The following is a 48912-nucleotide window of genomic DNA, read 5'->3' as shown; positions in this document are numbered from 1 at the left end:
CAGACCATCGCCGCCTCCTGTCCAAGAGACGAAATCCAAGCCACAAGGTGTCAACCATGTCTCCGAACACCCGTTAATGATGTCCCCGGGCTGAACACTTGTTCCGGGGCCCAGCGGCGTTTCAGATACGGGCTCAGCCGGACCCCGGCACGGGGGCCGGGGAAAACGGTGAGAGTAGCGTGCGGTCAGGTCTTGTCGCGGGTCAGGAAGAGGACTTTGGCGGCGCCGTATTCCTTGACGGTCTGGCGGTGCCAGCCCGGTGTCTCGGGGTCTTCATCGGCGCCGACTTCGAGGACGGCGACGGCATCGTCGCTGACCCATTTGCCCTCGACCAGTTTCGCCAGCGTCTTTTCGCCCAGGCCGTGGCCATAGGGCGGGTCGAGGAAGGCCAGGTCGAAGGGCGCACCCAGATTGGACGGCTTCTCGCCCAGCGCCGTGGCGTCGCGGCGATGGATGCGGGTGACGCCGAAGAGCTGCAGCGTGTCGACATTGTCGCGGATCGCGCCGCGCGCCTCGGCGGCCATTTCCACGAACAGGCAGAAGGCGGCGCCACGGGACACGGCCTCGATGCCCAGCGCACCGGATCCGGCGTAGAGATCGATCACCCGGGCCCCCCCGATCGGCGGGCACCAGTCGGCATGCTCAATCACATTGAACATGTTCTCGCGCGCCCGGTCGGAGGTGGGGCGGGTGGAACGGCCTTTCGGCGCGACCAGGGCGCGATTGCGGAATCTTCCGCCGACGACCCGCATGTCCTAGCGGCGTCCCTGCGGCTTGCGCGGCGGACGGCCGGGCGCGGTATCGCGATCGGCTGCCGCCGATTTTCCGGCTGGACGGCGCACGGCGGGACGGCCGCGGGCCCGCTTGAGCGGCTTGGCGCCATCCTCGTCAGCAGCCGGTTTGGGCAGGCCGGGCTGACCGGCCCCGCCCATCTTGCGCTTGACCGGCTTGCGGCCGGGACGGGCGGGCTTTTTCTTCGCGACAGCCTCGCCGGTGGTGGCCGCCATCTCGACAAGATGCCCGGCCTGGTCGCGCAGCACGCGGCCCGGCACGGCCTTGACCTCGCCGCGCGGCAGATCGCCCAGCTGGAACGGACCGTAGGCCGTGCGGATCAGCCGGTTCACCTTCAGGCCGACACTGTCGAGCGCCTTGCGGACCTCGCGATTCTTGCCTTCGCGGATACCGATATCGAGCCAGATATTCGAGCCGGTCTCGCGCTCGACCTCGACATCCATCGGGCCGTACTTGATGCCGTCCACGGTGACGCCGGCGCGCAGCTTGTTCACGGCGGCCTCATCGATCGAGCCGAAGGCGCGGGCGCGATAGCGGCGCATCCAGCCGGTGGCGGGCAATTCCAGGGCGCGGGCGAGGGCGCCGTCATTGGTGAGCAGCAGGAGGCCTTCCGAGGTCAGGTCGAGGCGGCCGACCGAGATCACACGCCCCATATCCTTCGGCAGCGCATCGAACACGGTCTCGCGGCCTTCCGGGTCGGCATGGGTGGTCACCAGGCCCGTCGGCTTGTGATAGCGCCACAGGCGTGTCGCCGCCGGCGGGTCGACCGGCTTGCCGTCGACCTCGATCCGGTCGGCCTGGGTGACCTTCACGGCGGGCGTGTCCAGGCGCTTGCCATTCAGGGAGATGCGGCCGTCCTCGATCATGCGTTCGACCTCGCGGCGCGAGGCCACGCCGGCCCGGGCGAGGTATTTGGCAATGCGTTCGGACGTATCGGAGGCTTCGCTCACGCTTGACCCTTTCTGGCGGCCACTCTAACCCGCAGCGGATGACGGACCCGCGCGATACACGTTTTATGGCCCGAGCGCTAGAACTGGCGCAGGCAGCCGCTGAGGCCGGCGAAGCGCCGATCGGTGCGCTGGTGGTCGATCCGGCCACGGACGAGATCGTCGCGGAAGCGCACAACAGGCCGATTGCCGGTCATGATCCGGCCGGGCATGCGGAAATCCTGGCGCTGCGCGCGGCAGCACAGAAGCGGGAGAATTACCGCCTGACGGGGCTGGAGCTCTACGTCACGCTGGAACCGTGTGCGATGTGTGCCGGGGCGATCAGCCATGCACGGATCGGCCGGCTGGTCTTTGGCGCGAGCGATCCCAAGGGTGGCGCCGTGGAACACGGCCCGCGCTTTTTCCAGCAGCCGACCTGTCACTGGCGACCGGATGTGGCGCAGGGGATACTGGCCGAGAAAAGCGCCGAACTGTTGCGGTCCTTCTTCCGGGCCCGGCGCAAGGGCAGCTGATCTGTCATCCTCTTCAGGACCGCGCCGGGCAGGCCTTGTGCAAGTCCCGGAATAATTTGATAAAACGCGTATAAACGCCGTTGTCATAAAACCTTGTCTTGAACGGAATCGGTGTACGGACGAAGAGGACCGCACTCATCTGGAGTGACAAATGCTTCGTGTCCTGAACAAATGTCTGACAAGCTCGCTTGGTGCTCTTGCCCTGGCGGCAACGGCGCATGCGGCCGATACCGGTTGTGATGCGACGCCGCTCCTGCTGCAGGATGTGACCATTGTCGATGCCTCGGGCCGCTGGAGCGACCAGGACATCTTCATCGAAAACGGCCGGATCTCCGCCGTCGGTTCGGACCTGGTGCTGGAAACCGGTCAGGCCGTGACGGTTCTGGGCCGACCGGGGGCCGTCGTCAGCCCGCGCCCCGAAGCCGCGCCGGGCGCCATCTATATCCGCACCGCAACGCGCGCCCCGTCCCGCGCCGGACGCCGCGAACTTGTCATGCCGGGGGCACCGGCCGACCTGCTCGTCTATGCCGAGGAAACCGGCCCGGGCCAGATCGAGATGGAAATCCGGGACGGCCGTATTGTCGGCGTCATGCCGGTCTGCAACGGCTAGTCATCAAAGCCCCGACATCTGTCGGTGAGAGCGGGAACCGGTTTCCCGTCGCCGGACCTGCTAGACTGCAAGACGGGCTTCCAGCCCGGCGGCCACTGCGGGCCATTCTTCCTTCAGCACCGAAAACCACACCGTATCGCGCCACTCGCCGGTCCAGCACTTCATGTGCCGGCGCAGCGTGCCTTCGCGAGTGGCGCCCATTTTCGTCATCGCGGCCTGGGAGCGCAGATTGCGGTGGTGGGTCTTCAGCTCCACCCGTTCGGCACCGCATTCGAAGGCCCGGCCCAGCAGGAGATGCTTGGCGGCCGGATTGACCTGGGTGCCGCGGGCTGTCGCGCCATACCAGGTCCAGCCGATCTCGAGCCGGCAGTGCTCCGGAACGATGGAAAGAAAGGCGGAATGACCGACGGGGCCCCCGTCTGACCGGCGCCGGACGAGGTGGGAGATCTGGCTGCCGGCCCGGCTACCCTCCAGCATCAGGTCGAACCAGCTGTCGAAATGCTCGCCATCGCCGCGCAGCGAGGTCAGCGCCCAGATCTCGGCCTCCTGGGCCAGCGGGCGCAGGGCTTCGCGATGGGCTTCGGTCAGCGGCTCCAGGCGAACAACGGCGTTTTCCAGCACGGCCGGTTCAAGCTTCATGGCGCCACTCCTGTCAGGATAATCAAGCCTCTGGCGATGTAGACAAGACCGATCGCCGAGACAATCCATTTGGTCCACTGCCGGAACTGGATATCGCTCATCATGGCCAGGAAGCGGGCGCCCAGCGTGGTGCCGATAATGGCCAGCGGTGCGGCGACGAGCAGCCATTGCGCCTGGGGCAGGCTTTCCGCCGCCAGCGCCGGCAGGACGTAGTAGGCGATCTTCACGGCGTGCGAGACGACCTGGGTTGCGGCCTTCGTGGCAACGATGCAGCGGCGGTCGCGTTCTGTGTCGGCGAAGAAGACATCCAGCAGCGGTCCGGACACGCCGGCCACCACGTTGAGCCCGGTCACCGTGAAGCCGCAGGCCACCGCATGGGAGGGCCGGGCGGCGTCGAAATGGACCCAGCGCCTGGGCAGCCAGATCACGCCGGGCACCAGGCCCAGCACGATGAAAAGCCAGGGTTTGGACAGTTCGAAGGTCGCCAGCACGAGGAGGGCGGCCGCCGCGCCAGAGCCGAACAGGTAGATGCCCAGAATGCGCCAGTCGATCCAGCGCGCATGCAGGATGGCGCGCCAGCCATTGGACACGCTCTGCACCACGCCATGCACGACCATGGCGGCCGAGACGGGCAGGACCAGCGCCAGTATCCCCATCAGGATCAGCCCGCCGGCCATGCCGAACACGCCGGAGATGAAGGCGGTGACGAAGACGCCGGTGAGGATGATCAGTCCGGACATGAAATGCGGGCTCTCTCGCACTATATGGCGGGAGGGACACCATACAGGGGAACAGCATGACCGTTACCGTCATCATCAGCGGCGCTGCGGCGCTTGTCGGCGCCCTTCTCGGACTGGGCAGTCTGATCAGTCCGGCCTGGGGCGCGTCGGTCGTGCGTCTGCAGCCGATGGCGGACAGGCCGGGTGGCTGGGCCGAGTTCCGGGCCAGCTATGGCGGCGGTCTGCTCCTGCTGCATGGCGCGGTGCTGCTGGCGATCGCGATGCGCGAGCAGGCCGGCATGGCAAGCGTCGTTGCGGCCGGCTTCGCGGCCGGTGCCGCCTGGCTCGGCATGGCGATCGGGCGCACCGTCTCGATGCTGGCGGATCATGCCAGGCATGGCACGCGGACCGGATACAATCTGTTCTCGGTCGGGTTCGAACTGGTGATCGGCCTCGCCCTGATGGCGCCCTGGCTGGGACACATAGGCGGCCGGGCAGGGTAGACAGCCGGCGTGTATGCCGGCGAGGCGGGGACCTAAGCCCCCGCCTTCACTGCAAAGCTCCAGGCGGCTTCGGCCATGGGCTGGACCGCGGCCCCCATCTCCTTGGCGCGCTCGTTGGAGGCATTGCCCTGCAGCGAGCGGGCATAGACGCCCTGGATGATCGAGGTCAGCCGGAAGATGTTGTAGGCGAAGTAGAAATCCAGCTCGGGAATGCTGTCGCGATTGGTGCGGCGGCAATAGGCCTCGGTGTATTCCTCGACGGTCGGAATGCCCATGGAGGCGATATCGACCCCGGCGAGCCCGTTGCGGATTTCCGGCGGCATCACCCAGCCCATCAGCTGATAGGTGAAGTCGGCCAGCGGATCGCCCAGCGTGGAGAGCTCCCAGTCCAGCACCGCGATGACGCGCGGTTCGGTCGGGTGGAAGATCATGTTGTCCAGCCGGTAATCGCCATGGACGACGCTGGTGCGTTCCTGTTCCGGCGCGGCCTGGGGCAGCCAGTCGATCAGCTTGTCCATCGCCTCGACCGTACCCGTTTCGGCGGCACGGTATTGCTTGGACCAGCGGCCGATCTGGCGCTGGAAGTAATTGCCGGGCTTGCCATATTCACCCAGTCCGGCCGCTTCGTGGTCGATGCCGTGCAGATGCGCCAGCGTGGCGTTGGCGGCGTCGTAGATCGGGCCGCGTTCGGATTTGTCGAGGTCGGGCAGGAGCGGGTCCCAGAAGATCCGGCCGGTGACGAAATCCATCACGTAGAATTCGGTGCCGATGACATCGCGGTCCATGCACAGCCCGTGCATTTTCGGCGCGGGGAAGCCGGCCTTGCCCAGCTTGCTCATCACCTCGAATTCGCGGTCCACCGCATGGGCCGAGGGCAGGAGCTTGCCCGGCGGCTTGCGGCGCAGCACATAGGAATGCCCCGGCGTTTCCAGCTTGTAGGTCGGGTTGGACTGGCCGCCCCGGAACTGGCTCACCGTCAGCGGCCCCTCATAGTCCTCGACCTGCTCCGCCATCCAGGCAGCCAGCCGGGCCTCGTCGAAGGCGAGGGCGTCGGCGACCTGTTTGGTGCCGGAATACTGTTCGTCGATCTTGCTCATTCGCTCAGATACACCGTGCCGTTCTTCATGACGAAATCGACGTCGCGCAGCTCGGAGATATTCTCCAGCGGATTGCCGTCGACGGCGACAATATCGGCATATTTGCCGGTTTCGATCGTGCCGATATCGCTGTCCATGCGGACATGGCGCGAGGCGTGGATCGTGGCGGTCTCGATGGCTTCCATCGGCGTCAGGCCGGCCTCGACCAGGAGTTCGAATTCGCGGGCATTATCGCCATGCCGGGACACGCCGCTGTCGGTGCCGAAGGCGATGGTCACGCCGCCATCATGGGCCCGGCGCGCCATCTCCAGCATCTGCGGACCGACAGAGCGGGACTTGGCGCGCTGGTTGTCGGTCATGAAATCGGCGGTCTCGGCCAGCTCGGCCACGGTGACACCGGCCAGCACGGTCGGCACGAGATAGGCGCCGTTGCGGCGCATCAGGCGGATCGAGTCAGTGTCCAGATAGGTGCCATGCTCGATCGAGTCGCCGCCGGCCTCCAGGAAGGCGTTGATGCCGGTCACGCCATGCGCATGGGCGGTGACCTGGCGGCCCATCATGTGGGCGGCCTCGACGATCGACTCAAGTTCGTCGTCGAAGAATTGCCGCTCGACGCCGGCCGCCGTGTCGGACAGCACGCCGCCGGTGGCGGTGATCTTGATCACATCGGCACCGCCGCGAATCAGCGTGCGCACGGCTTCGCGGCACTGGGCCGGGCCGTTGCAGGCGGTCGGGCTGGTGAACTGGTGCAGCACGTCGAGGGCGAAACCGTTGACGTCGGCATGGCCGCCGGTCGGCGTGACGGCGGTGCCGGCAACCCGCATGCGCGGTCCCGGCACGAAGCCCGCATCGACGGCGTCGCGCAGGGCGAGGGCCGCTTCGAAATTGCCGCCGACATCCTGCACCGTCGTGAAGCCGGCCATCAGCGTGGTGCGGGCATTGTCGGCGCCGGCAAAGGCGAGATCGGACGGGCTTTCGGTGAAGGTGTTGAAGCGCCGGCCCGGGCCGAGTTCCGACTGCAGGTGGACATGGCTGTCGATGAAGCCGGGCATGACGTAGTCGTCGCTCAGGTCGATCACCGTCGCGCCGTCGGGCGTCACATAGCCGGCCTGGATGCCTTCAATGCGTTCGCCGCGGACCAGGATGGACTGCTGCTCCAGAGGCGCCTCGCCCGGCACGGCCAGCAGCCATCCTGCGTGAATGACGGTCAGCGCCTCTTCGGCATCCTGCGCCTGGGCCAGTCCGGCCAGCGCCGTGGCGGCCAGCGCCGTTGCTACGGTTCTCAGCATGATCCTCTCCCCTCGAATACGTGGGGCAAAGGATGATCAAGCCGGCAGCGAAGTCAAACGGCGAGCGTACCTGTACGTCGAAAAACTGCCAGCCTAGTGGGTGCGCAGGGCGCGCCAGGCGATGTCGCGGCGGCAGAAGCCTTCCGGCCAGTCGATCTGGTCGATCGCGGCATAGGCACGCTCGACGGCATAGTGCAGGGTTTCGCCCGAGGCGGTGACATTGAGCACGCGGCCGCCGGCGGCGATCCGCTCGCCCCTGGCATTGCGGCCCGTGCCCGCCTCGAACACCTGCACGCCCTCCATCCGGTTGGCCTCGGTGACGCCCTTGATCACCGAACCCTTCCTGTAGTCGCCCGGATAGCCGTTGGCGGCGAGCACGACGGTGATCGCCGGATCCGGCGACCAGGTGATGGGCGGCATCTCGCCGAGCGCGCCGGTGGCCGTGGCCAAGAGGTAGGGCAGCAGGTCGGAATCGATCCGCATCATCAGGACCTGGCATTCCGGATCGCCGAAGCGGATGTTGAATTCGACGACCTTGGGCCCGTCCTTCGTGACCATCAGGCCGGCAAACAGCACGCCCTGGAAAGGGTGACCCTCGGCGGCCAGCCCGCGGGCGACCGGCTCGACAATGGTCTTCATCGCCGTGTCGATCAGCTCGGGCGTGGCGATCGGGGCGGGCGAATAGGCGCCCATGCCGCCGGTATTGGGGCCGGTATCGCCTTCGCCGACGCGCTTGTGGTCCTGGGCGGCGCCGCAATAGAGCACGGTCTCGCCATCGCACAGCGCGAAGATGGAAACTTCCTCGCCGGCCATGAATTCCTCGATCACCAGCGTCTTGGAGGCCTTGCCGAACTTGCCCGACAGGAAGGCGTCGATCTCGGCTTCCGCTTCGGCGCGATCGTCCAGGATCACCACGCCCTTGCCGGCGGCCAGACCGTCGGCCTTGAGAACATAGGGCGGCTCGACACGGTCGAGAAAGGCCTTGGCCTCCGCGGCGTCGGAGAAGGTGCCATAGCCGGCGGAGGGCACCTTGTGGCGGGCGTAGAAATCCTTGGCATAGGCCTTGGACGCTTCCAGCCGTGCCGCGAGGCCCGACGGGCCGAAAGTGGCGATGCCGGCCTGGCGCAGCCGGTCGGCCAGCCCGTCGCACAACGGGTTCTCCGGACCGACAACGACCAGGTCCGCCTCGATTTTCCGGGCCAGTTCGACAAGGCCGTCAATGTCGGACACCGAGCCGTCATGACAGGTCGCCAGCTCGCCGATGGCATCGCTGCCCGGTACGGCGTGCAGGGCCGTCAGGAGCGGGCTTTGCGCGATCTTCCAGGCCAGCGCGTGTTCGCGGCCGCCCGAACCGACAAGGAGAACCTTCATCTTGACCTCATGCCTTCTGGCGCGTCCCGACGCCGACTGTGTGTTCAGGCTCTGCCTAGCCCAAAGCGTTCCGGATCGCGAGTCCGCCGGACCGTTGCGATGCGGGGCGATACATCCTACCAGATAAGGCATGAGCGATGCGCCGGGAAACATCCACGAATTCTCCGTCTCCGAACTGGCCGGCGCACTGAAGCGCACGGTCGAGGACGCGTTCGGTCATGTCCGGGTGCGCGGCGAGCTGGGCCGGGTCGTGGTGGCCAAGTCGGGCCATGTCTATTTCGATGTGAAGGACGAGCGCTCGGTCATCGCCTCGATTGCCTGGAAGGGCACGGCGGCACGTTTCCGTTTCCGCCCGGAGGAGGGGCTGGAAGTCGTCATCGAGGGACGGCTGTCGACCTATCCGGGCCGCTCGCAATACCAGCTGATCGTCGAATCGATGGAGCCGGCCGGCGCCGGCGCGCTGATGGCGCTGCTGGAAGAACGCAAGAAGACGCTGGCCGCCGAGGGTCTGTTCGATCCGGCGCGCAAGAAGCCGCTGCCCTTCCTGCCGCGCACGATCGGTGTCGTCACCTCGCCGACAGGCGCGGTGATCCGGGACATCCTGCACCGTCTGCAGGACCGCTTTCCCCGGCACGTCATCCTGTGGCCGGTCCTGGTGCAGGGCGAGCAGGCGGCCGAACAGATCGCCACCGCCATTCGCGGCTTCAACGCGCTGCCCGAAGGCGGCCGGGTCCCGCGCCCCGATGTGCTGATCGTCGCCCGCGGCGGCGGCTCGATCGAGGATCTGTGGAGCTTCAACGAGGAGATCGTGGTGCGGGCCGCGGCGGAAAGCACGATCCCGCTGATCTCGGCCGTGGGTCACGAGACCGACACCACGCTGATCGACTTCGCCTCCGACAGACGGGCGCCGACCCCCACCGGGGCGGCGGAAATGGCGGTGCCGGTCCGTGCCGAACTGAAAGCCGATATCGACGCGCTGGGCGCACGTCTGGTCTCGGCGCTGTCGCGGCATATCGAGCGCCGGCGGACCGAGTTGCGCGGCGCTGCCCGCGCCCTGCCGCGACCCGCCGCGCTGCTCGATCTCAAGCGCCAGCGCTTCGACACGATTGCCGACCGGCTCGATCCGGCCCTGCAGAACAATGCGGCGGGCAAGCGCTCGCGCCTCCTGGTGCTGCAGGCCGGCCTCAAGCCGGCCGCGCTGAAACGGGATATCCGGCAGAAGCAGGAACGGCTGGCCGATCGCGGCGCCCGGCTGACCCCGGCGCTGGAGCGCATTCTCCAGCGCGAGAGCCGGGCGCTGGATGCCTGGGGCGCCCGGCTGGCCTCGCTCAGCCACAAATCGGTGCTGCGCCGCGGTTTTGTCCTGGTGCGCAATGGCGAGGGCCAGCTGGTCCGCTCCGGCCAGGCGCTCGACAGTGGCGACAAGGTGGAGCTGGAGTTCGCCGACATGCGGCGATCCGCGATTGTCGATGGCGAGACGCCCTCATCCCCGCCGCCTGCGGCCAAACCGGCCGCGGCCAGGCCCAGGCCGAAACCGCGCGCCAAACCGCCGGCGGCCGGGCAGGGAACCCTGTTCTGAGGGGACCGCGAGAGACCTCTCCCCCTTTTTGGCAACGCGTGCTAAGTCGGCCTCATGAGCGATTTCACATTCGACAAGGAATTCCAGGGCGAAGCGATCCTGGAGTATGGCGACAGCGACTTCATCATCCTGAAGGCCGGCGCCTTTGTGCGTTGTTCCGTGACGGGCGATCCGATCCCGCTGGCCGAGCTGCGCTACTGGAATGTCGATGAGCAGGAAGCCTATCGCGACGCGATGATCGCGAAGCAGCGCTGGCTGGAATTGCACGCGGAGCCTGGCCAATGATCGGCGCCGTTCTCGCGCTGGCACTGCAAGCCGGTGGCGCGGGGCCGGCCGCTGATCCGATTGCCGACTTCATCGAGGACAATGCGGCCAGCGTCCGCGAGATGCGCATCGCGGCAGCCCCGGCCTCCTTCTGCAGCGGGACCTTCCGGGAAGGTAGTTTCCTGGTCTGCCGCTTCCTGCCGGATGCACGTGTCGAGTTCGGTGACATGGATGTCCGTGCTGACACCGACGGCTATGTCGTGCTGGCCATTCCGCGACAGGCGCCGGATGAGATGCCGCTGCGCATCACCTATACCCGAACCGATGGTGTGCCCGGCGAGATCGCCGAACGCGTTACGATTGCCCAGCGCGAATACGATCTGCAGCAGGTCAATGGCGTGCCCCAGGCGACCGTGACCCCGGACCCGTCCACCCTGCCGCGCCGCCAGCGCGAATACGCCCAGAAGCAGGACGCGTTCAACTCCGTCTGGGATGGCACGGGCTTCCTCGACGGCTTCATTCCGCCGGCCGAGGGCATCACGACGGGCGTCTACGGTTCGGCCCGTGTCTACAATAACGGCCATGAAGGCAGCCCGCACTGGGGGCTCGACTGGGCCAATGATGTGGGTACGCCGGTCCACGCGCCGGCCGGTGGCCTCGTCACCCTGGCAGAGCCGGACATGTATTACGAAGGCGGGCTGATCTTCATCGATCACGGCCAGGGCCTGGTGTCGGCCTTCCTCCACCTGTCCGGCGTCGACGTGCAGGCTGGCGATATCGTCGAGCAGGGACAGCTGATCGGCCGCATGGGCGCCGGTGGCCGGGCGACCGGCTCGCATCTCGACTGGCGTGTGAAGCTGCGCAACAGCTTCTATGCCGATCCGGCCACGCTGCTCGATCTGGATCCGCGCGCACTCGACGACTGACGCCGTGCGGTCATGCAGGTTCAGACGCGGTAGACGTCCTTGGCCCAGCGCCGGTGCACCCAGAACCATTGTTCCGGCGCCTTGCGGATTTCGCTTTCCACCCATTGATTGATGCGGGTCACCGTCTCGAGAATAGCGGCATTGCGATCCGGGTTCTGCGAAATCTCGATCGGCTCCAGAATCTCGACGCGGAAGCGCGCGCCTTCGGTGCGCCGGACCGATATCGGTACCAGCGGGCAATTATGGCGCATGGCAAGCCGGGTCGGGCCGGGCGCCGTCATCGCCGGGTGGCCGAAGAAGGGCGCCGCGATGCCGTCATTCATCTTCTGGTCGTTCATCAGCGCGACCGAATCGCCGGCCTTGAGCGCCTGCATGATCTGCTTGGCGCCTTCGCCGCCCTTGGCGGTCAGAGTCTTCACGCCATAGCCCACGCGCATGTTCGAGATACGCTTGTCGATCAGCACATTATTCGCCGGCCGGTAGGTGATATGGCAGGGCAGGCCGGTCTGGCTGATTGCGGCCGCGGCGATCTCCCAGTTGGCATTGTGCATGCCGATCAGCACCAGGGGCTGGCCGGCATCGCGTGCCGCTTCCAGCCGCTCGCGCCCGATGAACTCCACCCGTTCCTCGAATTCCGGCCCGGCGAACACGCCCAGATGGGGCATCTCGCCTGCCAGCCGGCCGAAATTCTCCCACATGCCGCCCAGCAGCCGGTCGATCTCCGGCTCGGCAGCTTCGGGGAAGCAGCGCTGCATGTTGATGCGCGCAATGCGCTGGGTGGGGGTCAGCGGCCCGATCCTGCGCAGCAGGTCGCCCGCCGCGTCGGACGCACGATCGATTCCCTTGATCTTGTACCAGGCCGCATAGGCGTCCCAGGCGGTGGCCTCGACGCGCCAGCCGATCCGGGTCAGGAGCGAGGCTCTGCGTTGTGCTTCGATCATGAAAGGGATTTAGCGATCCGTGTTCGCCGCGTCCAATACATCGCGCAACAAACCGTCCAGGGCCGCGGGATTGGCGAACTCGGCCTTCACCGGCCAGGCGATCACATCGCGGCGCGTCTCGCTGTCCAGCCGCACCCAGTCCTTCTCGGTCGTCACCAGGCGCGCATCATGGGCCTGGGCGAGCGCCTTGAGCGCCGCAATATCGCGCTCCGAATAGGGGTGATGATCCGGATAGTCGGCGATCTCGGACAGCCGTGCGCCCGCCGCAGACAGGGCGTCGAAGAATTTCTGCGGCCGGCCGATTCCCGCGAAAGCGACGAGGGGGCCGTCGGGCGGCGGGGCGGCGGGTTCCAGCCAGGCGTGGAAGACCGGAATTTCCAGATCGGCGAGGCCAAGCCGGTGATAGTCCGGCGTGTGGCCGGGCCCGGGCATCATGACAATCACGGCATTGGCGCGGGCAAGACCGGCCGCCACCGGCTCGCGCAGCGGTCCGGCCGGAAACAGCGTGCCGGCACCCCAGCCCGCGGTACCGTCCACCACGACGATGGAGCAGTCCTTTGCCAGGGCGGGGTTCTGGTGTCCGTCATCCATCACGATCACGTCGGCGCCTGACGCGGCGATCGCCTGTGCCCCCGCGACCCGGTCACGGCTGATCCAGGCAGCAGCCTCCCGCGCCAGCAATAGTGGCTCGTCGCCGGTCTCGCGGGCGGAATGTCGAGTGGTATCGACCTCGACCGGGCCGGGCAGCGTGCCGCCATAACCGCGCGACAGCGCTGCCGGTGTGCGGCCCATATCCTTCAGCCGCGCCATGAGGGCCGCCGCAACCGGCGTCTTTCCCGTGCCGCCGACAGTCAGATTGCCGACACAGAAGACCGGGATGCCGACGTTCACGGGCTCGGTCCGCCGCAGGCGGCGCGCCACGGTCCAGGCATAGACATGACCGAGCGGCGAGAGCAGGGCCCGCGCCAGGGCGCCGGAGCCGCGTCCGCCATCGGTACGCCAGAAGGCCGGCTCCCTCATCGCCGCACCGCCTTGCCGTCGAGCAGGCACTCCAGCTGTTCCAGGGTCGTCTCCATGGCCCCGCCGGACGCGTCAGCCAGCGCGGCCTCCGCGGCTTCGATGGCGGGACCGTCGCCGCGCCAGATCGTGCGCACCGCCTCGGCGAGGCATTCTGCATCGGCGGCCTCGATCGCGGCCTTGTGGCGGCGATAGGCATCGAACAGATCGTCAAAGCTCGCGGCATGCGGACCGGTGATGACGGCCGTGCCCGCCCGGCTGGCCTCGACGGGATTGTGGCCGCCGATCCCGGGTACGAGACTGCCGGCGATCAGCGAGGCGGGCGCCAGCGCATACCACAGCATCATCTCGCCCAGCGTATCGGCCAGCCAGACCTGGCAGCGCGCATCGGGCAGGCGTTGTTCCGACCGCCGCACGGTCGTCAGCCCCCGGTCTGCGATCAGGCGCGCCACCGCTGCCGCGCGTTCCGGATGGCGGGGCGCCAGGATGAGCAGGGCAGCCGGATTCCCGGCGAGCAGCTTCAGGTGTGCATCCAGAACGATGGCTTCCTCGCCCTCATGGGTCGAGCCCGCCAGCCAGACCGGCCGGTTGCCGAGAGCGGTGCGGATACGGTCCAGTTCGACCGCATCGGGGGCTGGCGGGCGTGCCTCCAGTTTGAGATTGCCGGCCAGGCTCACCGGGACGCCGGTCAGATCCTCCAGCCCGTCGCGGGTGCGGGTGTCGGCGGCGCCGATCCAGGAAAACCGGCCGAGCAGCCAGCGTGCCGTATCCGGGCGCCGGCGCCAGCTGCGGATCGACTTGTCGTTCATGCGGGCATTGATCAGCGCCATGGGCGTTTCCTGGCGGGCGGTCTCGACGATCAGGTTCGGCCAGAGTTCGGACTCGGCAAACACTGCGAGATCGGGCTTCCAGTGTGTGATGAAGCGCCGGGCGGCGGCCGGCGTGTCGACCGGGATGTATTGATGAAAGGCCCGCTCCGGCAGTCGCGCGGCCAGCAGGCGGGCCGAGGTCACCGTACCGCTCGTCACCAGAATGTTCAGCTGCGGACGTCGGGCGAGAAGCGCCTCTGCCACACTGGCGACGACCAGGCTTTCGCCTACACTGGCCCCATGCATCCACACCAGAAGGCCATCGGGACGCGCGCGGTCGGGCCGGCCCAGGCGTTCATGGCGGCGTTCGGGGTCTTCCTTGCCCTTCCGGGTCCGCCGCGCGAGCAGCCCGGACAGGAGCGGGGCCGCCAGCCGGGTCGCGGTGCGGTAGAGGCCGAGGGCAGGCGGCAGGCTCACGCCTCGCCTCCCGCACGATTGCGGCGGGGCCGCGCCGTTCCCGGACGCCGGCGCTCGTCAGGCTCGACAACGTCGACACCCATGGCCTCGTCGGCCTCGCGCGTGATGCGGTTGAGCCGGGTCTCCAGCTCCAGCCGGGCGGCTTCCAGCTGTTCCGGCGTGGCGTCGGACGGCACATAAATCGGCTCGCCCCAGATGATGATGCCGCGCGAAAACGGGTGGGGCAGGCAGTGCTTGTCCCAGGCGCGATGCAGCACGGTGCGGCCGCGGCTGGACCAGGTGAAGGGCACCATCGGAACGCCGGTCTCGCGCGCCATCCGCACGGCGCCATAGCCCGCCCGCATCCGGGGACCGCGCGGGCCGTCGGGTGTCACCGCCCCGCAGCCGCCGGCAGAAAGATGGTTGATCATGGCGCGATAGGCCGCTTCGCCACCCTTGGCGCCGGGCTTGTCCGGATTGCGGGTGGAGCCCCGCACCACGCCCACCTTGTACCAGCGGGCCCAGCGGGCGCCGATCTCGCCCTCGCGCGATCTGGAGGCCAGGGCGACCATCCGTTCGCGTTCGCGCTTCCAGCCCTGCAGGGTCATCAGAACGCGGCCGTGCCAGACACAGCCGATCAGCGGCAGTTTCTCGTCCCAGGCCTGGCGTACGAATTCGTCGCCACGCACTTCCCAGCGAATGCTCCGTCGCGCCAGCTCCACGTAGAGCAGGAGAAGGAAGGCGACGGCTTCCTGGGCCCAGGGCTGGGAGAGCAGGCGTTTCAGCATGGTCACCCTAGCTCGCCTCCGCAGAGGAAAAGGTCAAGCATGGGCCGCGGTTGCGTCCGTGCGCCGGTCGGCCTAAATGCCCCGCAACACGGAAAGCGAGCCCATGCCCTACGACCTCAACGACCCGCAGGACCGCAAGCGCGCCTGGAGCGATTATCTCTGGAAGGATCACGGCATCCTGCGTGAGCGCTTCCACAACATGCACGAAGTGGGCGGCGGCATGTGGCGGGCCAACCAGCCGTCGCCGCAGCGGCTCGAAGCGCTGGCGGCGGAAGGGTTCAAGACGATCCTCAATATCCGCGGCACCCAGCCGGGCGTGTGCTATTACGATCTCGAGAAAGAGGCCTGCGAGCGTCTCGGCCTCACCATGATCGACATGCCCTTCGGCTCGCGCGAGGCGCCCTATGTCGACCGTATGCAGCGGGCCGCGAAGATTTTCCAGACGATCGAATACCCCGCGCTCATCCACTGCAAGTCCGGGGCGGACCGGGCCGGGCTGATCTCGGTCTTCTACCGGCTGGTGCACCTGAAACTGCCCTATGAGGAAGCCATCGAGCACCTGTCGCTGAAATACCTGCACGTGAAGGCGGGCAAGACCGGCGTGCTGGATTATTTCTTCGAGACCTACCGGGCCTACAACGCCGAAACGCCGATCGACTTCATGGAATGGGTCGAGACGGTCTATGACCGCGAGGCCGTGCAGAACGGCTTCATGTCCAGCTGGTGGGGCAACATGCTGACCGAGCGCATCCTGCGCCGCGAATAAGGTAGCAATTGCGCACCGGCTGATTCTTTATAACCCGCGAATGCATCAGATATGACGACTCTATCCACAGGAATGAGTCACATTAATGCCCGTTAACCACGTTTGGACTCCGGGGGGCGACCCGGCGACGTAGGAGGGGCTGATGCCGGATCTGGCCATTCGAGCAGACCGTACGCAGGAACAACTCAACCGTCTGAATTTCCTGCTCTCCCGCGAGTGGGGCCCGTCCTTCCTGCAAGCCTTCGTGCGGCAGACCGCCGAAGTCTTCGCCGCCGACAGCGTCACCATCGGCCGGATCGATGCCACCAAGACACGTATGCAGACCCTGCAGGTCGCGGCCGGTGGCGCCCTTGTCGACAATTACTGCTACGACATCGCCGGAACGCCGTGCGAGGAGACGATGCAGGGCGGGGCGACGGTCTATGAAGACCATGTCAGCGCGCATTTTCCGAAGGATTTCATGCTAGAGGAGATGGGGACGCAGGCCTATGTCGGGCTGCCGCTGTTCAACGGTGCCCAGACGGTCGGCATTGTCGTGGCGACCTTCCGCCGTCCGATCGAGATCGCCGACGATCTGCTGGCCGTGTTCAACCATTATCGCCGCCGCCTGACAGGCGAGGTGCTGGCGCTGGAGACCGGCGACCGGGCGGCACTGGCGATCAAGGGCACGTCAGACGGGATTCTCGACTGGTGCCTGCGCACCGACCAGATCTATGTCTCGCCACGCGGCCGTGAATTGCTGGGCTATCAGAGCCGCGAGCACACCTCGGTCTCCGACCAGTTTCTCTCGCTGGTCCACCGGGACGACACGCCGCGCTTCCAATCGGCCCTCAATGCACATTTCAAGACCGGCCGCCCCTTCGACCTGTCGGTGCGCCTGCGCATCGTTGGTGGTCAACATCGCTGGTTCCGCATCCGCGGCGAAGCCGTGCGCACGCCGGACGGCGATCCGGTGCGCATGGTGGGCGCCATGACCGACATCCACGATCTCGTGGAAGCGCGCCAGCAGGCGACAGAAGCCAGCCGGGCGAAGTCGAAATTCCTGGCGACGATGAGCCACGAGGTCCGCACGCCGATGAACGGCATTCTGGGCATGTCCAGCCTGCTCGCGAGCACCGATCTGGAGCCGTCACAGCGCGAGATGGTCAGCCTGATCGAGGCCTCGGGCCAGGCGCTGCTGGGCATCCTCAACGATATTCTCGATCTGGCCAATATCGAGTCCGGCCGCTTCGAGGTCGAGACGACCGACTTCAACCCGGCAGAGATTGTCCGTTCGGTCGCCGGTCCCTATCGCCTGAAGGCGATGGAGAAGGGGCTGAACATGCATATCGAGATCGACCCGGTCGCCGAGATGACGGCCCAGGGCGATCCGGCCCGGCTGCGCCAGATCCTGTCGAACCTCCTGTCCAACGCCGTCAAGTTCACCGACCGCGGCGAGGTCCGGGTGCGCTGCCTGGTTCACCAGGCGGCCGACGGCACGCACGATCTGGTGTTCGAGGTCGCCGATACCGGCATCGGCATGGACCGCGACCTGATCGGCCGGGTCTTCATGCCGTTCAGCCAGGGCGAGGCGGTGATGCAGCGCAAGGTCGGCGGCACCGGGCTCGGTCTCGCCATCGCCAAGAAGCTGGCCGAGCTGATGGGCGGGGATATCCGGGTGGAAAGCGCGCCGGGTGCCGGTTCGGTCTTCTCCCTGTCCCTGCCAGGGCAGGCTGTCCTGCAAAGCCGCGCCGCGGCGGAATAAGGCTCGCCCCGTTTACGGGGGAGCTGTCCGCGTCAGCGGACTGAGGGGGCAACGCGAAGCGGTGCGGAGCGCGCAGCGCGCATCGGACTCACCCCCATCGACCTTGCCCGGCCCGAGGCCGGGCTCGGCCACTTCCCCCGCTTCGCAGGGGAAGCCTACGTCTCTTGCGCGCCGAACTGCATGCGGCACAGGCGGGCATAAAGACCGCCGGCGGCTTCCAGCTCGTCATGGCGGCCCTGTTCGCAGACCTCGCCGCTTTCCATGACATAGATCCAGTCGGCATTGCGCACGGTCGACAGGCGGTGCGCAATGACAAGACAGGTACGCCCTTCCGACAGGCGCTCGAGAGCGGCCTGCACGCGACGTTCCGACTCGGTGTCCAGCGCGCTCGTGGCCTCGTCCAGCAGCAGGATCGGCGCATCCTTCAGGATCGCGCGGGCAATGGACAGGCGCTGGCGCTGGCCGCCGGACAGATTGCTGCCGCGTGGCCCGACCGGCGCGTCATAGCCGCCGGGCAGATCCATGATGAAATCGTGCGCATCGGCGGCCTTGGCCGCCGCGATGATGGCCTCGTCCGGGGCACCGGGATCGCCGAAGCCGATATTGGCCTTCACCGTATCGTCGAACAGGGTGACGTCCTGGCTCACCAGGGCCATGGCGCTGCGCAGGGAGGCCAGCGACACCGCGCGGATATCGGTTCCGTCGATACGGATCGTGCCGGATTGCGGGTCGTAGAGCCGGGGCAGCAGGTTGAGCACGGTGGACTTGCCCGAGCCGGACGGGCCGACCAGCGCAACGGTGCGGCCCGGCTCGGCTTTCAGCGACACGCCTTTCAGCGCCGGCGTGCCGTCGGGATAGGCGAAGCCGACCGTGTCAAATTCCACCGCACCGGCCGGCACATCGAGCGCCGGGGCGTCGAGTGCCGAGGCGACCCGTTCCGGTTCGTCCAGCACGGCGAACACCCGTTCGAGCACGGCGAAACCTTCCTGCACCACGGCGTTCAGCGTGCCGATGGCGCGGATCGGCGAAGCGAGCAGGGCAACGCCGGTCAGCACGCCCATCAGATCGCCGATCGAGCTTTCACCGGCCGTCAGGCGCAGCCCGGCGACGGTGATGAGGATGGCCAGTGCCAGGCCGCCGACGGCTTCCAGGATCGGATCGACGCGCGCCTTGTTCTCGGCGATGCGCAAGAGGAAGCGCAGGCGCTCGCCGAAGGACCGGGCGGCGCGCTCCGTCTCGGCCTCTTCCAGGCCGTAGGTCTTGACCATCCGCGTGCCGGAAAAGCTTTCTTCCAGCTGGCTGGTCACAGCGCCCATCTGGGACTGGGCCTGGTTGGATGTCTTGCGCAGGCGCTGGCCGATCCGGATCACCGGCCAGGAGGCGAGCGGGTAAACGACCAGCACCAGCAGGGTCAGCATCCAGTCCAGCCACAGCATCCAGCCGATCGTCGCGATCACCTGCAGCACGTCGCGCAACAGGTTGTTGGTCAGCCGGATCAGGGTTTCGCGCAGCAGCGTGATGTCGTTGGTGAAACGCGAGACGAGCGAGCCGACCGGCTCGCCCTGCAGCCGCGCAAAATCGGCGCGCACCAGCTTGGCGAACATCGCGTTCTGCAGGTCCTGCATCACGGTCAGGGCGAGGCGATTGGTCTGTACGGTCTGCAGATAAAGGCTCACCGCCCGCAGTATGGCGAGGCCGACGATCGCGGCGGGCGCAAACCACATCGCGCCGGTCTGCAACCCCGCTTCAAGCTGATCGAAGGTGCGGCCGACCACCCAGACATAGGAGGCGGCAGCGCCGGCGGTGATGGCCGACAGCACTATGGCTCCGATCACCAGGCCGGTATGACGCGACAACCAGTCCCGCCACAGCCGGCGGCCCAGGCTTGCGGTGGATGAAGCAGGAGGCGCGGTCGCGGTCAGCGGTCCGGCCTATTTCGTCTCTGCGGCCGGATCGAGCAGCTTGTGCGCGTGGATGATGAAATAGCGCATGTGGGCATTGTCCACGGTCTGCTGAGCCGCATTCTTCCAGGCCTTGCGGGCATCCTCATAGCTGCCGAACGCGCCGACGAAGTCGACGGCCTTGAGATCCTTGAATTCGCAATTCTTCGGATCGACGCAGACCAGCTCGCCGCCGATGACGAGGTGGAGCAGCTGGTTGTTGATGTGGGTCTCGCTCATGATGGGCTCCCGATGAGGTCGTGTCTGCGGCGGCGTTAAAGACCGCCGACCGATATCGCGTCAACGCATACGCTGGGGGCGTTAACGGCCCCTCTAAATTCCAGGTCGCTGCCCGGTACGAGGCGGGCGAAAATCTCGATCAGATTGCCCGCCACGGTCACTTCGCTGACCGGGTGGTCGATCTGGCCACCGGCAATGCGATAGCCCGACACGCCGACCGACCAGTCGCCGGTATTGGCGTTGAGCGAGGGGCCGAACATCTCGGTCACCAGCAGGCCGTCGCCGGCCTGGGCGATCAGTTCGTCGCGGCTGGCCTGTCCGGGCTCGAGGTGGAGATTGGTCGGACCGGCACCCGGCGGGCCGCCCATATTGCGGCGGGCATGTCCGGTCGGCTCCAGCGCCAGCTGGCGGGCCGCGGACGAGTTCAGGAACCAGGTGGTCAGCCGGCCGTCCTCGATGATGTTGCTGCGGGCGTTGACCGTGCCTTCGCCGTCGAAGGGGCAGGAGGCGTGTCCCCAGTCGCGGTGCGGATCGTCCACGATGACAATACCGTCGCCGAAAACCTTCTCGCCCATCTTGTCGCGCAGGAAGGATACGCCGCGGGCCACCGAGGGACCGCTGATCGCCCCGCAAAAGGCGCTGAGGAAGGCCGTTGCGACGCGGCGGTCGAACACGACCGGCATCACGCCGCTCTTGATCTTCTGCGGGCCGACACGCTGCGCAGCGCGCTCGCCGGCTTCGGTGCCGATCTCCTCGGGGGATTTCAGGTCTGCGCCCCGCCGGGCGCTGGTGGCGGCATAGTCGCGCTCCATAGCGCCGTCCTTGCCGGCGATCACCGAGGCGCCATAGCCGAACTGGCTCTTGCGCCAGCCTGAATTGAACCCGGTCGTCGTGGCGTAGGCCGCCGCACCCTGGCCATAGCTGGCAAAGGCGGTGTCGGTCATCGTCACGCCCTCGATCGCGCGTGCCGCCTTCTCGACGCGGTTGGCGATGGCTTCCAGCTCCTCCGGCGACCATTCAACCGCCTCGAACAGGTCGAGGCGCGGCGGGTTGGTGCACAGGCGCTCCGGATCGGCAAGGGCCGCAAACGGATCTTCCGGCGCGGCCCTGGCCATGGCGATGGCGCGTTCAACGGTGAACTGGCGGCCCTGCTCGGACAGGTCGGAGAAGGCGACGCCGGCCTGGCGCTGGCCGACAAAGACCCGCACGCCGGCATCCAGCGATTCGGAGCGCTCGATATCCTCCAGATTGCCGTCGCGTACGGACAGCTCCGTATGACGCGATTCAGCGACGGAGGCTTCGGCGTGGTCGGCGCCGGCGGATTTTGCGCGCGCGATCAGATCGGCGGCAATCTCCTGCAGGCGGGCGGCATCGGGTGCGGATTGGGCTTGGGTCATGGCAGGCCTATAGCGCCCGGAGCGGCCGCCGGGCAATGGGTCAGCTGATCGCGGCGGCGAGCAGGAGCAGAACCTCGGCCAGCAGGACCAGCCAGGTCAGCCCGGTGCCGATCATGCGGCCCATGCTGGGGCCGGGGCTGGTCAGCAGGCCGTAGCTGTAGACGAAGCGGCCCAGCGTCAGGCCGATGCCCAGAGCGTGGACGATCATCGCGCCATATCCCAGCGACGCCGTGAGGAAGAGTGCGAGCAGCGCCAGCGGTACGCATTCCACGCCATTGCCATGCGCGCGGATGGCCTGTTCCAGCAGCGGATCCGTGCCGGTGCCCAGGCTGACCTTGGCGCGGCGGCGATGGCGCGACACATTGGCAGCCAGCACCAGAAGGATCAGAAGATTGAGTGCCGAATAGAGCCCGACGGCTTGCAGTGCAGACATGCTTCCCCTCTCGCCGGACCCAGGTCCGGTCAGCTTTCCGCCGGCTCGTTCACGGCCTGGCGGATGGCGTCGGCCAGCACGGCCGGCTCCTGGGCGCCCGACACCGCGAACTGCCCGTTGAAAATATAGGTCGGTACGCCGGTTACGCCGAGCTTGCGGAAGAAGACCTCTTCCTCCCAGACGGCTTTCTCGTCGCGATCGGTCGCCAGCAGATCGGCGATGATCGCAGTGTCCAGGCCGGCTTCGCCAGCCAGCTCACTCAAAACGGCACGGTCGCCGATATCACGGGCGTCCCGGAAGAAGGCCGCAAACAGGCTCTCCGCCATCGCGTCCGCGCAATCCTGGCCGCGGGCCCAGCGCATCAGGCGGTGGGCGTCCAGCGTGTTGGGTCGCATCTCGATGGCGTCGAAGCGGAAGTCGATCCCGGCGCCGGGCGCAGCCTGTTCGAGATATTCGCGCATGGCTTTCCAGCGGCCGGCATCGTCGGCGCTGGAGAATTTCGCTTTCATGTAGTCGCGATAGGGGCGGCCTTCGCGAGCCAGCGTCGGGTCGAGCTGGTAGGGGCGCCAGATCGTCTCCACCGAGACCTCGGGCACGGCGGCAACAGCCGCATCCCAGTTGCGCTTGCCGAGCCAGCACCACGGACAGACGAGGTCGGCGACGATATCGACGGAAATCTTCTGGGCCATGGCCCATCAGTTAGGCTGTTTTGCCGGAGATTGCGAGGGCGATTGTGGGCGGGATTTGGCGACGCCCGGGATCGTCATCTCCCGTGCCGCACTGCGCCCACAGAGGTAACCGGCACAGGAGATGACGCCCACCGGCCATCCACCGACCGAGCGGGATCTGCTCAGACCGTGATGTCGAGCAGGGTATCTGTCATGTCGCTTGCCGTCCGGGCGACAGCCGCTGCGGCGGCGTGCGTGGCTTCCGCGCGCTTGATGGCGACGGCGGCCTGGATGATGTCCTGGCCCTTGGCCGAATTCGCAACCATCTGCGAACCGGCCGTGGCGACCTGGGACTGGGCGGCGAGCATGCCTGTAACGGCCGTATTGAAAGCGACATTCATGCGAGAAACTTATCGCGCGCGGGCCTTGGCAGGGAGCGGAAATCATGTTCGTGGTTAACCGCGCATTGCCGCTGCCCCCCGGGGTGACGGCCTTCACGACGATCCCCCGGGACGGCAGGCGCACCCGATCCCGCTTTGTGCTGGACGCCGGTCATGCGACAAGGCGTCATCAATCAACGGCAACAGGAAGGTGCCTTCGACATCATGACCGAACAAACCACCCCCACTCTCAAGGTCGAGCTCGATCTGACCGACGCGGATCTCGACTTTTTCCGGGAGCGTCTCGAACAGTCCCGCGCCTCGCTGGGTACGACGGACGAGTCCCGGATCATGGCGGGTGTCTCCGACATGATGGACAAGGCGCTGGCCTCCAATCCGCCGGAATTCGTCAAGGCCCGTATCCGCCAGCTCGGTCCGCTTCTGGGCATGCTGGAAGACGAGGACTGGAAGCTGGAAGGCGATGACCGCAAGAACGTCATCGACGCGCTGGCCTACTTTGCCGATCCGGAAGACCTGATCCCGGACGCGACGCCGGTCCTGGGCTATGTCGACGACGCGATCATGATCGACCTCGTCGCTGCCAGCCTGTCCGCCGAACTCGAGGCCTACGCCGACTTCGTCGCGCACCGCGAAGAGCTCAAGGCCGAGCCGGCTGCCGATCTGCCGTCGCTGGAAGAAGCGCGCAATGTGATGCAGTCGCGCATGCGCCGCCGCCGCCTGCGTTCGAAGGCGGGCGCCAAATGGCCGCACACCACGCGCATCCGTCACTATTTCTAGGGGCGGACAGAATGCCCTCCTCCCCCTTGATGGGGGAGGAGGATCGTGGCGCTGGCCGCGAGCCGGAGGGGGTGGGAGCGAGGTGTTTGCCAATTCGCAACCACGCAACCACCGGGGTTCACCCCTTCCGCCTGGCTTCGCCGGACACCTTCCCCATCAAGGGGAAGGATAAACGGGCTCCAGGATCAGACGGCCCGGATCGCGGGTCGGCGGGTTTTCAGGAACTCGCCGACGCCACGCGCGGCCTGGCGGATGCGCTGCTCGTTTTCCACCAGTGCCAGGCGGACATAGCCTTCCCCGTGCTCGCCAAAGCCGATGCCGGGCGCGACAGCGACGCCGGCCTCCTCCATCAGCTGTTTCGAGAATTCCAGCGAGCCCATCTCCTCGCAGCCTTCGGGCAGGGGCGCCCAGGCGAACATCGAGGCTTCTGGCTTCGGGATCGTCCAGCCGGCGCGGCCGAAACTTTCCACCAGAACATCACGGCGGTGGCGATAGATCGCCCGCGCCTCATCGACGCAGTCCTGCGGCCCGTCCAGTGCGGCACAGGCGGCGACCTGGACCGGCGTGTACGCGCCGTAGTCCAGATAGGATTTCACGCGCGCCAGAGCGCCGACCAGGCGTTCCGAGCCGGCCGCGAAGCCGACCCGGAAGCCGGCCATGGAGTAGGTCTTGGACATCGAGGTGAACTCGATCGTCCGCTCCCTGGCGCCATCGACCTGCAGCATTGAAGGGCTGGGCTCGTCGCCGAAATAGATCTCGGCATAGGCCAGGTCAGACAGGATGAGGAGGTCGTGCTTCTGCGCGAACTTCACGACGTCCTTGTAGAAGTCGAGCGTGGCGGTCTGGGCGGTCGGATTGGACGGGAAGCAGACGACAACGGCGATCGGGCTCGGCACGGTGTGACGGGCGGCGTGTTCCAGGCCGCGCAGATATTCCTCCGGCGAGGGGGCGTGGACGTGCCGGATGGTGCCGCCGGCGATCAGGAAACCGAATGTGTGGATCGGGTAGGAGGGCGAGGGCGCCAGGACGACATCGCCCGGAGCCGTGATCGCCTGGGCGAGATTGGCAAAGCCTTCCTTCGAACCCAGCGTGACGATGACTTCCTTGTCGGGATCGAGGTCGACACCGAAACGGCGCTTGTAGTAGCGCGCCTGCGCCTTGCGCAGGCCGGGAATGCCGCGCGAGGCCGAATAGCCGTTGGTGCGCGGCTTCTCCACCGTGTCCTTGAGCTTGTCGAGAATGTGCTGCGGGGTGGGCAGGTCGGGATTGCCCATGCCGAAATCGATGATGTCGGCACCTTCGGCCCGCAAACGCGCCTTCAGGCGATTGACTTCTTCGAATACATAGGGCGGCAGGCGCTTGGTTCGGTGAAATTCCATCGATCTATCCGACATGCTCGAATTTTCTCCCACTAACGCATGGCTCCCCGCCCGCTTCAAGAGGTTAGGCACAGCACATGGCATCATTTCGGATGCAAGCGGGCCGAATTGCGGCGATGCCGGCGCAAGGGTCTGCCGCGCCCGTTGAGCTTGACGCTCTGGCGCTTCCCCTCTACCTCGCCAGCTTTTCCGCACTCCAAGAACAGAAAGACCGATCCGATGATCTCCGATCTTGCCCAAAACGCGAAAGCCTGGCCGTTTGAACAAGCGCGCCTGCTGAAAAAGCGTCTGGACAAGCTCGGCCGAAAATCCGGGCCGGTCGTGTTCGAGACCGGCTACGGGCCGTCGGGCCTGCCGCACATGGGCACGTTCGGGGAAGTCGTGCGCACCACGATGGTCTTGCATGCCTTCGACGTGCTGACCGGCGGCGCCTATGAGCCGAAGCTGATCTGTGTGTCCGACGATATGGACGGTATGCGCAAGGTGCCGGAGAACCTGCCGAATCAGGCGATGCTGGCCGAACACCTGCAGGAGCCGCTGACCGTGGTGCCGGATCCCTTCGGCACGCATGACAGCTATGGCGCCCACATGAATGCGCGCCTGCGCGGCTTTCTCGACAGCTTCGGCTTCACCTACGTGTTCAAGTCGGCGACCGAGCTCTACCGGTCCGGGGCTTATGACGACATTCTCGTCCGGGCGCTCGAAAAGTATGACGAGATCATGCAGGTCATGCTGCCCACGCTGGGGGCCGAGCGCCAGGCGACCTATTCGCCGGTCCTGCCGATCTCGCCGAAGACCGGGCGTGTGCTCTACGTGCCGATGAAGTCGGTCGATGCGAAGGCTGGCACGGTCACCTTCGACGATGAGGACGGCACCGAGACCACGCTGTCCGTGAAGGGCGGCCAGGTGAAGCTGCAGTGGAAGCCGGATTTCGGCATGCGCTGGGCGGCCCTGGGAGTCGACTTCGAGATGTTCGGCAAGGACCATCAGACCAATGCGCCGATCTATTCGCGCATCTGCAAGATCCTTGGCGCCGAACCGCCGACGCAATTCGTCTACGAGCTCTTCCTCGACCAGAAGGGCGAGAAGATCTCCAAGTCGAAGGGCAATGGCCTGTCGGTCGAGGACTGGCTGAAATATGCGCCGCAGGAGAGCCTGGCCTACTATAATTTCGTCAAGCCGAAGACGGCCAAGCGGCTCTATTTCGATGTCATTCCCAAGGCGGTGGACGAGTATCTCCAGCATCTGGCGGCTTATCCCGGCCAGGATGAGGCCCAGCAGCTGGAAAATCCGGCCTGGCACATCCATACCGGCAATCCGCCGTCGGAGACCTCGCCGATCTCCTTCGCGCTGCTGCTGAACCTGGCCTCGGCGGCCAGTGCGCATTCCAGCGATGTGATGTGGGGCTTTATCGGCCGCTATGTCGACGGGGCGACGCCGCAGACGCATCCGCTGCTGGATCATCTGGCGAGCTTTGCCGTGCAGTATTTCGCGGATTTCGTGGAGCCGACCAAGGCCTTCCGTGCGCCGAGCGATATCGAGCGGGCGGCGATGGAGGATCTCCTGCAGCGCCTGAAGGCCATGGATGCCGGTGAACGCGACGCCACGAAGATCCAGGACGAGGTCTATGCCGCCGGCAAGACCCAGGACTTCGACAATCTGCGCGACTGGTTCAAGGGGCTCTACGAAGTCCTGCTCGGCCAGTCCCAGGGCCCGCGCTTCGGGTCCTTCGTGGCGATCTATGGCGTCACGGAAACGATTGCGCTGATCGAGCAGGCCCTGGCGGGTGATCTCGTAAAAGCCTGATTTCATGGGATGACCCGCATGCCGGGTCATCTTTTTGCGACACAGTGTCCGAAAAATTTGACATCAGGTCGGTGATGTCTTACATCCGTCAATGTCAAAGATAATCGACATCAAGACTGGAGTGTTTGACATGTCCTTCCGTGAAAAAATCGCGGTTCTGACCCTGATCGCCAATGTGCTGATCTACGGGATGTATTTCGGGAATACCGCCAAGGCGGCGCTTGACGGCGAGGCCGTTCTGAACGCCGGTCACATGATCAGCACCATCGTGTTGCTGATCGTCGTGATGATTGTCGGCACGATCATTGTCAGCTCGACGGCGCCGAAGGATGCAGACGCGCCGGCTGACGAACGCGACCGGCTGATCTCGATGCGCAGCGACCAGATCGCCGGCTATGTCGTCTCGGCCGGTGCAGGCGGATCGCTGGTTCTGGCCCTGGCCGGATTTTCGGTGTTCTGGATCGCCAACCTGGTCCTGCTGGCCCTGGTCGCCGGCGAGATCGTCAAGTCGGTCGCCTGCCTGATCGGCTACCGCCAGGGAGTGTAACGCATGTCATTCATGGAAAAGATCAATCTGGCGGCGCTGGCCGGAGGTGTCCTGGCGCTGGGCTGGTATCTGGTCCGGGTCGTGCCGCAGATCGGCCAGGTGCCGCTGGACGAGATCGCCTGGAAATGGCCCATGGCGATCGCGATGGGGATATTCATCGTCCTGCTGGTGATCTCCGCCGTCCGTATGGCGATCTCGGACCCGGCTGTGCGCAAGGCCGATGGCATCATCGATGACGAGCGGGATCGCGATATCGAGCGGCGCGGCGATGCCTGGGGCGGTCATGCCATGCATGCCGTCGGCTTCGCGGCCCTGGTGATGCTGGTGCTGGACGTGCACAGCTTCTGGATCGCCCAGACCCTGTTCGTGGGCGGCATGCTCGCCGGCGTGGTCTCGATCGGCGTCAAGCTGTTTGCCTATCGCGGGGAGGTCTAGCCAATGGCAAAATCCACCCCGATCACCAACCAGATCCGAACGCTGCGTTTTCACACCAATGAGATGACCCAGGCCGAGCTGGCCGAGAAGGTCGGAGTCACCCGGCAGACCGTCATCGCGATCGAGCAGGGCAAATACTCCCCCTCGCTGGAGGTGGCCTTCAAGATCGCCCGGATATTCGGCGTCGGCCTGGAGGACGTGTTCCAGTATCCCGAGTAGAGACTGTGTGGCCGGGCCGTTAGAGCGCCACTTCCAGCCAGGGCAGTTCGCGGTCCTTGAAGACGTCGGACGGACGCATGGCGACCCGGCGGGCGCCCATGTGCAGATAGGCGGGTTCGGCATAGGGGTCCGACAGGATGGTCATCACCGTATCGCCCCGCGCACGCAGCTGGTCCTTGGCGTGTTCGAACAGCGCGCGTCCGACGCCGGAACCGATCGCTTCCGGCGCAATGAACAGGAGGTCCAGTGTGCCGCCATGCCCGTCCGGGTCGATCTGGCAGACGCCCAGGAGCGTGCCGTCCTCAGCCTCGGCCACGGTGGTGTAGCCGGCCTCGATCGCGTCAGGCGTAACCTTGAGATAGGGCGAGACGGCCGCCATGAAGGCTGCGTCATATCCCCAATAGGCTTTCGATCTGAGGCACAGGCGGGACAGCGCCTCGTCCTCACCCGGCCGGGCCGGGCGAAGACGGGGAAAGTCTGAAGCGGTACCCATGGAGGATCAGGCCGAGGCCTGATCGATCGCGCCGTGGCAATGCTTGTACTTCTTGCCGGAGCCGCACGGGCAGAGCTGGTTGCGCGCAACGCGGCCCCAGGTCTCCGGGCGGTTCGGATCGACGGCTGCAGCACGCGGGGCTGACGGACGCGGGGCGACCGGCTCGCGGTCCGGCCCGTCCATCTCGTTGCGGCCGGTCGTCGCGTCGATATGGCTGGCCTGAATGTCCCGCGGTGCCTGCGGCGGAGCCGGAGCCCGTTCGAAGCGGATCAGCATCAGCTGACGGGTCACTTCGCCGCGCAGATTGTCCATCATGCGCTCGAACAGCGAGAAGGCCTCGGTCTTGAACTCGTTCAGCGGGTTGCGCTGGGCGTAGGAACGCAGGCCGATCATGGCGCGCATGGCGTCGAGATTCTGCAGGTGTTCGCGCCAGTTGATATCGATGGCCTGGAGCAGGATCGACTTCTCGATCCGCCGCATCAGGTCCGGACCCGCATTGACAGCCTTCTCCGCATAGGCCTTGTCGGCCGCAGCGACGATGCGCTCAAGGATCTCCTCGTCGGCAATGCCTTCCTCGGCTGCCCAGTCGGCGATCGGCAGGTCGAGACCGAACGTGTCCTTCACCTCATTGGTCAGGCCCTCGACATCCCACTGGTCGGCATAGGCCTTCGGCGGGATGTGGGCCTCGACAAGGTCCTCGGCCGTCTGCTGGCGCATGTCCTTGATGACGTCGGACACATCGTCCGCGGTCATGAACTCGATGCGCTGCTCGAACACGGCCTTGCGCTGGTCGTTCATCACGTCGTCGTATTTGAGGACGTTCTTGCGGATGTCGAAATTGCGCTGCTCGACCTTCTTCTGCGAGGTCTCGAGCGCCTTGGACATCCACGGGTGCTGGATGGCTTCGCCTTCCTTCATCCCGAGCGTGCGCATGATGCCGTCGAGGCGCTCCGGCGCGAAAATGCGCAGCAGGTCGTCCTGAACGGAGATGTAGAATTTCGAGCGGCCCGGATCGCCCTGGCGGCCGGTCCGGCCGCGCAGCTGGTTGTCGATCCGCCGGCTTTCATGGCGCTCCGTGCCCAGCACGTAGAGACCGCCGGCATCGAGCGCCTGCTTCTTCTTCTCGGCAACGTCCGCCGCGATCTTGTCCTTCTCGCGGGCAATCTCGGTCTCGGTCGGCTCCTTGCCGAGTTCCTTCTGCTCGTTCAGCCAGGCGCCAAGACGCATTTCCACATTGCCGCCGAGCTGGATGTCGGTGCCGCGGCCGGCCATGTTGGTCGCGATGGTGATCGCGCCCGGCACGCCGGCATCGGCGATGATGTAGGCTTCCTGCTCGTGATAGCGCGCGTTGAGCACCTGGTGCTTGATCTTGCGCTTGGTCAGGATGTCCGACAGCAGTTCGGATTTCTCGATCGAGGCCGTGCCGACGAGCACCGGCTGGCCGCGTTTCACGCAATCCTCGATATCGGCAATCGCGGCGTCGTATTTCTCTTTCGCCGTGCGGTAGACCTCGTCTTCCTCGTCCACGCGGGCGATCGGCCGGTTGGTCGGAATCTCGACCACGCCCAGCTTGTAGATGTCCATGAACTCGTCGGCCTCGGTGAGGGCCGTACCGGTCATGCCCGCCAGCTTGTCGTAGAGGCGGAAATAGTTCTGGAAGGTGACCGAGGCGAGGGTCTGGTTTTCCGGCTGGATGTCCGTGCCTTCCTTGGCCTCGATGGCCTGGTGCAGACCATCGGACAGGCGGCGGCCGGGCATCATGCGGCCGGTGAACTCGTCGATCAGGACAACGCTGTTGTCCTTGATGATGTAGTCCTTGTCCTTCACGAACAGCTTGTGCGCCTTGAGCGCCTGGTTGACGTGGTGGACCGTCGCGATGTTCTCGACGTCGTAGAGGTCGGCATCTTCCTTCAGGAGATCGCGGGCCTTCAGCAGCTCCTCGATCTTCTCATTGCCCTCTTCGGTCAGCAGGATCGAGCGGGCCTTCTCGTCGATCTCGTAGCAATCCTCGTCGAGAAGCGGGATCAGCTGGTCGATTGTCTGGTAGAATTCCGTCCGGTCTTCGGTGCGGCCGGAAATGATCAGCGGCGTGCGCGCCTCGTCGATCAGGATGGAGTCGACCTCGTCGACGATGGCGAAGCCGTGCCCGCGCTGAACCATCTCCTCGACCGAGTATTTCATGTTGTCGCGCAGATAGTCGAAGCCGAGCTCGTTATTGGTACCGTAGGTGATGTCGCAGGCATAGGCCTGGCGGCGCTCCGGATCGGTCATGCCGTGGGAAATCACGCCAGTGGTCATGCCCAGCTGGGCGAAGACGCGGCCCATCCACTCGGCGTCGCGTGTAGCCAGATAGTCGTTGACGGTGACGATGTGCACGCCCTTGCCGGTCAGCGCGTTGAGATAGGTCGGCAGGGTGGCGACCAGCGTCTTGCCCTCACCGGTCTTCATTTCGGCGATGGAGCCTTCGTGCAGCACCATGCCGCCCATCAGCTGCACGTCGTACGGGCGAAGGCCCAGAGCGCGCTTGGCGGCCTCGCGCACGGCGGCAAACGCCTCCGGCAGCAGGTCGTCCAGCTTCTCGCCCTTGCCGAGCCTTTCGCGGAATTCCGCGGTCTTGCCCTTCAGGGCGTCGTCGGAGAGTGCCTGGAAGTCGGGCTCCAGGGCGTTGATCTTTTCGACCATCGGCCGCATGCGGCGAAGTTTGCGGTCGTTCTCGGTTCCGAAGATCTTGCGGGCTATAGACAGCATGTGGTTCTGGCTTTGCGTACAACTGGACCGGCGTCCGGCGCTCGAGTCCGTCCCTCTCGCCGGAGACGCCAACATTGCTTTGAAACGTCAGGGTGACTTAAGGATGGGGGGGATGGGTGTCAATCAAGCCGCGCGGCGCCTGCCATGCGGCAATTTCCCGTAAAGGACTGCCAGCGTGGCCATTCTGCGGTTTTTTGTAGGACTGTTGTTGATTTCCGCGAGCCTCGCGGCCTGTGGTCCGGAGCCCCGGCGGCCGGCAGAACCGGGCGTCGATCCGGCGGTTCGCGTCGCGCCCGACGAGGCGGACCCCGTCGTGGCACGGGTCGACGGTACGGTGATCCGCCGGTCCGATGTCGAGCGCGAGGCGCGCTCGCAATCGGGCGATGACGAGATGGTGCTGCAGCCGGGCGATGCCGAGTTCGAGCGGGTTCTGGACGAGCTGATCGATCAGCGCCTGCTGGCTCTGGAGGCACGCCGGCGCGGTCTTCACCAGTCGGAAGAGGCGCGCCGCCGCATGGCGCTCGCCGAAGAGCGCATCCTGGGCAATGTCCTGGTCGAGACGGCGCTGGCCGACGCCGTGACGGAAGAAACCATCCAGCGTATCTATCGCGAGCAGATCCGCCTGATCCCGCTGGGCGAGGAGGTGCGGGCGCGCCATATCCTCGTCGATACGCGCGCCGAGGCCGATGCGATCGCGCAGCTTCTGGCCGAGGGGCGCGACTTTGCCGAGCTGGCCGTCGCGATGAGCCAGGACCAGGCGACGCGGCTGGAAGGCGGGGATCTGGGCTATTTCACCCGCGAGGGTATTCTGCCCGCCTTCGGCTCTGTGGCCTTCTCGACGCCCGAGGGCGAGGTATCCGAGCCCTTCCGCAGCGAATTCGGCTGGCACTTGCTCAAAGTGGTCGACCGCCGCCGCCAGCCGCCGCCCTCGATCGAGGCGCTGCGCCCCAACATCGTGCGCTTCTACACCTTCGATCAGCTGGAGGCCCTGATTGACGGGCTCCGGGCGGATGCACAGATCGAGCGGCCGGAGATCGTTATCGAGCCCCGGTCGGGTGAAGAGCCGGACATCTCTGCCGGGCCGGAGGCTCATGACGGCGATCTGCCCGGCGAGGACGACAGTCCGGACGAGCCGGGTTAAGCCGGTATTCACCGCGTTTCTGCACCCGATCTTAAAGGAGTTCACGCACGATGTCGGCTGGTGGCCCCAAACCGGTGATCCATGTCGCCGCCTGTGCCTTGCTGGATCCGGATGGACGGATCCTCATCGCCAGACGGCCCGAGGGCAAACCGATGGCAGGGCTTTGGGAGTTTCCCGGCGGCAAGATCGAGCCGGGGGAAACGCCGGAGCAGACCGTTGTCCGGGAGCTCCGTGAGGAATTGGGAGTGGAGCCATGCGAGCGATGCCTGCATCCCTTCGCCTTCGTATCCCATCCCTACGAGACCTTTCATATCGTGATGCCGCTATTCCTGTGCCGCACCTGGGACGGGTTCGCCCGTCCGCTGGAGGGGCAGGAGATCGCCTGGGTCCGCAAGGAAAAGCTGGGCGAGTACCGGCTCTCGCCGGCGGACCGGTCGCTGGCCGCGGAAATTCGCGACCGGCTCTGATCCGGCGCCTGTCCGATTTTTGCGGCGATACGGGCGGTGCCACGGCCATCGAATACTCGATCATTGCCGTGCTGATTTCGATCATGATCATCGGCGGCCTGACCCTGATCGGTCCGGCCATCATGGACATGCTCGACCAGGCCTCGGCGCCCTTCTAGCGGCCGGCCTTCTCTCCCAGCGACTGTTCACGAACGCCCAGCGCGTCCGCCAGCCGGTGTGTCGCGGAACCGGGGCGCTTCGGCTTGGGCTGGTCCGGGTGTGGCGCCCAGCCGGCTGCGTGCACGATCTCGAATGTCGCCCGGATGCGGCCGTCCTCGTCGGCAAACTGCTGTGCATAAAGCTCTGCCGTCCGCATGAAGAGCGCCCGCGTGGCCGGGTTCCGGGGCCGGTCGGCGAGGACCGAGGTCTCGCCCATGCCGCGCAGATCGGCCATCAGGGCGAAGAGATTGTTGTAGCGCACGGTCACGCGGTCGATATCCGCAACCGGCATGGCAAAGCCGGCGCGCTGCATCAGTGCCGCCATGTCGAACGTGCCGGCATAGGGCGAAACGCGCGCACTGGCACCGCCGGTCAGTTCGCTCTCTGCCGTCATCAGGCAGCGCCGCAGCTCGTTCAGGGTCGAACCGCCCAGCATCGACGCAGCAAAGAAACCGTCCGGCTTGAGCGCGTGATTGATCTGCACCAGCACGCCGGGCAGGTCGTTGGTCCAGTGCAGCCCCCAGGGCGCCAGGACGAGATCCAGGCTTTCTTCCGCGAAGGGCAGGGCCTCCTCGTCCAGCGCCAGGGCCGGACGGTCCAGCGTTTCAGCCACTTGCGGCGACAGGTCTGCGCTGGCCAGCCAGCCGATCTTGCCGCCGGCAGGGCGGGCCGTCAGCTCGTCGGCCAGACCCGGCCCGCCGCCCAGTATGGCCCCGCGCTCGAAGTCCCGTGTGACACTCTCCACCCGGTCGCAGATATCGTCGAATGCACGCCGAACGAGAAAGTTGTAGTCTGCCAGACGGGCCGCAGCGCGGTTGCGGCGTGTGCGCAGCAGGGTCCGGTCGAAAAGGCGGGGCGGCGTGTCGGAATTCATGGTGCGGGATATGCCGTCTAAGGGGCGCCGGGGAAAGGGGGCGGGTGTGTGATTGGCGAAATTGCCAGCCGTCTGGCCGATCTGGCCTGGCCGCCGGTCTGCCCGGTGACGGGCGGCGCTGTCGATGCCAGCGGCCGGTTGCAAGCGGCGGGCTGGGCCCGGCTGACCTTTCTGGATGCGCCCTGGTGCGGCGTGTGCGGCCTGCCCTTTCCCTATCCCGGCGGCAGTGCGTCCACATCTGCAACATTGTGCGCCCTGTGTGTCGCAAAACAGCCCGTTTACGACCTCGTCCGTGCCCCGTTGGCGTATGACGATGCCTCACGTCCGCTTGTGCTCGGGTTCAAGCATGGCAGCCGGCGCGAGATGATCGATCAGTTCGCCCGCTGGATGATTGCGGCGGGCCGCGACGGCCTTGACGGTGCCGATGCCATCCTGCCGGTGCCGCTGCACTGGCGGCGCCTGCTGGCGCGCCGCTACAACCAGTCGGCGCTGCTGGGCGCTGCGATCGCCCGGCTGTCCGGTGTGCCGATGGAAACCGGCTGGCTGCTGCGCCGTCGCGCTACCCCCAGCCAGGCCGGACAGAGCGCCCGTTCGCGCAAGCGCAATGTCGCCGGCGCCTTCCATGTGCCGGATCGCAGCCGCGTCGAGGGCCGCCGGCTGGTTCTGGTTGACGATGTCGTCACGACAGGCGCGACGGCGACGGCCTGTGCCCGGACGCTGAAACGGGCGGGTGCGGCGCACGTATCGGTTATGACACTGTGCCGCGTTGTCAGGTCCACGGATCCCACTATCTAGGGAGGCTGAACGGATTTTCCGGCCGTCCGCCCGTCGCGGCCGGCCTGTACACGGAGTAGTTTCATGGCTGAAGTGACTATCTATACGCGCCCGATGTGCGGTTATTGTGCCCGCGCGATTTCCCTGCTGAAACAGAAGGGCGTGGCGTTCAACGAGATCGACGCCGGCTTCGACCAGGCCAAGCGCAACGAGATGATCCAGCGCTCGAATGGCGGCCGCACCTTCCCGCAGATTTTCGTCGGCGATATCCATATCGGCGGCTGCGACGACATGATGGCTCTTGAACGGGCCGGCAAGCTGGATGATATGCTCGCCGCCTGATGAGCCAACTCGACATTGCCCTCGTGCAGATGTGCTCGGGGATCGACCCCGCCGCAAACATCAAGGACGCCATCCGCCTGATCCGGGATGCGGCGGCCACCGGCGCGCAGCTTGTCGCCACGCCGGAAACCACGCATCTCGTGCAGAAGAATGCTGCGGAAGCCTTCAAGGTGCTGCACGCGCCGGAGACCGAACCGGCCCTGCCGGCCTTCTCGGCCCTGGCGCGCGAACTGGGCATCACGCTGCTGATCGGCTCGCTTGCCGTGCGCACGCCGGACGGCCGGGCGGCAAACCGCAGCTTCCTGTTCGGCCCCGATGGTGCCCTTCTGGCGACCTACGACAAGGCGCACATGTTCGATGTCGGCCTGGGCAAGGGCGAGACCTACCGGGAAAGCGACAATTACGCGCCGGGCGACCGGCTGGTCGTGGCGGATGCGGCCGGTGTCCGGCTGGGCCTGTCGATCTGCTATGATGTGCGCTTCGCCTATCTCTACCGGCGCCTGGCCAAGGCGGGTGCCCGGATCCTGGCCGTTCCGGCCGCTTTCACCCGGCCGACCGGACGTGCCCACTGGGAGGTGCTGCTGCGGGCCCGGGCGATCGAGACCGGCAGCTATGTCATCGCGCCGGCGCAGTCGGGCCTGCATCAGGACGGCCGCAAGACCTGGGGGCATTCGATGATCATCGGTCCCTGGGGCGAGGTCGTCGCCGTCCGCAAGGATGCCGAGCCGGGTGTGCTGAGCGCGCGGATCGATCTCGACAAGGTCGCCGAGGCCCGCCGCCGCATTCCCGCCCTGGAGCATGACCGCGATCTTGCCGGTCCGGACATGCCGTCACCGACATGATCCGCTATGCGCTGCGCTGTGACCAGGACCATGAATTCGAGGCCTGGTTCTCCAGTTCCGATGCCTGCGACGACCAGATCGAACGCGAACTGGTGCAATGCCCCGAATGCGGATCCAGCGACGTGCACAAGGCGCTCATGGCGCCGGCCGTATCGACCGCCCGCAAGCGCGAGGCGGCGTCTCCGGAGGCGCAGTTCCGCGACCTTGCCGACCGGGTGAAGGCGCATATCCGCAAGAATTACGACTATGTCGGCGGCGATTTCGCCCGCGAGGCGAGGGCCATGCATGCGGGCGACAAGCCGGAACGCCTGATCTATGGCGAGACCACGCCGGAAGAGAGCCGCAAGCTCCTCGATGACGGCGTCCCGGTCGCCCCGCTCCCCGACATCATGGCCCCGACACCGCCGAAGAAGGCGAACTAGGCCAGGCTCCGCCCTGCGACACGGTCAGACCGTCGGGACTGTGCCGCCGTCAATCGTCACCTCGGTGCCATGGATGGCCTTCGCGCGGTCGGAGGCGAGGAAGGCGATCGTTTCGGCGACCTCTTCCGGCCGGGCCGGGCGGCCGATCGGAATGCCGCCGAGCGCGTCCAGAATGCTTTGCCTTGCGGCGGTCTCGCCGGTTCCCGCATTCTCGGCGATGCGCTGCACCAGGGCTTCGGCGGCTTCGGTATAGATCCATCCCGGTGCCACGGCATTCACCCGGACGCCCGCCGGGCCGACCTCTTTCGACAGCGATTTGGAATAGGTGCTCAGCGCCGCCTTTGCGGCGGCATAGGCTGTGGTGGAGTCGTGAAGGGGCAGGCGCCGCTGGATCGAGGTGACGTGGATGATCGCGCCCTCCTGGCGGGCGAGCATGCCGGGCAGGAGGGCGCGGTCCAGCCGGACGGCACTGAGCAGGTTGAGCTGCATCTCACCGTGCCAGATATCGTCCGAAAGTGCTGCAAAGCCGCCGGCCGGCGCCGTCGATCCGCCCAGGCAATGGACCAGGATGTCGATACCGCCAAAGGCATCGGTGACCGCGTCGGCCAGGGGCTGAACACTGTCCGGCTCCGTCAGGTCAGCCTGCACGAACAGGTCGGCATTCACACCGCCGGGCGGTGTCGAGCGGGCGGCGGTGGCAACGCGGGCTCCGCGGCTGCGGAACAGGTCCACAGTGGCTGCGCCCGTTCCTTTGGTGCCGCCGGTCACCAGGACGCGCTTGCCGGTGAATTCCGGTGTCGCAACAGACGGCATCAGGCAATCTCCAGCGAGGCGATCCGGTCGGCGTCCATCCCGAAGCGGTAGGTCAATGCAATCGGGCTGCCCGGAAAGCTGCCGGACACCGTGGCCGGCACAAATACGGCGCCATCCCTGTACTCTGCCGGGCCGGGGTCAGCATGGAAGTCGTATGCGTCGACCGTCTGCTTCAGCCAGGCTTCGATCGCGGACCGGCCGATATGATCCCGGCTCTCGTCCCGGACGCGGGCATCCGCGGAAAACTGTGCAGCGGCGCGATCGAGGTCGCGGCGATTGGCAGCGTCGAAATATGCGGCGATGGAAGAAGGAAGTGTCTGCGTCATGGCCATCTCCTGGTTGGCGGAGGCCGCGCCTCCGGATTGATCTGGAAGGCAAGTGGAGCGACACTGGGAAAATGACAAGTACGCACGATAAAGTCTGGTACGCACCAAAAAGTAAGTTAGAAGCCTTCACGGCGGAGACGGCCGCCGAAGGCGTGGTCAACACGCTGCGGATCGTCGAGGGGCGATGGAAGCTGGTGATCCTCTTCCACCTCTTCGGCGGCAAGGTGATGCGCTTTTCCGAGCTGGAACGCGCGATCCCGGCCATCTCGCAAAAAATGCTCACCCAGCAGCTGCGCCAGCTGGAAAGCGATGGCGTGGTGTTCCGGAAGGTCTATCCCGTGGTTCCGCCCCGGGTCGAATATCGCCTCACCGAGTGGGGCCAGGCGCTTTGCCCGGCGCTGGACGCCCTTTTGACCTGGGCCGACCAGCGCGAGGCCCTGCAGCCGGACACGTCCTCGCAGACCGTCTGAGCACTGTCCTAGGCCAGCCGCAGCTGCCAGGACACGCCGAAACGGTCGACAATCCAGGTGAATTTGCGGGCGAAGGGATAGGTGTCGAGCGGCATCAGGATTTGCCCGTCGGTCGACAGGGCGTCGAACAGCCGGTCGAGTTCAGCCTCTGTCTCGCATTCGGCAAACAGCGATATCGCCGGTGTGAAGGAGAAATCGTGCTTCGACGGCGAGTCGATGCAGTGATGCAGGCGGCCATTGAGGGTGAAGGCGGCTTTCACGATGCTGCCTTCGGGACCTGGACCCTTCGGGCCATAACGCTCGACGTCCAGCACCTGCGAGTTCTCGAACAGCGAGGTGTAGAGAGACATGGCGGCTTCGGCCTGACCCTCGAACATCAAAGACGGGGCGACGCTGGCGGTCATGACGAATTCCCTCGCGGCGTGGTCACCGTCGACATTCGGAATTCCCGAAACACGCGTCAACCGCCCTGCAGGTGTCAGAGCGAGACTTCGCCTTTCAGGATGCGGATGCCGGCGCCCTGGCCGTTCGACCAGGCGATCTCGCCCAGCACGGTCTGACCGTTGACCTCCAGCTGCATGGCGCGCCCGGCCTCGCCGAGATTGGGACCTGCCACACCGATACCGGTTTCGGAGATATCTCGAATGACGATCTCGCCGGCCGCTTCGGACGAGGTGAAGCGGCCGGTCACGCCTTCAACCGCACGGCGGGCATAGCTGCGGCTGTCCGCGTCATGCAGGTCGGTGTCGAGTGCCTCGGCGAGCGTGTCGAGCAGATGCAGGACTTCCTGGCTCGCCGTCTCCAGATCGGCCAGGCGCTCGAAGGCACGCTTGTCCGCGCCGGCCTCGTGCGCCTGCAGGACCTCGCGGGCAATGTCGTGGACACGGGCGTGCGGCGCCTCGAGCGCCTTGTAGGCCGGGTGGTTGCGCACCGATGCCACATCGAGCGTGTCGTACCACTTGCCCAGCCGGCATTGGTGGTGGGTTGGCAGATCGCCGGACTTGCCGGTCGTGCGCCCGACAATGATGTCCACAATGCGCTTCTTGAAGAAGACGTGATCGATCTTGGCCATCTGCACCAGCGACCGGTGACAGTCGGCGCGGAACCAGGACTGGGCATTTGCCAAGAAGGCATCGTTTGAGGCCTGCAGCGATGTGTTCATTTCTCCGAGGCGGCCGCTGTCGGACCGGGCGCGGTCGGCGACGCCGGCGATCTTCTCGGAAATTTCCGCGCTGGCACTCTTCTGCTGCTGCAGGATGGTCGAGATTTCCTGCATGCGCTGCGACACGCTGGAGACCTGTTCGCCGACCGTGCGGATGCTGGAATTGGCGCCGTCGATGGTTTCACGGCCGCGCTCGACTGCCGCGCGCGAGCTGGTGATGGCATTCTCGATCACGCTCATGCCGTTCTTCAGTGCCGTGATCCGCTCGGCAATGTCCTCGGTGGCCTTGGCGGCCTGGTTGGCCAGACTCTTCACTTCGCTGGCCACGACAGCAAACCCCTTGCCGGCATCTCCGGCGCGGGCGGCCTCGATCGTCGCGTTGAGGGCGAGCAGATTGGTCTGGTCGGAGATGGTCTGGATGACACCGAGGAAGCCGGAAATCTGTTCGGCGGCATCGTTGAGTTCAACCAGGCTGGACGCGCTGTCCTGCGAGGTGCGGTCAATCTCGGCGATCGAGGTCGCCACTTCGCCCATGGCCGCAACGCTGCGGCTGAGCGAGGTATTGGTCTCTTCGGCCTCGTCGGCGGCGGCGTCGGAATTCTGGGCGATCTGTTCGGCGGAGGCGACCATTTCCTCGGCTGCCGCCGAGATGGACTCGCTGTTCGCGGTGGATTCCTGCGTGGAGGACTGCAGCACGGCCATGTTCAGCATCATCTCGTTGACGCTGGAAATCGTGTTGGCGACACCGCGCAGATTGCCCAGCCGGGCATCCCGGTTCACCCGGTCTTCCAGCCGTTGGCGAATGCCGTTCTCATAGCCTTCCTGGGCGAGGCCAATGTCGAGAAAAGCGCGGCCGATGAAGGCCTGCAGCGCGGCCTGTGTCTTGCGCGGCGAGTGGCGATGTTTCGACATCAAGACCGGGATCGCCTGCAGGATAACGCGGCCATAGGCGGCCAGATACCAGTGCGAGGGCAGACCGATCCGCGTGTGGGCCTCGGCGATGCGGATGGCGCGGCTTTCAAAATCCAGGCTCGGCGGATCGGTCAGCAGGCCCTTCCAGTGTGCCATCTGCCGCTTGCGGATGCCGGCCATGCCTTCTTCGAAGGGCGCGAATATTTCCGCGAGTTCGGGCTGTTTGCGCAGATCGGCGTAGAAATCGTCGAGAATGCTTTCCAGCGCCGGCTCCAGAACCGCCCAGACTTCCTTGCCTTCGTCAACGCTCCAGCCGTCGGGGCGCAGGAAGGCCTGCAGGTCATCGACCGAACTGGAACCGGAAGTGCGGGCAGAGGTCTTTCGGGCGGCTTGGGTCATGACGGATTCCTCGCGAAATGAGGCCGTCAAATCACCGTCCTGCGATTTCCAAAGGCTTAATTTCGGGAGGGTTTCTGTGCAACCGCCATGTAATTGACTGCAATATCCTCACCCAGCGAAAACTGGTCGTTGAGCGGGTTGTAGAGCACACCTACCGGTTCACTCATTTCCATCCCGCCTTCGCGCAATGCGGCGCGGATTTCGGCCGGCTTGACCAGTTTGGCAAAGCGGTGCGTGCCGCGCGGCAGCCAGCCCATGATCCATTCCGCGCCGACGATCGCGAGGGCGAAGGCCTTGGGCGTGCGGTTGATCGTCGCGCAGATCATCAGACCGCCGGGTTTCACCAGCTTCGTACAGTCGACTAGGAAGGCGTGCGGATCGGCAACATGCTCCATCACTTCCAGGTTCAGAACCACGTCGAAGGGCGGCTCGCCGGCCTCCAGCAATTGCTCGGCGACGCCGTGCCGGTAGTCGATCTCCAGCCCCTGCTCTTCGGCATGAACCGAGGCCGTCTTCACATTCGCTTCGGCAGCGTCGACACCCGTCACCTGTGCGCCCAGCCGCGCCATGGGTTCGCAGACCAGCCCGCCGCCACAGCCGATATCGAGAATGCGCAGGCCTTCAAGGGGCGTCGCGCCGGACAGGCCGAAATGCTCGCAGATCGTGTCGCGGATAAAGCCCAGGCGAACCGGGTTGAACTTGTGCAGCGGCTTGAACTTGGAATCCGGATCCCACCAGTCCGCCGCCATGCGCGAGAACTTCTCGACTTCCTCCGGATCGACCGAGGGGCGGGTGAGGGTGTCGGGCGCTGTCGCCGTTGCCATCCGTGTTTCTCCTTGCAGGCGAGCGTGCCCGCGATTGCGTTCGAGCGTTGCGTGCCCGGCCGTCTGCGCTTACCTAACCGCGAGCGCGACGACATGGGCGCCGGTCTTAATATGGCCTTGCCGATGCCGCTAATCGAGCCCGGTGCGACGTTATGGGCGCACCCGCCGGCAAGTAAAAGCGCGAGGGACAGGTTGAGGGACGGGTTCGAGGAAGCGGGCGAATGACACGCGTCGTGGCAAAATTCGGCGGCACGTCGGTCGGATCGGTCGAGCGTATCCGGCATTCCGCGGGCCTCGTGGCTGACGCTGTCCGGCGGGGCGAGAGCCTGGCCGTTGTCGTGTCGGCCATGGTCGGCGAGACCGACCGTATTCTCGGTCTGGCCGGTGTGTTCGGCGCAGGGCTCGGCGACGCCGAGGCCGATGTCGCCCTGGCGGCCGGCGAACAGGTGTCGTCTGCATTGATGGCGCTTGCCCTGCGCGAGGCGGGGTTCGAGGCGCGCTCTTTCCAGGGCTGGCAATTGCCGGTTGTGACGGACGGTCCGCCCGGGGCCTCCCGGATTGCCGGCATGGATGTCTCCGCGCTGGAGGCGGCGATGCAGGCCGGGGTCATCCCTGTGCTGGCGGGTTTCCAGGGCATCACATCGCAGGGCGAGATCCGCACGCTGGGGCGCGGCGGCACCGATCTGTCCGCAGCCGCGCTGGCGGCGGCGCTGGGCGCACGGTGCGATATCTATACCGATGTCGACGGCGTCTACACGACCGATCCGCGCATCGAACCGGCGGCCCGGCGTCTGGATGCGATCAGTCATGACGAGATGCTGGAACTGGCGGCCCAGGGCGCCAAGGTGCTGCAGACACGCTCGGTCGAGTTCGCGAAATCGCGCGGTGTGCCGATGCGGGTCCTGTCCTCCTTCCTCGAAGCCGGCGAAAGCCGCGGCACGGATGTCGTCGAGACGCAGGACATCGCGGAACGCCGCATCGTGTCCGGCGTTGCCTATGCGCGGGACCAGGCGCGGATTGCTCTCCTGGGGGCGTCCAACCGCTCGGAGCTCGCCGCCCGCACATTTGCCATCCTCGCGGACGCGGAGATCGGGGTCGACATGATCGTCCAGGCACACACCCGCACGCCGGGTCGTGTGAATATCGAGTTTTCCGTCGCCCACCGCGACCTGGCCCGCGCCCAGGCGGCGCTGGAAGCCGGGCTGTCCGGCGCCGATATCTCGTCGGAGACGGGGCTGGCAAAAGTCTCTATTGTGGGCGCGGGGTTGCGCCAGCGGGCCGATATCGCGCGCTCCCTGTTTGCAGTGCTGGGCGAGCAGGGGATCAGCGTCAGGGTGCTGGCGACCTCGGAAATCAAGATTTCCGCCCTTATCGACAATGACGCCGTCGAGCGCGCCGTGCGGGCGTTGCACACGGCCTACGGACTGGAGCGGGTATAGCCGCATGGACGACCTGAAGACCCCTCCCATGCGCGATCCGCGCCGCCTGCTCAAGCGCATGCGCGAGCTCATGGCGGTGCAGGAGAACGCCCAGGCGCGCCTGGACCACCTCACCGCCATGATCGCGGAAGAGGCGGGGTGGGATGTCTGCTCGATCTATCTGTCCCGCCAGTCCAATGCGCTGGAACTGTGCGCCACCTTCGGTCTGAAGGCCGAGGCCGTGCACCATGTGCGCCTGCAGCCGGGCGAGGGCCTCGTCGGCCTGGTCGCCCGCCGGGCCCGGCCGCTCTCGACCTCGAATGCGCGGGCGCACCCGGCCTTCTCCTACAAGCCCGAGACGGGCGAAGAGCCCTTCAACACCTTTGTCGGCGTGCCGATCCTGCGCGGCGGCCGCATGGTCGGGGTGCTGACCGCCCAGACCTCCCAGGAACGCCAGGTCGCGACCGACGAGATCGAGACGCTGCAGACCGTCGCCATGGTGCTCGCCGAGATCGTCGCCTCCGGCGACATTGTCGACTCAGAGGAGATGGCCGGGCTGGATGTGCGCCAGTCCCGGCCCGAGCGTTTCCAGGGCGGCGCCTTCTCGGGCGGGATTGCGCGCGGTGTCGCCGTGCTGTTCGAGCCGCATGTCGAGTCGGCACGGCTGATTGCCGACGATCCCGGCCGCGAGGAAGAGCGGCTCGACACGGCTATTTCCTCGTTGCGGATCCAGATCGACGAGATGCTGGACAGCGGCCGCATCCCCTTCGGTGGGCCGACGCGCGACGTGCTGCAGGCCTATCGCATGTTCGCCCATGACCGCGGCTGGCTGGAACGGCTGCGTGAGGCAGTGCGGCGCGGCCTGACCGCCGAGGCGGCGGTCGAGCGCGTGCGGAACGAGAACCGGGCGCGGCTGATGAAGGCGGCGGACCCGACCTTCCGCGAGCGCCTGCACGATCTGGAAGATCTCGCCAACCGCCTGCTGCGCCACCTCAATGGCGGCGCCAAGTCCACGGCCGAACTGCCGGACAATGCGATCATCATCGCGCGCAATATCGGTCCGGCCGAACTGCTGGAGTTCGACCGCGAGAAGCTCAAGGGCATCGCGCTGGAAGAAGGTTCGGCCCAGTCACACGCCGCGATCGTCGCCAAGGCGCTCGGCATTCCGCTCGTCGGTCGCCTGGAAGGCGCGCTCGACCAGGCCGAGGATGGCGATCCGGTCATTCTGGACGGCGAGTTCGGCGTGCTACACATCCGGCCGCAGGTCGATGTCACCGAAACCTACGACGCCCGCATCCAGACCCTGTCGGAACGCCGGCTGGCCTATGCCGAGCTGCGCGGACCGGCGGTGTCGGCCGACGGCGTGCGGATCGGCCTGCACATGAATGCGGGCCTGCTGATCGAGCTGATGGCGCTGGACGAGACGGGCGCCGACGGTGTCGGCCTGTTCCGCACCGAATTCCAGTTCATGGTGGCCGAGACGCTGCCGCGCCTGTCGGCCCAGTCGGCGGTCTACAAGTCGGTGCTGGATGCGGCAGGCGAGCGGCCGGTCGTGTTCCGCACGCTCGATCTGGGCGGCGACAAGGTCGCGCCCTTTGCGCCCTCGACCAAGGAGCCCAATCCGGCGCTGGGCTGGCGGGCCATCCGCATGGGCCTCGATCGCCCCGGCCTGCTGCGCTACCAGCTGCGCGCCCTGATCCTGGCCGCGGCGGGCCGGCCCCTGAAAGTCATGTTTCCGATGATCTCGGCGCCCTGGGAAGTGCGGGCGGCGCGCGACATGCTCGACCGCGAGCTGCGTCATGCCGAACGGGCAGGCTATGTCATGCCGTCGGACGTGAAGGTCGGTATCATGCTGGAGACGCCGGGCATGGCCTGGGCGCTGGAGCATGCAATCGATGCTGTCGACTTCGTCGCCGTCGGCGCCAACGACCTGATGCAGTATTTCTTCGCGGCAGACCGGCAGAATTCGCGTGTCTCGGATCGGTACGATGTGCTCAGCCCGGCTGCTCTCGACCTTCTCAAACGGGTACGCGATATCTGCGCCGAACACGACACGCCGGTGTCCGTATGCGGCGAAATTGCCTCCAAGCCGCTGGAGGCGGCCGTGCTGATAGGCCTTGGTTACCGAAGTCTTTCCATGGCCGCACCGAACATCGGCCCGATCAAGAAACTCGTCTCCGGTCTCGACGTCGAAAAACTTGGCACCTGGCTTGCGAGCCGGCTTCAGAGCCCCGCAGACAGTCTGCGTCCGCTTCTCCTCCAGGCAGGGGAAGACGCCGGATTGCCTCGCGAGGCTGTTGAAAACGGTCGAGGGATTTGATCTTATAGAGCGGGGTTAGGGCAAAGTTACCCTTAATTGCGTTCTTGGGTGACGATCGCTCCGGGGAGAGAGCGGTAGATGGCTATTATGGGTCAAGCATCGGGTGCGGACTTTGTTCCGGTGGATGCTGTCTATGCTGACGACAGCATCGGGTATGTCCAGTTGACGGCCGGCGACCGGCTGCGCGAGGCGCGGTCGAAGATGAACCTGTCGCTCAAACAGGCTGCCGAACGCACCCGGATCCGCGCCGACTATCTTGAAGCTCTTGAAAACATGGACCCGCGCGGCCTGCCGGCCCGGGCCTATGCTGTTGGCTATCTGCGCACCTATGCCAGCTTCCTGTCGCTCGAGCCCGCCGGGCTCGTCGAACAGTTCAAGCGCGAGGTCGATACCGAGACCGGCCGGGCAGCGCCCAGTGCCGCGACCCCGACGCGCAAGCCGATCAAACTGCCGCGCGGCCTGTTCGGCGTGGTGGTCATCCTTGCCGCGCTGGCCGGTGTGGCCTGGTGGTATTCCCAGCAGGTCGGCACGGGCGGTATTCTGGGCAATCCGCCCTCGCCGCCGGATGCCGCGCCGGAATGGGCGCGTCCCGGTTTCGACGTGGCCGCGATGGCGCCCAGTCTCGACGATATCTGGACCGGACTTCCGCTCGGCAAGGCCGGAACGGCCGCCGGCACGGTGGTGATGCGCGCCCTGTCGCCGACCTGGATCGAGGTCCAGGACGCGTCCGGCCGTATCCTGTTCGCCCGCGAACTCGCCGCCGGCGAGACCTATCAGGCGCTGGAGCCGGGGCTGACCGTGTCGGCAACCGATGCAGGCGCGATCCAGCTGGAGCATGAGGGCGAGATCGTCGGCACGCTCGGCGAACTCGGTGCACCGGTCGAGAACCTGCCGGTTCTCGCCCAGTTGCAGCCCCAGGACGACGTGCAGCCGCAGTAATCTGTCGCACCCCGGTCGAAACATCGCCGCATTGACGCTATATGCGCACCGGACGGCTGTTGGACGGCCGCGAAGGGAGTGACGGATGTCGCAAGCCGGTAAGGATCCCCGCAGCGTGAGACCGTGGCGCATGATCGAGCGCCGCAAGAGCCGCACCATTCGCGTGGGCGGACTGGAAGTGGGCGGCGATGCGCCGATCACGGTCCAGACCATGACCAATACGCCGACGGCGGACGCGGCCGCGACGATCGACCAGATCCGCCGTTGCGAAGAGGCAGGCGCCGACATGGTGCGCGTCTCCTGTCCCGACGAGGACTCCACGGCGGCTTTCCGCACGATTGCCAGGGCGGCGAAAGTGCCGCTGATCGCGGACATCCATTTCCACTACAAGCGCGGCATCGAGGCTGCCGAGGCCGGGGCGGCCTGCCTGCGCATCAATCCGGGCAATATCGGTTCGATGGACCGGGTGAAGGATGTCGTCCAGGCGGCGCGCGATCATGGCTGTGCCATCCGGATCGGCGTCAATGCCGGCTCGCTGGAGCGCCACCTGCTGGAGAAATACGGCGAGCCCTGTCCCGAGGCGATGGTGGAAAGCGCGCTGGATCATGCCCGCATCCTCGAGGACCTCGATTTCCGCGATTACAAGATTTCCGTGAAGGCGTCCGACGCCTTCCTCACCGTGGCGGCCTACCAGGCGCTGTCCGAAGCGACGGATGCGCCGCTGCACCTCGGTGTGACCGAGGCCGGCGGGCTGCGCACGGGCACGGTGAAATCTGCCATCGGCATCGGCTCGCTCCTGTGGGCGGGGATCGGCGACACGATCCGCGTCTCGCTGTCGGCCGAACCGGAAGAGGAAGTGAAGGTCGGCTTCGACATTCTCAAATCGCTCGGCCTGCGCACCCGCGGCGTCAATATCATCGCCTGCCCGTCCTGCGCCCGGCAGGGTTTCGATGTCATCCGGACTGTGGAAAAGCTCGAGCAGCGGCTGGCGCATATTTCCGAGCCGATCTCGCTGTCGATCATCGGCTGCGTGGTCAACGGTCCCGGCGAGGCGTTGATGACGGACCTGGGTTTCACGGGCGGCGGAGCAGGCCGTGGCAAGATGTACGTGTCCGGGCGGCCGGATCACAATGTCTCCAACGAGGAGATGATCGATCACATCGTCGAGATGGTCGAGGCCCGCGCCGCGCAGATGCGCGCGGAGAGCATGGCGGAGACCGCTGCGGAATAAGAGGGCTGGACGGCCGGGCACTGGCTGTGGCACGGGCTTTTTTCCGGACCGTTGCCGGTTTAGTGAAATGCGCGCATGGGGAGAGTCCGGATTCGCGGATTCTCCGGTTGGGGGAAAATCATGCAGGTCAGGATCTACGGGCTGAAGAATTGCGATACTTGCCGCAAGGCGGTGAAGGAGCTGGAAGAGGCCGGCCGGGATCACGAGTTTGTCGATATCCGCGACGAGCTCGACCGGGTTCGCAAAGTACCGGCCTGGATCGATGCCGTGGGCGCCAAGAAGCTCGTGAACACCCGGTCGACGACCTGGCGGAATCTGTCGGCAGAAGACAAGCTGATCGCCGAGGATGATCCCGCCGGTTTGCTCATCACCTATCCCACGCTCATCAAGCGGCCCGTCATCGAGGCCGGCGACACCGTCATTGTGGGCTGGAGCGGCGATACGCTGGCCAGGCTCACGGCCCCGGAATGAATGCCGCGCTGAGAGCCCGCTGCGATCTCGATCTCGGCTTTCCCTTCCACACCGATGGCAGTCCGGCAGACCGGCTCGAACGCGTCGCTGCCTATATGCGATCTGCGGGCCTGAGTGCGGAAGCCTATCTGACGGGTGAGAGCGTCGCCCGGCTGGAAGCACGCATGGCGAACCTGTTCGGCAAGCCGGCGGCGGTCTGGTTTCCCTCCGGCACCATGGCCCAGGGTGTCGCGGCCCGCCTGCACTGCAAGGCTGCCGGCAATGCCCGTCTCGGCCTGCATCCGACCTCGCATCTCGCCCTGCACGAAGAAGACGGTCACATCCATCTGCACGGGCTGGAGCCGGTGAGCTGTGGCGCGTGGCCCCGTCCTCTGAGTGCGGACGACCTGCCGGCCGATGCCGGGTGTACCATCATCGAACTGCCGCAGCGCCATAATGGCGGTGTGCTGCCCGGCTGGGATACGCTGCAGGCAATCAAGGCGCGTGCGCGGGAAACCGGCCAGGCGCTGCACATGGACGGCGCGCGGATCTGGTCCCTTCCGACAGCCTGGCCCGGGCATGACCTGCCCGAAATCTGCGACGGCTTCGCCTCGGTCTACGCCTCCTTCTACAAGGATCTCGGCGCCTCGGGCGGCGCTATCCTGGCCGGCGAGGCGGACTTCGTGGACGAGGCCCGCCTGTGGCTGGCGCGCATGGGCGGACGTCTCGTCTCGGCCTGGCCGATGGTGCCCGATGCCCTGCGCGTTCTGGACACGAGGCTGCCGCAGATCCCGCTCTTCGTGGAACGGGCGCGCGGTATCGCGATGGGTGTGGGGGACCAGCCCGGCCTGTCGATCACGCCCGATCCGCCGCAGGTGAACATGATGCATGTCCGGCTGGACTGCGATATCGCGACGGCCGAAGCCGCCCGCGATGCCGCGGCCGAGGCAACGGGTGTCTGGCTCGGCAACCGGTTCTGGCATTTCGAGCACGACCCGGTGCCCGCTCTGGAGCTCTGTGTCGGCGAACGGGCTTTCCAGGCCGATATCATGCGCATTGTCGACGCTATCCGCGCCATGGGCGCCTACGTGACCGCGGCTCAGTCGACCAGCGGGTAGAGCGTCAGGCGCACGTCCATCGCTTCGCCATTGCGCAACAGGCTGAGATCGAGAATTTCGGGCGGTGTGCCGTCGATCGAACAATCACGGTCGCGCATCGTGCGGCCGTTGAAATGGGTGATGACGTCGCCTGTCAGCACACCGGCATCGAAGGCGGGGGAGTTGGCGATCACGGTGGCCACGCGCATGCCGTCGCCCTGCGGCACCAGGACCAGACC

General features: G+C 66.2%; 54 protein-coding genes (1 of these 54 running past the window's edge). 27 read left to right on the top strand and 27 right to left on the bottom strand.

The genetic code is table 11. The annotated features are described in order from the left end of the window. Nucleotides 1-185 precede the first annotated feature (185 nt). A complete protein-coding gene (rsmD, locus tag PKE71_RS13020; protein WP_271187420.1) occupies nt 186-752 on the bottom strand; it encodes a 16S rRNA (guanine(966)-N(2))-methyltransferase RsmD in 567 nt (188 codons plus the stop codon). A gap of 3 nt (nt 753-755) precedes the next feature. Then, the gene (locus PKE71_RS13015; RefSeq protein ID WP_271187419.1) at nt 756-1742 is read right to left on the bottom strand and encodes a pseudouridine synthase; all 987 of its coding nucleotides are present in this window, start codon (nt 1740-1742) and stop codon (nt 756-758) included. Nucleotides 1743-1807: 65 nt separating this feature from the next. On the opposite strand from PKE71_RS13015, the gene tadA reads away from it, so the two are divergent. Together tadA and PKE71_RS13005 are read left to right on the top strand one after the other, a co-directional pair. Beyond that, nucleotides 1808-2251 (top strand): tRNA adenosine(34) deaminase TadA, encoded by a 444-nt coding sequence (gene tadA / locus PKE71_RS13010; RefSeq protein ID WP_271187418.1) that lies wholly within the window; start codon nt 1808-1810, stop codon nt 2249-2251. Between the two features lie 151 nt (nt 2252-2402). Next, the gene (locus PKE71_RS13005) at nt 2403-2861 is read left to right on the top strand and encodes a hypothetical protein (RefSeq protein ID WP_271187417.1); all 459 of its coding nucleotides are present in this window, start codon (nt 2403-2405) and stop codon (nt 2859-2861) included. 60 nt (nt 2862-2921) lie between these two features. On the opposite strand, the gene PKE71_RS13000 is transcribed toward PKE71_RS13005, so the two are convergent. Both PKE71_RS13000 and PKE71_RS12995 read right to left on the bottom strand, forming a co-directional pair. Next, complete coding sequence (locus tag PKE71_RS13000) at nt 2922-3500, bottom strand: GNAT family N-acetyltransferase (RefSeq protein ID WP_271187416.1); 579 nt, start codon at nt 3498-3500, stop codon at nt 2922-2924. Next, nucleotides 3497-4240 (bottom strand): sulfite exporter TauE/SafE family protein, encoded by a 744-nt coding sequence (locus PKE71_RS12995; RefSeq protein ID WP_271187415.1) that lies wholly within the window; start codon nt 4238-4240, stop codon nt 3497-3499. Before PKE71_RS12995 ends, PKE71_RS13000 begins: the two co-directional genes overlap by 4 nt. 56 nt (nt 4241-4296) lie before the next feature. On the opposite strand from PKE71_RS12995, the gene PKE71_RS12990 reads away from it, so the two are divergent. After that, nucleotides 4297-4722, top strand: coding sequence for a hypothetical protein (locus PKE71_RS12990; protein WP_271187414.1), 426 nt, complete (start codon nt 4297-4299; stop codon nt 4720-4722). Between the two features lie 32 nt (nt 4723-4754). Here the strand turns inward: PKE71_RS12990 and PKE71_RS12985 are convergent, their stop codons facing one another. The 3 genes from PKE71_RS12985 to purD form a co-directional block, all read right to left on the bottom strand. Next, nucleotides 4755-5819: a phosphotransferase gene (locus tag PKE71_RS12985; RefSeq protein ID WP_271187413.1), complete on the bottom strand. Its 1065-nt coding sequence runs from the start codon at nt 5817-5819 to the stop codon at nt 4755-4757. Next, a complete protein-coding gene (locus PKE71_RS12980) occupies nt 5816-7108 on the bottom strand; it encodes a metal-dependent hydrolase family protein (protein WP_271187412.1) in 1293 nt (430 codons plus the stop codon). The genes PKE71_RS12985 and PKE71_RS12980 overlap by 4 nt, the downstream gene beginning before the upstream one ends. Nucleotides 7109-7201: 93 nt before the next feature. Beyond that, nucleotides 7202-8479 (bottom strand): phosphoribosylamine--glycine ligase, encoded by a 1278-nt coding sequence (gene purD, locus PKE71_RS12975; protein WP_271187411.1) that lies wholly within the window; start codon nt 8477-8479, stop codon nt 7202-7204. A 130-nt stretch (nt 8480-8609) separates the two neighbouring features. Here purD and xseA point away from each other — a divergent pair, with 130 nt between their 5' ends. The 3 genes from xseA to PKE71_RS12960 are packed head-to-tail and all read left to right on the top strand — an operon-like array spanning nt 8610 to nt 11248. Then, the gene (gene xseA, locus PKE71_RS12970) at nt 8610-10058 is read left to right on the top strand and encodes an exodeoxyribonuclease VII large subunit (RefSeq protein WP_271187410.1); all 1449 of its coding nucleotides are present in this window, start codon (nt 8610-8612) and stop codon (nt 10056-10058) included. Nucleotides 10059-10112: 54 nt separating this feature from the next. After that, nucleotides 10113-10343, top strand: coding sequence for a DUF2093 domain-containing protein (locus PKE71_RS12965; protein ID WP_271187409.1), 231 nt, complete (start codon nt 10113-10115; stop codon nt 10341-10343). Continuing rightward, complete coding sequence (locus PKE71_RS12960) at nt 10340-11248, top strand: M23 family metallopeptidase (RefSeq protein WP_271187408.1); 909 nt, start codon at nt 10340-10342, stop codon at nt 11246-11248. The genes PKE71_RS12965 and PKE71_RS12960 overlap by 4 nt, the downstream gene beginning before the upstream one ends. 20 nt (nt 11249-11268) lie before the next feature. Here the strand turns inward: PKE71_RS12960 and PKE71_RS12955 are convergent, their stop codons facing one another. Genes PKE71_RS12955 through PKE71_RS12940 form a run of 4 tightly spaced genes read right to left on the bottom strand, consistent with a single transcriptional unit; the run spans nt 11269 to nt 15259 of the window. Continuing rightward, nucleotides 11269-12189, bottom strand: coding sequence for a lysophospholipid acyltransferase family protein (locus PKE71_RS12955; protein ID WP_271187407.1), 921 nt, complete (start codon nt 12187-12189; stop codon nt 11269-11271). 9 nt (nt 12190-12198) lie between these two features. Further along, nucleotides 12199-13209 carry a tetraacyldisaccharide 4'-kinase gene (gene lpxK, locus PKE71_RS12950; RefSeq protein WP_271187406.1) on the bottom strand — a complete coding sequence of 337 codons (1011 nt, stop codon included), beginning with the start codon at nt 13207-13209 and terminating at the stop codon, nt 12199-12201. Continuing rightward, nucleotides 13206-14492 (bottom strand): 3-deoxy-D-manno-octulosonic acid transferase, encoded by a 1287-nt coding sequence (locus PKE71_RS12945; RefSeq protein WP_271187405.1) that lies wholly within the window; start codon nt 14490-14492, stop codon nt 13206-13208. Before PKE71_RS12945 ends, lpxK begins: the two co-directional genes overlap by 4 nt. Continuing rightward, entirely contained in the window at nt 14489-15259 is a 771-nt protein-coding gene (locus PKE71_RS12940) for a lysophospholipid acyltransferase family protein (RefSeq protein WP_271187422.1), read from the bottom strand. The genes PKE71_RS12945 and PKE71_RS12940 overlap by 4 nt, the downstream gene beginning before the upstream one ends. A 76-nt stretch (nt 15260-15335) precedes the next feature. Between PKE71_RS12940 and PKE71_RS12935 the strand changes: the two genes are divergently transcribed. Both PKE71_RS12935 and PKE71_RS12930 read left to right on the top strand, forming a co-directional pair. Then, the gene (locus tag PKE71_RS12935) at nt 15336-16025 is read left to right on the top strand and encodes a fused DSP-PTPase phosphatase/NAD kinase-like protein (RefSeq protein WP_271187404.1); all 690 of its coding nucleotides are present in this window, start codon (nt 15336-15338) and stop codon (nt 16023-16025) included. Between the two features lie 142 nt (nt 16026-16167). After that, a complete protein-coding gene (locus PKE71_RS12930; RefSeq protein WP_271187403.1) occupies nt 16168-17769 on the top strand; it encodes a hybrid sensor histidine kinase/response regulator in 1602 nt (533 codons plus the stop codon). 155 nt (nt 17770-17924) lie between these two features. Here the strand turns inward: PKE71_RS12930 and PKE71_RS12925 are convergent, their stop codons facing one another. The 6 genes from PKE71_RS12925 to PKE71_RS12900 all read right to left on the bottom strand — a co-directional run bounded on the left by PKE71_RS12925 (nt 17925) and on the right by PKE71_RS12900 (nt 22848). After that, nucleotides 17925-19625: an ABC transporter ATP-binding protein gene (locus PKE71_RS12925; RefSeq protein WP_271187402.1), complete on the bottom strand. Its 1701-nt coding sequence runs from the start codon at nt 19623-19625 to the stop codon at nt 17925-17927. Between the two features lie 75 nt (nt 19626-19700). Then, a complete protein-coding gene (locus PKE71_RS12920) occupies nt 19701-19949 on the bottom strand; it encodes a DUF4170 domain-containing protein (protein WP_271187401.1) in 249 nt (82 codons plus the stop codon). A 35-nt stretch (nt 19950-19984) separates the two neighbouring features. Next, nucleotides 19985-21346 carry a TldD/PmbA family protein gene (locus tag PKE71_RS12915; RefSeq protein ID WP_271187400.1) on the bottom strand — a complete coding sequence of 454 codons (1362 nt, stop codon included), beginning with the start codon at nt 21344-21346 and terminating at the stop codon, nt 19985-19987. A 40-nt stretch (nt 21347-21386) separates the two neighbouring features. Beyond that, nucleotides 21387-21779, bottom strand: a complete 393-nt coding sequence (locus PKE71_RS12910; RefSeq protein ID WP_271187399.1) for an MAPEG family protein — start codon at nt 21777-21779, stop codon at nt 21387-21389. Between the two features lie 29 nt (nt 21780-21808). After that, nucleotides 21809-22468, bottom strand: a complete 660-nt coding sequence (locus PKE71_RS12905; RefSeq protein WP_271187398.1) for a DsbA family oxidoreductase — start codon at nt 22466-22468, stop codon at nt 21809-21811. A gap of 161 nt (nt 22469-22629) precedes the next feature. Next, nucleotides 22630-22848: a hypothetical protein gene (locus tag PKE71_RS12900; RefSeq protein WP_271187397.1), complete on the bottom strand. Its 219-nt coding sequence runs from the start codon at nt 22846-22848 to the stop codon at nt 22630-22632. Nucleotides 22849-23052: 204 nt separating this feature from the next. Between PKE71_RS12900 and PKE71_RS12895 the strand changes: the two genes are divergently transcribed. Further along, on the top strand, nt 23053-23625 hold the full coding sequence (locus PKE71_RS12895) for a YkvA family protein (protein WP_271187396.1): 573 nt from the start codon (nt 23053-23055) through the stop codon (nt 23623-23625). A gap of 185 nt (nt 23626-23810) precedes the next feature. Here the strand turns inward: PKE71_RS12895 and PKE71_RS12890 are convergent, their stop codons facing one another. After that, nucleotides 23811-25004: an LL-diaminopimelate aminotransferase gene (locus tag PKE71_RS12890; RefSeq protein ID WP_271187395.1), complete on the bottom strand. Its 1194-nt coding sequence runs from the start codon at nt 25002-25004 to the stop codon at nt 23811-23813. A 219-nt stretch (nt 25005-25223) separates the two neighbouring features. Between PKE71_RS12890 and PKE71_RS12885 the strand changes: the two genes are divergently transcribed. From PKE71_RS12885 to PKE71_RS12870, 4 genes are all read left to right on the top strand, one after another. Next, nucleotides 25224-26810, top strand: a complete 1587-nt coding sequence (locus PKE71_RS12885) for a lysine--tRNA ligase (protein WP_271187394.1) — start codon at nt 25224-25226, stop codon at nt 26808-26810. Between the two features lie 130 nt (nt 26811-26940). Next, a complete protein-coding gene (locus tag PKE71_RS12880; protein ID WP_271187393.1) occupies nt 26941-27357 on the top strand; it encodes a hypothetical protein in 417 nt (138 codons plus the stop codon). 3 nt (nt 27358-27360) lie between these two features. After that, a complete protein-coding gene (locus PKE71_RS12875; RefSeq protein WP_271187392.1) occupies nt 27361-27792 on the top strand; it encodes a hypothetical protein in 432 nt (143 codons plus the stop codon). A gap of 3 nt (nt 27793-27795) precedes the next feature. After that, nucleotides 27796-28011, top strand: coding sequence for a helix-turn-helix transcriptional regulator (locus PKE71_RS12870; RefSeq protein WP_271187391.1), 216 nt, complete (start codon nt 27796-27798; stop codon nt 28009-28011). Between the two features lie 19 nt (nt 28012-28030). Here the strand turns inward: PKE71_RS12870 and PKE71_RS12865 are convergent, their stop codons facing one another. Further along, entirely contained in the window at nt 28031-28504 is a 474-nt protein-coding gene (locus PKE71_RS12865) for a GNAT family N-acetyltransferase (RefSeq protein WP_271187390.1), read from the bottom strand. Between the two features lie 6 nt (nt 28505-28510). Then, a complete protein-coding gene (secA, locus tag PKE71_RS12860; protein ID WP_271187389.1) occupies nt 28511-31252 on the bottom strand; it encodes a preprotein translocase subunit SecA in 2742 nt (913 codons plus the stop codon). A 208-nt stretch (nt 31253-31460) separates the two neighbouring features. On the opposite strand from secA, the gene PKE71_RS12855 reads away from it, so the two are divergent. The 3 genes from PKE71_RS12855 to PKE71_RS12845 are packed head-to-tail and all read left to right on the top strand — an operon-like array spanning nt 31461 to nt 33018. Continuing rightward, nucleotides 31461-32393: a peptidylprolyl isomerase gene (locus PKE71_RS12855; protein ID WP_271187388.1), complete on the top strand. Its 933-nt coding sequence runs from the start codon at nt 31461-31463 to the stop codon at nt 32391-32393. 50 nt (nt 32394-32443) lie between these two features. After that, nucleotides 32444-32860, top strand: coding sequence for an 8-oxo-dGTP diphosphatase MutT (mutT, locus tag PKE71_RS12850; RefSeq protein ID WP_271187387.1), 417 nt, complete (start codon nt 32444-32446; stop codon nt 32858-32860). After that, entirely contained in the window at nt 32776-33018 is a 243-nt protein-coding gene (locus PKE71_RS12845) for a Flp family type IVb pilin (protein WP_271187421.1), read from the top strand. Before mutT ends, PKE71_RS12845 begins: the two co-directional genes overlap by 85 nt. On the opposite strand, the gene PKE71_RS12840 is transcribed toward PKE71_RS12845, so the two are convergent. Then, the gene (locus PKE71_RS12840) at nt 33015-33932 is read right to left on the bottom strand and encodes a methyltransferase domain-containing protein (protein WP_271187386.1); all 918 of its coding nucleotides are present in this window, start codon (nt 33930-33932) and stop codon (nt 33015-33017) included. The genes PKE71_RS12845 and PKE71_RS12840 overlap by 4 nt on opposite strands. A gap of 48 nt (nt 33933-33980) precedes the next feature. Between PKE71_RS12840 and PKE71_RS12835 the strand changes: the two genes are divergently transcribed. The 4 genes from PKE71_RS12835 (at nt 33981) to PKE71_RS12820 (ending at nt 36312) form a co-directional block, all read left to right on the top strand. Further along, nucleotides 33981-34727 (top strand): ComF family protein, encoded by a 747-nt coding sequence (locus PKE71_RS12835; protein ID WP_271187385.1) that lies wholly within the window; start codon nt 33981-33983, stop codon nt 34725-34727. Between the two features lie 63 nt (nt 34728-34790). Next, a complete protein-coding gene (gene grxC / locus PKE71_RS12830; protein ID WP_271187384.1) occupies nt 34791-35048 on the top strand; it encodes a glutaredoxin 3 in 258 nt (85 codons plus the stop codon). Beyond that, nucleotides 35048-35890 (top strand): carbon-nitrogen hydrolase family protein, encoded by an 843-nt coding sequence (locus PKE71_RS12825; RefSeq protein ID WP_271187383.1) that lies wholly within the window; start codon nt 35048-35050, stop codon nt 35888-35890. The genes grxC and PKE71_RS12825 overlap by 1 nt, the downstream gene beginning before the upstream one ends. Further along, on the top strand, nt 35887-36312 hold the full coding sequence (locus PKE71_RS12820) for a DUF1178 family protein (protein WP_271187382.1): 426 nt from the start codon (nt 35887-35889) through the stop codon (nt 36310-36312). The genes PKE71_RS12825 and PKE71_RS12820 overlap by 4 nt, the downstream gene beginning before the upstream one ends. A gap of 24 nt (nt 36313-36336) precedes the next feature. On the opposite strand, the gene PKE71_RS12815 is transcribed toward PKE71_RS12820, so the two are convergent. Both PKE71_RS12815 and PKE71_RS12810 read right to left on the bottom strand, forming a co-directional pair. Next, nucleotides 36337-37125 (bottom strand): SDR family oxidoreductase, encoded by a 789-nt coding sequence (locus PKE71_RS12815; RefSeq protein WP_271187381.1) that lies wholly within the window; start codon nt 37123-37125, stop codon nt 36337-36339. Further along, complete coding sequence (locus tag PKE71_RS12810; protein WP_271187380.1) at nt 37125-37451, bottom strand: nuclear transport factor 2 family protein; 327 nt, start codon at nt 37449-37451, stop codon at nt 37125-37127. Before PKE71_RS12810 ends, PKE71_RS12815 begins: the two co-directional genes overlap by 1 nt. A 71-nt stretch (nt 37452-37522) precedes the next feature. On the opposite strand from PKE71_RS12810, the gene PKE71_RS12805 reads away from it, so the two are divergent. Further along, nucleotides 37523-37921 carry a winged helix-turn-helix transcriptional regulator gene (locus PKE71_RS12805; protein WP_271187379.1) on the top strand — a complete coding sequence of 133 codons (399 nt, stop codon included), beginning with the start codon at nt 37523-37525 and terminating at the stop codon, nt 37919-37921. Between the two features lie 8 nt (nt 37922-37929). On the opposite strand, the gene PKE71_RS12800 is transcribed toward PKE71_RS12805, so the two are convergent. The 3 genes from PKE71_RS12800 to ubiG all read right to left on the bottom strand — a co-directional run bounded on the left by PKE71_RS12800 (nt 37930) and on the right by ubiG (nt 41218). After that, nucleotides 37930-38325: a VOC family protein gene (locus tag PKE71_RS12800; RefSeq protein WP_271187378.1), complete on the bottom strand. Its 396-nt coding sequence runs from the start codon at nt 38323-38325 to the stop codon at nt 37930-37932. A gap of 74 nt (nt 38326-38399) precedes the next feature. Further along, on the bottom strand, nt 38400-40394 hold the full coding sequence (locus PKE71_RS12795) for a methyl-accepting chemotaxis protein (protein WP_271187377.1): 1995 nt from the start codon (nt 40392-40394) through the stop codon (nt 38400-38402). Nucleotides 40395-40450: 56 nt separating this feature from the next. After that, nucleotides 40451-41218 (bottom strand): bifunctional 2-polyprenyl-6-hydroxyphenol methylase/3-demethylubiquinol 3-O-methyltransferase UbiG, encoded by a 768-nt coding sequence (gene ubiG, locus PKE71_RS12790; protein ID WP_271187376.1) that lies wholly within the window; start codon nt 41216-41218, stop codon nt 40451-40453. A gap of 221 nt (nt 41219-41439) precedes the next feature. Between ubiG and PKE71_RS12785 the strand changes: the two genes are divergently transcribed. From PKE71_RS12785 to PKE71_RS12760, 6 genes are all read left to right on the top strand, one after another. Continuing rightward, on the top strand, nt 41440-42657 hold the full coding sequence (locus PKE71_RS12785) for an aspartate kinase (protein WP_271187375.1): 1218 nt from the start codon (nt 41440-41442) through the stop codon (nt 42655-42657). 4 nt (nt 42658-42661) lie between these two features. Next, nucleotides 42662-44956, top strand: coding sequence for a phosphoenolpyruvate--protein phosphotransferase (gene ptsP, locus PKE71_RS12780; RefSeq protein ID WP_271187374.1), 2295 nt, complete (start codon nt 42662-42664; stop codon nt 44954-44956). 78 nt (nt 44957-45034) lie between these two features. Next, entirely contained in the window at nt 45035-45895 is an 861-nt protein-coding gene (locus PKE71_RS12775) for a RodZ domain-containing protein (protein ID WP_271187373.1), read from the top strand. A gap of 85 nt (nt 45896-45980) precedes the next feature. After that, the gene (gene ispG, locus PKE71_RS12770; RefSeq protein WP_309297596.1) at nt 45981-47126 is read left to right on the top strand and encodes a flavodoxin-dependent (E)-4-hydroxy-3-methylbut-2-enyl-diphosphate synthase; all 1146 of its coding nucleotides are present in this window, start codon (nt 45981-45983) and stop codon (nt 47124-47126) included. A gap of 120 nt (nt 47127-47246) precedes the next feature. Next, nucleotides 47247-47597, top strand: a complete 351-nt coding sequence (locus tag PKE71_RS12765; protein WP_271187371.1) for an ArsC/Spx/MgsR family protein — start codon at nt 47247-47249, stop codon at nt 47595-47597. Then, nucleotides 47594-48694 carry a threonine aldolase family protein gene (locus PKE71_RS12760; protein WP_271187370.1) on the top strand — a complete coding sequence of 367 codons (1101 nt, stop codon included), beginning with the start codon at nt 47594-47596 and terminating at the stop codon, nt 48692-48694. Before PKE71_RS12765 ends, PKE71_RS12760 begins: the two co-directional genes overlap by 4 nt. Here PKE71_RS12760 and PKE71_RS12755 read toward each other — a convergent pair. Beyond that, nucleotides 48676-48912, bottom strand: partial view of a PDZ domain-containing protein gene (locus PKE71_RS12755; RefSeq protein ID WP_271187369.1) — the final stretch only. It continues 885 nt past the right edge of the window; only the last 237 of its 1122 coding nucleotides appear in the window; the start codon falls outside the window, past its right edge — the gene reads right to left on this strand; the stop codon is at nt 48676-48678. The two genes, PKE71_RS12760 and PKE71_RS12755, sit on opposite strands and share 19 nt — an antisense overlap.

The sequence above is a fragment of the Maricaulis virginensis genome (assembly GCF_027922185.1).
Classification (GTDB): Bacteria; Pseudomonadota; Alphaproteobacteria; order Caulobacterales; family Maricaulaceae; genus Maricaulis; species Maricaulis virginensis.
Note: the sequence above shows the minus strand (reverse complement) of the source record. Positions and strands in the feature narration are given on the sequence as shown.

Coding starts and splice junctions, on each gene's coding strand:
- rsmD (WP_271187420.1), bottom strand. CDS start 752: ATGCGGGTCGTCGGCGGAAGATTCCGCAATCGCGCCCTGGTCGCGCCG.
- tadA (WP_271187418.1), top strand. CDS start 1,808: ATGGCCCGAGCGCTAGAACTGGCGCAGGCAGCCGCTGAGGCCGGCGAA.
- PKE71_RS13005 (WP_271187417.1), top strand. CDS start 2,403: ATGCTTCGTGTCCTGAACAAATGTCTGACAAGCTCGCTTGGTGCTCTT.
- PKE71_RS13000 (WP_271187416.1), bottom strand. CDS start 3,500: ATGAAGCTTGAACCGGCCGTGCTGGAAAACGCCGTTGTTCGCCTGGAG.
- PKE71_RS12995 (WP_271187415.1), bottom strand. CDS start 4,240: ATGTCCGGACTGATCATCCTCACCGGCGTCTTCGTCACCGCCTTCATC.
- PKE71_RS12990 (WP_271187414.1), top strand. CDS start 4,297: ATGACCGTTACCGTCATCATCAGCGGCGCTGCGGCGCTTGTCGGCGCC.
- PKE71_RS12985 (WP_271187413.1), bottom strand. CDS start 5,819: ATGAGCAAGATCGACGAACAGTATTCCGGCACCAAACAGGTCGCCGAC.
- PKE71_RS12980 (WP_271187412.1), bottom strand. CDS start 7,108: ATGCTGAGAACCGTAGCAACGGCGCTGGCCGCCACGGCGCTGGCCGGA.
- purD (WP_271187411.1), bottom strand. CDS start 8,479: ATGAAGGTTCTCCTTGTCGGTTCGGGCGGCCGCGAACACGCGCTGGCC.
- xseA (WP_271187410.1), top strand. CDS start 8,610: ATGAGCGATGCGCCGGGAAACATCCACGAATTCTCCGTCTCCGAACTG.
- PKE71_RS12965 (WP_271187409.1), top strand. CDS start 10,113: ATGAGCGATTTCACATTCGACAAGGAATTCCAGGGCGAAGCGATCCTG.
- PKE71_RS12960 (WP_271187408.1), top strand. CDS start 10,340: ATGATCGGCGCCGTTCTCGCGCTGGCACTGCAAGCCGGTGGCGCGGGG.
- PKE71_RS12955 (WP_271187407.1), bottom strand. CDS start 12,189: ATGATCGAAGCACAACGCAGAGCCTCGCTCCTGACCCGGATCGGCTGG.
- lpxK (WP_271187406.1), bottom strand. CDS start 13,209: ATGAGGGAGCCGGCCTTCTGGCGTACCGATGGCGGACGCGGCTCCGGC.
- PKE71_RS12940 (WP_271187422.1), bottom strand. CDS start 15,259: ATGCTGAAACGCCTGCTCTCCCAGCCCTGGGCCCAGGAAGCCGTCGCC.
- PKE71_RS12935 (WP_271187404.1), top strand. CDS start 15,336: ATGCCCCGCAACACGGAAAGCGAGCCCATGCCCTACGACCTCAACGAC.
- PKE71_RS12930 (WP_271187403.1), top strand. CDS start 16,168: ATGCCGGATCTGGCCATTCGAGCAGACCGTACGCAGGAACAACTCAAC.
- PKE71_RS12920 (WP_271187401.1), bottom strand. CDS start 19,949: ATGAGCGAGACCCACATCAACAACCAGCTGCTCCACCTCGTCATCGGC.
- PKE71_RS12915 (WP_271187400.1), bottom strand. CDS start 21,346: ATGACCCAAGCCCAATCCGCACCCGATGCCGCCCGCCTGCAGGAGATT.
- PKE71_RS12910 (WP_271187399.1), bottom strand. CDS start 21,779: ATGTCTGCACTGCAAGCCGTCGGGCTCTATTCGGCACTCAATCTTCTG.
- PKE71_RS12905 (WP_271187398.1), bottom strand. CDS start 22,468: ATGGCCCAGAAGATTTCCGTCGATATCGTCGCCGACCTCGTCTGTCCG.
- PKE71_RS12900 (WP_271187397.1), bottom strand. CDS start 22,848: ATGAATGTCGCTTTCAATACGGCCGTTACAGGCATGCTCGCCGCCCAG.
- PKE71_RS12895 (WP_271187396.1), top strand. CDS start 23,053: ATGACCGAACAAACCACCCCCACTCTCAAGGTCGAGCTCGATCTGACC.
- PKE71_RS12890 (WP_271187395.1), bottom strand. CDS start 25,004: ATGGAATTTCACCGAACCAAGCGCCTGCCGCCCTATGTATTCGAAGAA.
- PKE71_RS12885 (WP_271187394.1), top strand. CDS start 25,224: ATGATCTCCGATCTTGCCCAAAACGCGAAAGCCTGGCCGTTTGAACAA.
- PKE71_RS12880 (WP_271187393.1), top strand. CDS start 26,941: ATGTCCTTCCGTGAAAAAATCGCGGTTCTGACCCTGATCGCCAATGTG.
- PKE71_RS12875 (WP_271187392.1), top strand. CDS start 27,361: ATGTCATTCATGGAAAAGATCAATCTGGCGGCGCTGGCCGGAGGTGTC.
- PKE71_RS12870 (WP_271187391.1), top strand. CDS start 27,796: ATGGCAAAATCCACCCCGATCACCAACCAGATCCGAACGCTGCGTTTT.
- PKE71_RS12865 (WP_271187390.1), bottom strand. CDS start 28,504: ATGGGTACCGCTTCAGACTTTCCCCGTCTTCGCCCGGCCCGGCCGGGT.
- secA (WP_271187389.1), bottom strand. CDS start 31,252: ATGCTGTCTATAGCCCGCAAGATCTTCGGAACCGAGAACGACCGCAAA.
- mutT (WP_271187387.1), top strand. CDS start 32,444: ATGTCGGCTGGTGGCCCCAAACCGGTGATCCATGTCGCCGCCTGTGCC.
- PKE71_RS12840 (WP_271187386.1), bottom strand. CDS start 33,932: ATGAATTCCGACACGCCGCCCCGCCTTTTCGACCGGACCCTGCTGCGC.
- grxC (WP_271187384.1), top strand. CDS start 34,791: ATGGCTGAAGTGACTATCTATACGCGCCCGATGTGCGGTTATTGTGCC.
- PKE71_RS12825 (WP_271187383.1), top strand. CDS start 35,048: ATGAGCCAACTCGACATTGCCCTCGTGCAGATGTGCTCGGGGATCGAC.
- PKE71_RS12820 (WP_271187382.1), top strand. CDS start 35,887: ATGATCCGCTATGCGCTGCGCTGTGACCAGGACCATGAATTCGAGGCC.
- PKE71_RS12815 (WP_271187381.1), bottom strand. CDS start 37,125: ATGCCGTCTGTTGCGACACCGGAATTCACCGGCAAGCGCGTCCTGGTG.
- PKE71_RS12810 (WP_271187380.1), bottom strand. CDS start 37,451: ATGACGCAGACACTTCCTTCTTCCATCGCCGCATATTTCGACGCTGCC.
- PKE71_RS12805 (WP_271187379.1), top strand. CDS start 37,523: ATGACAAGTACGCACGATAAAGTCTGGTACGCACCAAAAAGTAAGTTA.
- PKE71_RS12800 (WP_271187378.1), bottom strand. CDS start 38,325: ATGACCGCCAGCGTCGCCCCGTCTTTGATGTTCGAGGGTCAGGCCGAA.
- PKE71_RS12795 (WP_271187377.1), bottom strand. CDS start 40,394: ATGACCCAAGCCGCCCGAAAGACCTCTGCCCGCACTTCCGGTTCCAGT.
- ubiG (WP_271187376.1), bottom strand. CDS start 41,218: ATGGCAACGGCGACAGCGCCCGACACCCTCACCCGCCCCTCGGTCGAT.
- PKE71_RS12785 (WP_271187375.1), top strand. CDS start 41,440: ATGACACGCGTCGTGGCAAAATTCGGCGGCACGTCGGTCGGATCGGTC.
- ptsP (WP_271187374.1), top strand. CDS start 42,662: ATGGACGACCTGAAGACCCCTCCCATGCGCGATCCGCGCCGCCTGCTC.
- PKE71_RS12775 (WP_271187373.1), top strand. CDS start 45,035: ATGGCTATTATGGGTCAAGCATCGGGTGCGGACTTTGTTCCGGTGGAT.
- ispG (WP_309297596.1), top strand. CDS start 45,981: ATGTCGCAAGCCGGTAAGGATCCCCGCAGCGTGAGACCGTGGCGCATG.
- PKE71_RS12765 (WP_271187371.1), top strand. CDS start 47,247: ATGCAGGTCAGGATCTACGGGCTGAAGAATTGCGATACTTGCCGCAAG.
- PKE71_RS12760 (WP_271187370.1), top strand. CDS start 47,594: ATGAATGCCGCGCTGAGAGCCCGCTGCGATCTCGATCTCGGCTTTCCC.